The organism is Streptomyces virginiae (assembly GCF_000720455.1).
In the GTDB taxonomy this organism is placed as follows: Bacteria; Actinomycetota; Actinomycetes; order Streptomycetales; family Streptomycetaceae; genus Streptomyces; species Streptomyces virginiae.
On the sequence record NZ_JOAK01000017.1, the window covers coordinates 57,672 to 113,733 of the forward strand.

The 56,062-nt window shown below is 71.8% G+C and carries 53 protein-coding genes and 1 riboswitch (2 of these 54 only partly in view); of the genes, 34 read left to right on the top strand and 19 right to left on the bottom strand.

Annotated features, from left to right (window positions below):
• The 3 genes in view from IG86_RS0124395 to IG86_RS0124405 are tightly spaced (each overlapping or abutting the next) and all read left to right on the top strand, a layout consistent with a single transcriptional unit that may run on beyond the window.
• On the top strand, positions 1-770 hold the final stretch of the coding sequence (locus IG86_RS0124395) for a hypothetical protein (protein ID WP_030828687.1). The gene continues 787 nt to the left of window position 1, outside the view; the window shows 770 of its 1,557 coding nt (coding positions 788-1,557); its start codon lies beyond the left edge, outside the window; its stop codon occupies positions 768-770.
• Positions 767-1,480: a spherulation-specific family 4 protein gene (locus tag IG86_RS0124400; RefSeq protein WP_234351280.1), complete on the top strand. Its 714-nt coding sequence runs from the start codon at positions 767-769 to the stop codon at positions 1,478-1,480. Before IG86_RS0124395 ends, IG86_RS0124400 begins: the two co-directional genes overlap by 4 nt.
• The gene (locus IG86_RS0124405; RefSeq protein WP_030899622.1) at positions 1,477-2,304 is read left to right on the top strand and encodes an endo alpha-1,4 polygalactosaminidase; all 828 of its coding nucleotides are present in this window, start codon (positions 1,477-1,479) and stop codon (positions 2,302-2,304) included. Before IG86_RS0124400 ends, IG86_RS0124405 begins: the two co-directional genes overlap by 4 nt.
• A gap of 79 nt (positions 2,305-2,383) precedes the next feature.
• Here the strand turns inward: IG86_RS0124405 and IG86_RS0124410 are convergent, their stop codons facing one another.
• The 5 genes from IG86_RS0124410 to IG86_RS0124430 form a co-directional block, all read right to left on the bottom strand.
• On the bottom strand, positions 2,384-3,550 hold the full coding sequence (locus IG86_RS0124410; protein ID WP_030899624.1) for a sensor histidine kinase: 1,167 nt from the start codon (positions 3,548-3,550) through the stop codon (positions 2,384-2,386).
• 73 nt (positions 3,551-3,623) lie between these two features.
• Positions 3,624-4,268, bottom strand: a complete 645-nt coding sequence (locus tag IG86_RS43975; RefSeq protein WP_051785386.1) for a hypothetical protein — start codon at positions 4,266-4,268, stop codon at positions 3,624-3,626.
• Positions 4,269-4,321: 53 nt separating this feature from the next.
• On the bottom strand, positions 4,322-6,187 hold the full coding sequence (locus tag IG86_RS0124420; protein ID WP_030828703.1) for a phosphatidylglycerol lysyltransferase domain-containing protein: 1,866 nt from the start codon (positions 6,185-6,187) through the stop codon (positions 4,322-4,324).
• An 83-nt stretch (positions 6,188-6,270) separates the two neighbouring features.
• Positions 6,271-7,326 carry a nicotinate-nucleotide--dimethylbenzimidazole phosphoribosyltransferase gene (gene cobT, locus IG86_RS0124425; RefSeq protein WP_173429234.1) on the bottom strand — a complete coding sequence of 352 codons (1,056 nt, stop codon included), beginning with the start codon at positions 7,324-7,326 and terminating at the stop codon, positions 6,271-6,273.
• Between the two features lie 114 nt (positions 7,327-7,440).
• A complete protein-coding gene (locus tag IG86_RS0124430) occupies positions 7,441-8,646 on the bottom strand; it encodes a bifunctional adenosylcobinamide kinase/adenosylcobinamide-phosphate guanylyltransferase (RefSeq protein ID WP_030899628.1) in 1,206 nt (401 codons plus the stop codon).
• Between the two features lie 104 nt (positions 8,647-8,750).
• Here IG86_RS0124430 and IG86_RS0124435 point away from each other — a divergent pair, with 104 nt between their 5' ends.
• Positions 8,751-8,963 (top strand): hypothetical protein, encoded by a 213-nt coding sequence (locus IG86_RS0124435; RefSeq protein WP_030654877.1) that lies wholly within the window; start codon positions 8,751-8,753, stop codon positions 8,961-8,963.
• Positions 8,964-9,039: 76 nt separating this feature from the next.
• Here IG86_RS0124435 and IG86_RS0124440 read toward each other — a convergent pair whose 3' ends face one another.
• A complete protein-coding gene (locus IG86_RS0124440; protein ID WP_078848262.1) occupies positions 9,040-9,792 on the bottom strand; it encodes a class I SAM-dependent methyltransferase in 753 nt (250 codons plus the stop codon).
• 56 nt (positions 9,793-9,848) lie between these two features.
• A complete protein-coding gene (locus tag IG86_RS0124445) occupies positions 9,849-10,448 on the bottom strand; it encodes a DUF3043 domain-containing protein (RefSeq protein ID WP_030654882.1) in 600 nt (199 codons plus the stop codon).
• Positions 10,449-10,728: 280 nt separating this feature from the next.
• On the opposite strand from IG86_RS0124445, the gene IG86_RS0124450 reads away from it, so the two are divergent.
• A complete protein-coding gene (locus tag IG86_RS0124450; RefSeq protein WP_078906019.1) occupies positions 10,729-11,523 on the top strand; it encodes a PspA/IM30 family protein in 795 nt (264 codons plus the stop codon).
• Positions 11,524-11,536: 13 nt separating this feature from the next.
• Complete coding sequence (pspAA, locus tag IG86_RS0124455; protein WP_030828714.1) at positions 11,537-11,815, top strand: PspA-associated protein PspAA; 279 nt, start codon at positions 11,537-11,539, stop codon at positions 11,813-11,815.
• Positions 11,816-11,958: 143 nt separating this feature from the next.
• On the opposite strand, the gene IG86_RS0124460 is transcribed toward pspAA, so the two are convergent.
• On the bottom strand, positions 11,959-12,777 hold the full coding sequence (locus IG86_RS0124460; RefSeq protein ID WP_045936640.1) for a hypothetical protein: 819 nt from the start codon (positions 12,775-12,777) through the stop codon (positions 11,959-11,961).
• Between the two features lie 70 nt (positions 12,778-12,847).
• On the opposite strand from IG86_RS0124460, the gene cobS reads away from it, so the two are divergent.
• The 3 genes from cobS (at position 12,848) to IG86_RS0124475 (ending at position 17,750) form a co-directional block, all read left to right on the top strand.
• On the top strand, positions 12,848-13,669 hold the full coding sequence (gene cobS, locus IG86_RS0124465; RefSeq protein ID WP_030899633.1) for an adenosylcobinamide-GDP ribazoletransferase: 822 nt from the start codon (positions 12,848-12,850) through the stop codon (positions 13,667-13,669).
• A 50-nt stretch (positions 13,670-13,719) separates the two neighbouring features.
• The gene (locus IG86_RS0124470; protein ID WP_234316070.1) at positions 13,720-14,466 is read left to right on the top strand and encodes a response regulator; all 747 of its coding nucleotides are present in this window, start codon (positions 13,720-13,722) and stop codon (positions 14,464-14,466) included.
• Positions 14,467-14,603: 137 nt separating this feature from the next.
• Complete coding sequence (locus tag IG86_RS0124475; protein ID WP_030828728.1) at positions 14,604-17,750, top strand: efflux RND transporter permease subunit; 3,147 nt, start codon at positions 14,604-14,606, stop codon at positions 17,748-17,750.
• Between the two features lie 51 nt (positions 17,751-17,801).
• On the opposite strand, the gene IG86_RS0124480 is transcribed toward IG86_RS0124475, so the two are convergent.
• Both IG86_RS0124480 and nadA read right to left on the bottom strand, forming a co-directional pair.
• Positions 17,802-18,440 carry a hypothetical protein gene (locus IG86_RS0124480; RefSeq protein WP_157854878.1) on the bottom strand — a complete coding sequence of 213 codons (639 nt, stop codon included), beginning with the start codon at positions 18,438-18,440 and terminating at the stop codon, positions 17,802-17,804.
• Positions 18,441-18,556: 116 nt separating this feature from the next.
• Complete coding sequence (gene nadA, locus IG86_RS0124485) at positions 18,557-19,744, bottom strand: quinolinate synthase NadA (protein ID WP_030899639.1); 1,188 nt, start codon at positions 19,742-19,744, stop codon at positions 18,557-18,559.
• Positions 19,745-20,038: 294 nt separating this feature from the next.
• On the opposite strand from nadA, the gene IG86_RS0124490 reads away from it, so the two are divergent.
• A complete protein-coding gene (locus IG86_RS0124490; RefSeq protein WP_030029080.1) occupies positions 20,039-20,395 on the top strand; it encodes a HesB/IscA family protein in 357 nt (118 codons plus the stop codon).
• A gap of 84 nt (positions 20,396-20,479) precedes the next feature.
• Here IG86_RS0124490 and IG86_RS0124495 read toward each other — a convergent pair whose 3' ends face one another.
• Positions 20,480-21,919, bottom strand: a complete 1,440-nt coding sequence (locus IG86_RS0124495; RefSeq protein WP_030899642.1) for a hypothetical protein — start codon at positions 21,917-21,919, stop codon at positions 20,480-20,482.
• Between the two features lie 91 nt (positions 21,920-22,010).
• Complete coding sequence (locus tag IG86_RS0124500; protein WP_030654907.1) at positions 22,011-22,250, bottom strand: hypothetical protein; 240 nt, start codon at positions 22,248-22,250, stop codon at positions 22,011-22,013.
• Between the two features lie 131 nt (positions 22,251-22,381).
• On the opposite strand from IG86_RS0124500, the gene IG86_RS0124505 reads away from it, so the two are divergent.
• The gene (locus tag IG86_RS0124505) at positions 22,382-23,356 is read left to right on the top strand and encodes a carbohydrate kinase family protein (protein WP_030828732.1); all 975 of its coding nucleotides are present in this window, start codon (positions 22,382-22,384) and stop codon (positions 23,354-23,356) included.
• A gap of 210 nt (positions 23,357-23,566) precedes the next feature.
• Here the strand turns inward: IG86_RS0124505 and IG86_RS0124510 are convergent, their stop codons facing one another.
• On the bottom strand, positions 23,567-24,946 hold the full coding sequence (locus tag IG86_RS0124510) for a cysteine desulfurase/sulfurtransferase TusA family protein (RefSeq protein ID WP_030899644.1): 1,380 nt from the start codon (positions 24,944-24,946) through the stop codon (positions 23,567-23,569).
• 282 nt (positions 24,947-25,228) lie between these two features.
• Between IG86_RS0124510 and ctaC the strand changes: the two genes are divergently transcribed.
• From ctaC to IG86_RS0124530, 4 genes are all read left to right on the top strand, one after another.
• Positions 25,229-26,203, top strand: coding sequence for an aa3-type cytochrome oxidase subunit II (gene ctaC / locus IG86_RS0124515; RefSeq protein ID WP_030899646.1), 975 nt, complete (start codon positions 25,229-25,231; stop codon positions 26,201-26,203).
• On the top strand, positions 26,200-27,930 hold the full coding sequence (gene ctaD / locus IG86_RS0124520) for an aa3-type cytochrome oxidase subunit I (protein ID WP_030654913.1): 1,731 nt from the start codon (positions 26,200-26,202) through the stop codon (positions 27,928-27,930). The genes ctaC and ctaD overlap by 4 nt, the downstream gene beginning before the upstream one ends.
• Positions 27,927-28,325, top strand: coding sequence for a cytochrome c oxidase subunit 4 (locus IG86_RS0124525; protein WP_030654914.1), 399 nt, complete (start codon positions 27,927-27,929; stop codon positions 28,323-28,325). The genes ctaD and IG86_RS0124525 overlap by 4 nt, the downstream gene beginning before the upstream one ends.
• 130 nt (positions 28,326-28,455) lie before the next feature.
• Positions 28,456-29,700: a L,D-transpeptidase gene (locus IG86_RS0124530; RefSeq protein ID WP_030828741.1), complete on the top strand. Its 1,245-nt coding sequence runs from the start codon at positions 28,456-28,458 to the stop codon at positions 29,698-29,700.
• A gap of 54 nt (positions 29,701-29,754) precedes the next feature.
• Here IG86_RS0124530 and IG86_RS0124535 read toward each other — a convergent pair whose 3' ends face one another.
• Entirely contained in the window at positions 29,755-30,159 is a 405-nt protein-coding gene (locus tag IG86_RS0124535; protein WP_030828744.1) for a hypothetical protein, read from the bottom strand.
• Between the two features lie 199 nt (positions 30,160-30,358).
• Here IG86_RS0124535 and ctaE point away from each other — a divergent pair, with 199 nt between their 5' ends.
• The 6 genes from ctaE to IG86_RS0124565 all read left to right on the top strand — a co-directional run bounded on the left by ctaE (position 30,359) and on the right by IG86_RS0124565 (position 37,612).
• Positions 30,359-30,979, top strand: coding sequence for an aa3-type cytochrome oxidase subunit III (gene ctaE, locus IG86_RS0124540; RefSeq protein WP_030036314.1), 621 nt, complete (start codon positions 30,359-30,361; stop codon positions 30,977-30,979).
• Between the two features lie 76 nt (positions 30,980-31,055).
• The gene (gene qcrC / locus IG86_RS0124545; RefSeq protein ID WP_030036316.1) at positions 31,056-31,865 is read left to right on the top strand and encodes a cytochrome bc1 complex diheme cytochrome c subunit; all 810 of its coding nucleotides are present in this window, start codon (positions 31,056-31,058) and stop codon (positions 31,863-31,865) included.
• Complete coding sequence (gene qcrA / locus IG86_RS0124550) at positions 31,862-32,920, top strand: cytochrome bc1 complex Rieske iron-sulfur subunit (RefSeq protein ID WP_030828746.1); 1,059 nt, start codon at positions 31,862-31,864, stop codon at positions 32,918-32,920. Before qcrC ends, qcrA begins: the two co-directional genes overlap by 4 nt.
• Entirely contained in the window at positions 32,917-34,545 is a 1,629-nt protein-coding gene (gene qcrB, locus IG86_RS0124555; protein WP_030828748.1) for a cytochrome bc1 complex cytochrome b subunit, read from the top strand. Before qcrA ends, qcrB begins: the two co-directional genes overlap by 4 nt.
• A 164-nt stretch (positions 34,546-34,709) precedes the next feature.
• The gene (trpD, locus tag IG86_RS0124560; protein WP_030828751.1) at positions 34,710-35,774 is read left to right on the top strand and encodes an anthranilate phosphoribosyltransferase; all 1,065 of its coding nucleotides are present in this window, start codon (positions 34,710-34,712) and stop codon (positions 35,772-35,774) included.
• Between the two features lie 86 nt (positions 35,775-35,860).
• Positions 35,861-35,977, top strand: a riboswitch (SAM riboswitch).
• 222 nt (positions 35,978-36,199) lie between these two features.
• The gene (locus IG86_RS0124565; RefSeq protein ID WP_030828754.1) at positions 36,200-37,612 is read left to right on the top strand and encodes an aminotransferase class V-fold PLP-dependent enzyme; all 1,413 of its coding nucleotides are present in this window, start codon (positions 36,200-36,202) and stop codon (positions 37,610-37,612) included.
• Between the two features lie 697 nt (positions 37,613-38,309).
• Here the strand turns inward: IG86_RS0124565 and IG86_RS0124570 are convergent.
• On the bottom strand, positions 38,310-38,591 hold the full coding sequence (locus IG86_RS0124570) for an Lrp/AsnC family transcriptional regulator (protein WP_030036325.1): 282 nt from the start codon (positions 38,589-38,591) through the stop codon (positions 38,310-38,312).
• Positions 38,588-39,322: a rhomboid family intramembrane serine protease gene (locus tag IG86_RS0124575; protein WP_030899652.1), complete on the bottom strand. Its 735-nt coding sequence runs from the start codon at positions 39,320-39,322 to the stop codon at positions 38,588-38,590. Before IG86_RS0124575 ends, IG86_RS0124570 begins: the two co-directional genes overlap by 4 nt.
• Positions 39,323-39,445: 123 nt before the next feature.
• Between IG86_RS0124575 and IG86_RS0124580 the strand changes: the two genes are divergently transcribed.
• The 7 genes from IG86_RS0124580 to IG86_RS0124610 all read left to right on the top strand — a co-directional run bounded on the left by IG86_RS0124580 (position 39,446) and on the right by IG86_RS0124610 (position 47,869).
• Entirely contained in the window at positions 39,446-39,685 is a 240-nt protein-coding gene (locus IG86_RS0124580; RefSeq protein WP_008738811.1) for a hypothetical protein, read from the top strand.
• 43 nt (positions 39,686-39,728) lie between these two features.
• Positions 39,729-41,093 (top strand): NYN domain-containing protein, encoded by a 1,365-nt coding sequence (locus IG86_RS0124585; protein WP_030833062.1) that lies wholly within the window; start codon positions 39,729-39,731, stop codon positions 41,091-41,093.
• A 252-nt stretch (positions 41,094-41,345) separates the two neighbouring features.
• Positions 41,346-42,374: a C40 family peptidase gene (locus IG86_RS0124590; protein WP_030833064.1), complete on the top strand. Its 1,029-nt coding sequence runs from the start codon at positions 41,346-41,348 to the stop codon at positions 42,372-42,374.
• Positions 42,375-42,618: 244 nt separating this feature from the next.
• The gene (locus tag IG86_RS0124595; RefSeq protein ID WP_030833068.1) at positions 42,619-43,680 is read left to right on the top strand and encodes a C40 family peptidase; all 1,062 of its coding nucleotides are present in this window, start codon (positions 42,619-42,621) and stop codon (positions 43,678-43,680) included.
• A gap of 46 nt (positions 43,681-43,726) precedes the next feature.
• The gene (locus IG86_RS0124600) at positions 43,727-44,857 is read left to right on the top strand and encodes a hypothetical protein (RefSeq protein WP_051785387.1); all 1,131 of its coding nucleotides are present in this window, start codon (positions 43,727-43,729) and stop codon (positions 44,855-44,857) included.
• A gap of 20 nt (positions 44,858-44,877) precedes the next feature.
• Positions 44,878-46,020 carry a glycosyltransferase family 4 protein gene (locus IG86_RS0124605; protein ID WP_030833074.1) on the top strand — a complete coding sequence of 381 codons (1,143 nt, stop codon included), beginning with the start codon at positions 44,878-44,880 and terminating at the stop codon, positions 46,018-46,020.
• 232 nt (positions 46,021-46,252) lie between these two features.
• Positions 46,253-47,869, top strand: coding sequence for a GMC oxidoreductase (locus IG86_RS0124610; RefSeq protein WP_030899658.1), 1,617 nt, complete (start codon positions 46,253-46,255; stop codon positions 47,867-47,869).
• 36 nt (positions 47,870-47,905) lie between these two features.
• Here the strand turns inward: IG86_RS0124610 and IG86_RS0124615 are convergent, their stop codons facing one another.
• Entirely contained in the window at positions 47,906-49,702 is a 1,797-nt protein-coding gene (locus IG86_RS0124615; RefSeq protein ID WP_030833080.1) for an AMP-dependent synthetase/ligase, read from the bottom strand.
• Positions 49,703-49,945: 243 nt separating this feature from the next.
• Between IG86_RS0124615 and IG86_RS0124620 the strand changes: the two genes are divergently transcribed.
• The 6 genes from IG86_RS0124620 to IG86_RS0124645 all read left to right on the top strand — a co-directional run bounded on the left by IG86_RS0124620 (position 49,946) and on the right by IG86_RS0124645 (position 54,978).
• Complete coding sequence (locus IG86_RS0124620; protein ID WP_234316316.1) at positions 49,946-50,761, top strand: metallophosphoesterase family protein; 816 nt, start codon at positions 49,946-49,948, stop codon at positions 50,759-50,761.
• Between the two features lie 126 nt (positions 50,762-50,887).
• A complete protein-coding gene (locus IG86_RS0124625) occupies positions 50,888-51,328 on the top strand; it encodes an SRPBCC family protein (RefSeq protein ID WP_030765795.1) in 441 nt (146 codons plus the stop codon).
• A gap of 104 nt (positions 51,329-51,432) precedes the next feature.
• On the top strand, positions 51,433-52,590 hold the full coding sequence (locus IG86_RS0124630; RefSeq protein ID WP_030899663.1) for an ArsA family ATPase: 1,158 nt from the start codon (positions 51,433-51,435) through the stop codon (positions 52,588-52,590).
• Between the two features lie 75 nt (positions 52,591-52,665).
• On the top strand, positions 52,666-53,130 hold the full coding sequence (locus tag IG86_RS0124635) for a DUF5304 domain-containing protein (RefSeq protein WP_030833095.1): 465 nt from the start codon (positions 52,666-52,668) through the stop codon (positions 53,128-53,130).
• Between the two features lie 61 nt (positions 53,131-53,191).
• Positions 53,192-54,133 carry an ROK family glucokinase gene (locus IG86_RS0124640; RefSeq protein ID WP_030385620.1) on the top strand — a complete coding sequence of 314 codons (942 nt, stop codon included), beginning with the start codon at positions 53,192-53,194 and terminating at the stop codon, positions 54,131-54,133.
• Positions 54,134-54,216: 83 nt separating this feature from the next.
• Complete coding sequence (locus tag IG86_RS0124645; RefSeq protein WP_037849832.1) at positions 54,217-54,978, top strand: endonuclease/exonuclease/phosphatase family protein; 762 nt, start codon at positions 54,217-54,219, stop codon at positions 54,976-54,978.
• A gap of 111 nt (positions 54,979-55,089) precedes the next feature.
• Here IG86_RS0124645 and IG86_RS0124650 read toward each other — a convergent pair whose 3' ends face one another.
• Both IG86_RS0124650 and IG86_RS0124655 read right to left on the bottom strand, forming a co-directional pair.
• The gene (locus IG86_RS0124650; RefSeq protein WP_030654981.1) at positions 55,090-55,659 is read right to left on the bottom strand and encodes a hypothetical protein; all 570 of its coding nucleotides are present in this window, start codon (positions 55,657-55,659) and stop codon (positions 55,090-55,092) included.
• A protein-coding gene (locus IG86_RS0124655) for an alpha/beta hydrolase (RefSeq protein ID WP_030833101.1) crosses the window boundary here: on the bottom strand, positions 55,652-56,062 show its 3' portion. Its footprint extends 369 nt past the window's final position; 411 of the gene's 780 nt are visible here — the last part of the coding sequence; the start codon falls outside the window, past its right edge; the stop codon is at positions 55,652-55,654. The genes IG86_RS0124650 and IG86_RS0124655 overlap by 8 nt, the downstream gene beginning before the upstream one ends.

The following is a 56,062-nucleotide window of genomic DNA, read 5'->3' on the forward strand; positions in this document are numbered from 1 at the left end:
TGACCCTGCTCGTGGTGTCCCTGCTGGCCGCCTGCACCCTGGCCGTACGGGAACTGCCGCTGGCCGACGGGCTGCGGACCGCCGCACACCGGATCCGGAGCTGGGCGACCCGCCGGCCCGCCAGGGTCGGCCCCGTGCGCTGGCAGATGCTGCGCGGAGCCGAGGAGGAGTACACCCCCCGCGGACCCCGGCTCGGGGACTCGGTGCCGTTCGGCGTCTTCGGCCTCGGCACCGGCCTGCTCGTGCTCTACGCCGCCCTGGGCGAGGTACTCGCCGGAGGCCCCGCCGAAGCCGTCGCCGCACCCTCGGCGGTGGCCCTCACCCTCAGCATGGGACCCGCCGAGTGGCTGCTGCACCGCTTCCGCAGCGGCAGCCTCTCCGGGCTCCAGGGGGCCCGTTCGCCCCGGCAGTTCCGGGCCCGGATGCTCACCACCCTGACCCGCTGCCTGAGCATCTACCTGGCGGTGCTGCTGGCCCTCGGAGTGACCGGAACCCTGCTGTGGCCCGGCGCCCCCGGGCTCACCGGGGTCCGCGTCGCCACCCTGCTGCTGCTCGGGGCGGTGATGTGGAGCGGGCTGCTCCTGCAGTCCTTCGGAGCCGTCCGGCCCGCGGCCGTGGTCTGCGCCTCGGCCGCCGTCGCCCAGAGCCTGGCCCTGCTGACCGGGCTGGGCCAGCCCCGGGTCGTCCAGCTGGTCGTGGCGGGCACGGCCGCGGCGGCCCTGGCCACCCTGGTCTGCCTGCTCCTCGGCCGCGCGACCGCCCACCGATGACGCACGAGACGCACGAGACGTACGAAACGGACGAGAAGAAGGACCCCATGCTGCTGGTGCCCCTCTACGAGCATCCCGCCGACCGGCCCGACGCCTGGGAGCGGCTCATCCGCTGCGCGGACCGGCTGCACTCGGTGGTGCTCAACCCCGACAGCGGGCCCGGCGCCGCCCGCGACGAGCGGTTCGCCCTCGTCGCCGAGCGGCTCCGGGAGGCCGGAGTACCCGTACTGGGTTACGCCGACACCGACTACGGGCGGCGCCCGCACGCCGCGGTGGTGCAGGACCTGCTGCGCCACCGCGACTGGTACGCCACCGACGGGGCCTTCCTCGACCAGGCCTCCGCCGACCCCGAACTGCTCCCGCACTACCGGCGGCTCACGGTCGCCGCCCGGGCCGCGGGCGCCCACACCCTCGTCCTCAACCACGGGGCCCACCCGGATCCCGGCTACGTCGAACTCGCCGATCTGCTCGTCACCTTCGAAGGGCCCTGGGACGCCTACCGGGAGGCAGCCGCACCACCGCCCTGGACGGCCGACCACCCAGCCCAGCGGTTCTGCCACCTCGTCTACGCCGTCCCGCCCGGCGAACTCGCCGCCCGGCTCGCCGGGGAACTGGCCGCACAGCGCGGTGCGGGCGTGCACTGCGCCGTCCCCGGCAGCGGACCGCACCCGTGGGGGACCCTCCCGTACGCCCTGGAGGCGGCGGGATGAGGGCACCGCGGACGCTACGCCTCCTGCTGGTCCTGCCCCTCCTGCTGCTCGCCGCCTGCACGGCCGGACCGGACGACGAGGGCGACGACGAACCGCACCGCTGGCCGGAACTCGCCCCCGGACAACGCTGGCAGCCGCCGCCCGGCACCGGCTGGCAGTGGCAGCTCACCGGAAGGCTCGACACCTCGGTCAAGGCGCCCGTCTACGACGTCGACGGCTTCAACACCACCAAGGAGCAGGTGGCGGTCCTGAAGAAGGCCGGGCGCAAGACCATCTGCTACCTCTCCACCGGGGCCTGGGAGGACTTCCGGCCGGACGCAGAAGCCTTCCCGCAGGACCTGCTCGGCAAGGGCAACGGCTGGGAGGGGGAACGCTGGCTGGACGTCCGGCGGGTGGCGGAACTGGAACCGCTGATGGCCAAGCGGTTCGACATGTGCCGGGAAAAGGGCTTCGACGCGGTCGAGCCGGACAACATGGACGGCTACCAGAACACCTCCGGCTTCCCCCTCACCGCCGACGACCAGCTGCGCTACAACCGGCTGATCGCGAAGCTCGCCCACGACCGGGGCATGGCCGTCGGCCTGAAGAACGACCTCGACCAGATCCCTCAGCTCGTCGGGGACTTCGACTTCGCGGTCAACGAGCAGTGCGCGCAGTACGACGAGTGCGACCGCCTCGCCCCCTTCATCGAGGCGGGCAAGGCGGTCTTCCACGCGGAGTACGAACTGTCGACGTCCCGCTTCTGTGCGACGTCGCGTGCCGCGAAGCTCAGCTCGATCCAGAAGCGGTACGACCTCGACGCGTGGCGCAAAACCTGCCCATAGCCGTCTCAGCAACGCCGGCGAGGCTGGAAACGGCGCGGCCGAGGCTGAATGCGCCCGGCCGAGGCTGCGACGGCTGCGCCTAGGCCCACGGCAGGACGGCGTGGACGCGGTAGCCGCCGCCGAAGCGGGGGCCCGTGGAGCAGGAGCCGCCCAGGGCGGTGGCCCGTTCCCGCATGCCGAGGAGGCCGTGGCCTCCCCCCGGCTCGGTGTCGGCGGGCTCGGTGCCCCCGTCGTCCAGCACGGTCACCTCCACCGACGGGCCGACCCGGACCACGCTCACCTCGGCCCGGGCATCGGGCCCCGCGTGCTTGCGCACGTTGGTCAGCGCCTCCTGGATCACCCGGTACGCCGCCAGGTCCACCGCGGCCGGCAGCGGCCCCGTCCCGCAGTCCAGCTGGACGATCACCTCCACCGGCAGCCCGGCGTGGCGGAAGGTGTCCACCAGTTCGTCGAGGACGCCCAGCCCCGGCGCCGGCTCGGTCGGTGCCTCCGGGTCGCCGGACTGCCTCAGCAGGCCGACGGTCGCCCGCAGCTCGTTGAGCGCCGACCGGCTGGCGTCCCGTACGTGCGCCAGCGCCTCCTTGGCCTGGTCCGGCCGCTTGTCCATCACGTGCGCGGCCACCCCGGCCTGCACGTTGACGAGCGCGATGTGGTGGGCCACCACGTCGTGGAGGTCCCGGGCGATCCGCAGCCGTTCCTCCGCGACCCGCCGCCGCGCCTCCTCGTCCCGGGTGCGCTCCGCGCGCTCGGCCCGTTCCCGGATGGCGTCGACGAAGGCCCGCCGGCTGCGCACGGCGTCTCCGGCGGCCGCGGCCATGCCCGTCCAGGCGAAGATCCCGAGGTTCTCCTGCGCGTACCAGGGCAGCGGCCCGGCGAGCATCGCCACCCCGGTCAGGCCCGCCATGGTGAGCAGGCCGATCCGCCAGGTCGTGGGCCGGTCGGTGAGGGCCGCCACCGTGTACAGGGCGATCACCGTGCACATGGCGACGGGCGCCCGGGGCTCCCCGGTGGTCAGCTCCAGCAGCGAGAGCCCGCAGGTCACCCCGAGGACGGCGCGAGGCCGCCGGCGCCTGAACACCAGCGCGGCCGCGCCCAGGAGCATCAGGAGCAGGGAGAAGGGCTCTGGGGTGCGCGTCCCGAAGGTGGGCCCGTGGGGGCCGTGCGGATCGGCGAAGGAGCCGACGACCATGGCGACGAGCGCGCCGAACGCCAGCACGGCGTCGGTGGCCAGCGGATGGGCCCGCATCCACTGCCGGGTGGGGGCGAACCGCCCGAGGTCTGTCGTCACCCCGATACGGTACGGCCTGCCGGGGCGGACATCAGGGCGGAGGGCCATGCCCCAGCGGGACGCGGGACCGCACCGGACCCCACTGCGCCCGGACCACGCACACGGCCATGACGGCGACGAGGGCCGCCAGGTGCTCCTTGCCCGCGAGGTTGTTCTTGATCAGGACCTCGCCGATCATGACGAGGATCACCAGGGCCCCGGTCAGGTACGCCCGGTAGCGCCAGCAGACGTAGAGGGCGAGGCCGACCACCGCCGCCGAGGGCCCGGTGTCGTTGACGATGCGGTCGGACACCGGCAGGCCGAAGGGGTGCTCCGGCCCCAGCGCGAGGCCGATCCGCGCGTACGTGGTCCCGGCGAGGGTGGCGACGTAGCCGATCACCAGCGTGCGCCACCAGCCGATGCAGATCTCCGCGATGCCGAACACCAGCAGCATCTGCGCGAGCGCCCCCCACACCGGCAGGTCGAGGGCCGGGACGAACAACGACAGGGGAGTGCGCAGCAGGGCCAGCCAGAACGGGTCGGCGGCCTTGACCGACCCGAGGTTCTGCACCGGCTGGAACCCCCACGAGGTGTTCTGGACGATCTGGAAGACCGAGGTCAGGCAGACCGCGCCCAGGGTCATCGGGATCGCCCGCCACTTGTCGTGGACGAGCGCGTCCCGGACGGTCCAGAACATGGGCCCCCACTCGCGGCGGGCGAACCGCCGCAGTGAGGTGGTGTTCCGCGCTGTCAACGGCGGGTCTCCAGGTGTCTGCGGTGCAGCCACTTCGGAAGGCCGGGGGCCTCCAGGAAGCCCTCGGCCCGTCCGGCCGCGACACCGATCCGCAGCAGGTCCGAACTCTTCTCGAAGAGCATGAACCGCGGTTCCCAGATCGGCCGGTATTTGGCGTTGGCCCGGTAGAGGGACTCGATCTGCCACCAGCGGGAGAAGAAGCTCAGCAGCGAGCGCCACATCCGCAGCACCGGACCCGCTCCGAGCCTGGACCCGCGCTCGAAGACCGACCGGAACATCGCGAAGTTGAGCGAGACCTGGGTGACCCCGATCTCCTTGGAGCGTTCGAGGAGTTCGATGACCATGAACTCCATCAGGCCGTTCTCGGAGTCCCGGTCGCGGCGCATCAGGTCCAGCGACAGGCCCTTGGGCCCCCACGGCACGAAGGACAGCACGGCACGCAGGTCGCCGTTGCCGTCGGTGCACTCCAGCATCACGCACTGGCCGTCGGCGGGGTCGCCCAGCCGTCCCAGCGCCATGGAGAAGCCGCGTTCGGTCGCGCCGTCGCGCCAGTCGTCGGCGCGGCGCACCAGCTCGGCCATCTCCTCGGCCGGGACGTCGGCGTGGCGGCGGATGCGGACCGTGTACCCGGCCCGCTTGACGCGGTTGTAGGCCTGCCGGACGGTCCGCATGGCACGGCCCTCCAGGGTGAAGTCGGCGGTCTCGACGATCGCCTCGTCGCCGAGTTCGAGGGCGTCCAGGCCGTGCCGGGCGTAGATCTGCCCGGCCTCCTCGCTCGCCCCCATCACGGCCGGCACCCAGCCGTGCTCGCGGGCCTCGGCCAGCCACGGGTCGATGGCGCCGGGCCAGGCCTCCGGGTCGCCGATCGGGTCGCCGGAGGCGAGGGAGACCCCGCCGACGACGCGGTAGGTCACGGCGGCCTTGCCGGTGGGGGACCAGATGACGGACTTCTCGCGGCGCAGCGCGAAGTAGCCGAGCGAGTCGCGGTCGCCCTGCCGGGCCAGCAGCGCCCGCAGCCGCTCCTCGTCCTCCTCGCTGATCGGGTCGACGGCGCGGCGCGAGCGGAACGCGGCGAACAGCACGGCGAGCAGCAGCAGCATCGACATGACGTTGATGAAGACGTCCACCCAGCCGGGCGGGGTGATCGCCGCGGAGGCCCGGTCGTCGGGGGCCAGGGTGATCAGCCGCATCACGCCGTACTTCCAGCGTTCCGGGAAGGAGACGCCGGCGCTGTCCGGGGAGGTGTTGGCGGCGCCCACGAGCAGGGCGGCGACCAGCGAGGTGACGAGCAGGCCGACGGCGGCCACGGCGGCGGCGAACGCCGGGTTGGAGCGGTCGCCCTTGGCGTAGAACTCGCGGCGACCCAGCAGCAGGGCGCCCGTGAAGGCGGCGGTCAGGGCCAGGGAGACCCAGTTCTGCGGGTGCTCGCGGATCTCCTCGTACGCGAAGAGCGCGTAGGCGAGCAGCAGTGCGAGGAGGCCGCTCAGGACGAGGTTCAGGATCCAGGAGGCCCGCTTGCGGCGGCCGAGGGTGACGGCCAGCAGCAGTGTGAACAGGCCGGACGCGAAGCCCGCGGTGAGCATGTACGGGGTGTAGAAGTCCTCGATGTTGTGGCGCCGCAGGTCCTGCCCGAGGGAGACCCACACCGCGCTGAGGAAGTTGATGAAGGTGACGACGCGCAGGTACCAGACCGCGAAAGCGGCTCCGCGCTGTGAGCGGGCGCTCCCCCGACCGGTCTCCCGGCCGCCCCCCGCCGCCTTGCCGGCGGGGTCTGCGCCGGTCTCTTTCCTGCCGGATGACGGACCGGGCGCCGGTACGGCGGTGCGGTCGGTCTCTGCGCTGGTCAAACGGACCTCTCCCATAAAAAGCGATCATATGGGGCGTCGCTGTCCGTGATGGTGCGGTCGGGGCCCACGGCCTGGTCAGGACCGCGGACCCCGGCGACTCATTCCGTCGGCTCCTCCGCCGCCCGTTCAGGGAGCTCCGCCGCGAGCGCGGCGGCCGCCTGGACGAGGGGGAGAGCCAGCAATGCCCCGGTGCCTTCACCTACTGTGACGCCGTGATCGAGCACGGGGTTGAGTGCCATTCGGTCAAGTGCCTTCGCCTGACCCGGCTCGCCGCTCGCCTGACCCGCCAGCCACCAGTCAGGAGCCCGGAACGCGGCCCGCTGCGCGACCAGTCCGCACGCGGCCGAAACAACACCGTCGAGGATGACGGGCGTACGGCGCACCGCACACTGGAGCAGGAATCCGGTGATGGCGGCCACGTCCGCGCCGCCGACCGCCGCCAGCAGCGCGACCTGGTCGCCCAGGACCGGACGGGCCCGGCGCAGCGCGTCGCGGATCGCCGCACACTTGCGCATCCACGCCAGGTCGTCGATGGGCCGTCCGCCGCGGCCCGTGACCACCGACGAGTCCGTTCCGCACAGGGCGGCGACGAGGGTCGCGGCGACGGTCGTGCCGCCGACGCTCAGGTCGCCGAGGACGACCAGGTCGGTCCCGGAGTCGGCCTCCTCGTCGGCGATCCGCATGCCGAGGCGCAGCGCGGCCTGCGCCTCCTCGACCGTCAGCGCGTCCTCGGTGTCGATCCGGCCGCTGCCGCGCCGGACGCGGTGCGCCACCACGTCGTCGGGGAGCAGCCCGGGATCGCAGTCGAGCCCGGCGTCGACGACCCGTATGGTGGCGCCGAACCGGCCGGCCAGGACCGCGACGGGGCTGGAGCCGTCGAGCACGGAGCGCACCAGCTCGTGAGCGGTGGACGCGGCCCGGGCGGAGACCCCCTCGGCTGCGATCCCGTGGTCGGCGGCGAACAGCACCACGCGGGGCCGCTCGATGGCCCTGACCGGGACCTGCCCCTGCGCTGCCGCGAGCCACTCGGCGAGCTCGTCGAGCCGCCCCAGCGCGCCGGGCGGTACGGCGAGGCGCTCACGGCGTTCCTCGGCATCACGCCGGACGCCCCCGTCGGGACGCTCGATCAGATCGGAGAAGTCGTCGAGATTCAGCGTGCTCATCTGCCAGAGAGTACAGCCGGTGAAGCCCTCCCTCAGGCCTCACCGGGTCCGCCCGCACCGGGCCCCTCCCGGGCGCGTCGAGCCGGGCGAAGTCCGCGCCGGCGTCTACTCCTTCAGCACGCTCGCCTGCCCCGCGACGACGAGCAGGACGTGTTCGCACTCGCCCGCCACGCGCGCGTTCAGCCGGCCCAGCTCGTCACGGAAACGCCGGCCCGAGGCGGTCGCCGGGACGACGCCCGAGCCGACCTCGTTGCTCACCAGGACCACCTGGCGGCGGGTCGCGCGCACGGCCGCCACCAGATCGGCGGTCCGCTCACCCAGCTGCCGCCGCCCGTGCTCGGCCCACACCTCGTCGTCCCAGGCCCCGGCCCGGTCCATGGCGTCGGTCAGCCACAGCGCCAGACAGTCGATCAGCAGCGGCGGCCCGTCGGCGGCGAGCAGCGGCACCAGGTCGCACGTCTCCACCGTCCGCCAGGTCGCCGGCCGGCGCTCCCGGTGCAGACCGACCCGCCGCGCCCATTCCGCGTCCCCGTCCCGGGTGCCGCCGGTGGCGACGTAGACCACCTCGGGGAAGGACTCCAGCCGCCGCTCAGCCTCCACCGACTTGCCGGAGCGGGCCCCGCCCAGCACCAGCGTGCGGCGCGGCAGGTCCGGCAGCGCGTGGTACTCCCCGACGAGCACGGTGGTCCCGTCCGGCACCGCCCGCGCCCCCGAGGCCGCCAGCCGGCGCTCCAGTTCCCGGCCCGGCGGCACGTCGTGGTCGAGGTGGACGGCGATCACGTCCGTGGCCGGGCCGACGGCCCCGCCCGCCCGCAGCCGGGCCAGGGCCTCGGGCCGGCCCAGCACGTCGGCGAGCACCACGTCGTACGGGCGCTGCCCGCCCCGCCCGTCGGCCCCGGCCGGCGCCCCGCCGGGCGGCAGGTACAGCAGCCTGCTGCCGTCCGGGCCGGTCACCTCGTACCCGGTGCCCGGCGCGTCCATCGGTACCGCCCGCACCCGGTGCCCGGAGATCACCGACAGCTCCTGCCCGTCCGGCACCCGCCCGGCGGTCGGCAGGCCCGGCGGCAGCTCCACCGCGGGCCCGTCGTGCGGGTGGGTCAGCAGCACCTGCCGCACACCGGTCAGCGAATGCCCGGCCCGGGCGCCCGCCAGCACCGCGCCCGGGGTCAGGTCGAGCAGCAGCGCCCCGTCGACGAGGACCGCCGTGGCCGCGCGCGAGCGCGGACCGACGCAGACGGCGCAGGCCGCACAGGGACAGCCGGGGCGGGGCAGCCCCTCGGGGGTGCCGGTGCCGAGCAGAGTGAGTTCCACAGGATGATCCTCCCGCGTCGCGGAGACTGCTGCGCGCCCGGTTACTCTGCGGGCACACTCAAGGCGAGAAGCGTGTGAGCAGCGGACGAGCAACGGAGGCGGACATGGCGTGGACGTGGCGGTTCGAGACGGCCGACGGCGCGGAGACGAGCCCGTCGGTGGTACCCGAGGAGTTCACCACGCAGGGCGACGCGGAGTCGTGGATCGGCGAGTACTGGAAGGACCTGCTGGAAGGCGGTACCGAACAGGTGAAACTGTCCGACGACAGCGGCACCGAGCTCTACACGATGAGCCTGCGCTCCGCGCTGGAGGCCTGACCCCTCCGGGGTGCGGCACATCCGGGACGGCCCCCTCGGTCATGGACCGAGGGGGCCGTCCGGTGCGGTGCTCCGCTCAGCCCCGGACTCCGCAGAGGTGCAGCAGCGCGGCGACACCCCGGTAGGGGTCGGTGCGGCCCGCACGGTCCTCGGCGGCCAGCAGCCGCTCCAGCTCCTCGTCGGGCGGCAGGGTCTCGCCCGCCTCGGTGCCGTCGGTGAAGACGCGTACGCCGTACCAGGACTGCAGCGGCGCACCGATCCCCGACAGCGTCGCGGTCAGCCCGGCCAGCCGGTCGGCGCGTACGTCCAGGCCCAGCCGGTTCGTGTAGTCGGTGCTGTCGAAGGCGGCCAGCGCGCCCTTCCAGTCGCCGTCCAGCCCGGGCCGCATGGCGAGCGCGTCGCCGTTGCGCACCAGCAGGGACAGCAGTCCGCCGGGAGCCAGCATCCGGGCCAGCCCGGCGAGCATGGCGTCCGGCTCGGGCACGTACATCAGCACCCCGTGGCACAGCACCACGTCGAAGCTGCCGGGAAGGAAGTGGGCGCCGGTCTCGCGCCCGTCCCCCTCCAGCAGCTTGACCCGGTCACGGATCCCCGCGGGCTCCACGGCGAGCGCCTCACGGGCGACGGCCAGCATGCCCGGATCCTGCTCCAGACCCGTCACCATGTGCCCGGCACGGGCGAGGCGCAGCGCCTGGGTTCCCTGGCCCATGCCGACGTCGAGAACGCGCAGCCGCTGCCCCACGGGGAAGCGCTGCGCGATCTGCTCGTCGACCTGCCGGCCCACGAGCTCCTGACGGACCGCGTTGCGCAGTCCGCCCAGGCCCTCCAGCCAGAGCCTTGCCCCCTCGGCGAAGCCTTCCCCCGACGCGCCGGGCGTCCCTCCGCTCAGGGCCGTTCCCCGCGCTTGACCTGCGGCTTCGGCAGGCGCAGCCGGCGCATCTGCAGAGTGCGCATGAGGCCGTACGCGACGGCGCCGCGGCGCGGCTCGTTCGGGAAGCGCTGGTTGAGCGCCTTGCGCAGGCGGAACACCAGACCGATGGAGTCGAGGATGATCAGCGCGATCACACCGAGCCACAGCAGCAGCGCGATGTTCTGGATCGCGGGCTGCCGCACCATGCTGAGCACGAGGATGACGACGGCCAGCGGCAGGAACATCTCGGCGACCGAGAAGCGGGAGTCCACGAAGTCACGGACGTACCTGCGAACGGGACCCTTGTCCCGGGCCGGCAGGTAACGCTCGTCGCCGTTGGCCAGCGCCTCGCGCTGCTTGGCCATCTCCACACGGCGACGCTCACGGGCTCGCTTCGCGTCCTCCTTGCGGTTGCCGGTCGAGGCCACGACGGACTTGCGCTGCGACTGTGCCACGGCGCGCTTCGGCGTAGGGCGGCCCTTGGGGGCCTGCGGGTCACGGGGCTGCGAGAGGTCGGCGCTCACCTTGTCGGTGGCGGCGGCCTTCTCTTCCTTGGAGGAGCGGCTACCAAACACAAAACCCAAGCCTACGTGGTTGCGGGCACGGGCCCCACCCCGGCGGGGAACGATCCGGCAACGGCGGGCGTCCTTCCCTGTGCACGGTCCGTGCGGCGGCCACCCCTCCGCACGGTCGGGGACCCACCTACTCCTCACGCCTGATACGGGCGGGGCGTAGTCGTCCTGGAGGAGGAGCGCATCCGTCCTCGAACAGTGCGGTAATGGAGACAGGGCCCGTACTGTGGGTCCTGTCGGTGACCTGGAGCACAGTCCGTCTAGAAGGGGGCGCGCGAAGCCCATGAGCGGTGTCATGAAGCGTATGGGGATGATCTTCCGCGCGAAGGCGAACAAGGCCCTTGACCGGGCCGAGGACCCGCGCGAAACCCTCGACTACTCGTACCAGAAGCAGCTCGAACTGCTGCAGAAGGTACGCCGCGGGGTCGCCGACGTGGCGACCTCCCGCAAGCGCCTCGAACTGCAGCTGAACCAGCTGCAGGGCCAGTCCGCCAAGCTGGAGGACCAGGGCCGCAAGGCCCTCGCCCTGGGCCGCGAGGACCTGGCACGCGAGGCCCTGTCCCGGCGCGCCTCGCTCCAGCAGCAGGTGAGCGACCTGGAGGTGCAGCACCAGACCCTCCAGGGCGAGGAGGAGAAGCTGACGCTGGCCGCACAGCGGCTCCAGGCGAAGGTGGACGCCTTCCGCACGAAGAAGGAGACCATCAAGGCCACCTACACCGCGGCCCAGGCCCAGACCCGGATCGCGGAGTCCTTCTCCGGCATCTCCGAGGAGATGAGCGACGTCGGCCTGGCCATCCAGCGGGCCGAGGACAAGACCGCCCAGCTGCAGGCCCGCGCCGGCGCGATCGACGAGCTGCTGGCCTCCGGCGCGCTCGACGACCAGAGCGGCCTCGGCTCCAAGGACGACATCCAGGCCGAGCTGGACCGCCTGTCGGGCGGCACGGACGTCGAGCTGGAGCTCCAGCGGATGAAGGCGGAGCTGGCCGGCGGTCCGTCCGCGCAGCAGCAGGCCATCGAGGGCGGCGCCCAGGGCGACGCACAGCAGCCGCAGACCCAGCACCGCTTCGACAAGCAGTAGGACGGGGCCCGTCATGATCGTTCGCATCATGGGGGAAGGCCAGCTGGAGGTGGCCGACGGCCACTTCCCCGAGCTGAACAAGCTCGACGACGAGCTCCTCGCGGAGATGGAGTCGGGCGACGAGGCGGGCTTCCGGCGCACGCTGGGCGCACTCCTCGACGCCGTGCGTCGGCTGGGTACGCCGCTCCCGGACGACGCGCTGGAGCCGTCCGAGCTGATCCTGCCGGCGCCCGACGCGGGCCTCGACGAGGTCAGGGAGATGCTCAGCGACGACGGCCTGATCCCGGGCTGAGGACGAACCGGACGCACCGACACGACGGCGGGCCCTTCCCCGGGCAGGGGGAGGGCCCGCCGTCGCGTGTGCCCGGGCCGTGCCCCACGCCTCAGTTCCGTGCTTCGGTACCGCGACTCGGTACCGCGACTCGGTCCCGCGGCTCAGTCCCGCTGCTCGGGCGGCTGCTCCAGCGGCACCGGCGGCTTCTCCAGGGACACCGGCGGCTTTTCCGGGGACACCGGCCGCGGGTCCGGGGCCCCGCCGATGAACTCCTCGAACCTGCGCCGCCGCCGCGTCCATCGCCGGTCGTGGTGAAACGCCCGCAGCCCGGCCTTGGCCCGGGCGCGCGGCCGGTTCACGTAGAACCGCTTCGCGTACGGGGAGCCGGGCCGGGCCAGCCGGATCGCGCCGACCAGCGCCACGAAGGGGATGACGACACCGAAGAGCGCGGTGCGTGCCTTGCCCTTCCACAGGGCGATCAGGGCCAGACAGAAGTTGCCGGCCGCGTTCATCACGACCAGTCCGCGGCTCTGGCGCTCTTCGGGGGTCAGGTCGTTCACCCCGAAGGGCACGAACCCGCCCAGGACCAGGGCCACCACCGCGGCCGTCACGACCACGATCTCCACGCTCTTGCGGCCCTGCTCGCTCCAGTAGACGTCGTCGAGGTGCAGGATCAGCGCGAACTCGTCCAGGACCAGCCCCGCGCCCAGCCCGAAGATCACGGCCGAGAGGGCCGCGCCGAAGCTGTTGCGGGCGCTGCCGATCGCACCGAAGCCGCCGATGATCACGAGGATCACGCCCGGCACCACGTGGTGGATGTGCAGACCGCCCGGCGTGACGTTCTTGAAGGGGCCGCGGCCCGCCCGGATCATACGGGTGATCACACGGGTGACCAGGAACGACGTCACGAAGGACACCAGGGCGAGCAGCATGGGCAGCTTTCCTGGCTCGATGATGTTCCGATACCACCAGTGACCCATCCCACTGACTCCCTATTTGGAACGTAATGGGTAATTTACCGCCCGCTCCGAGCGGGTAGCGTTCGCGCCGATGACAGATTCGTTCGACGAACCGCCCCTCACGCCGCCCGCGGAACGCGCCTCGTTCCCCGACGGCGTGCGCTTCGCCTTCGGCACCCTCACCGTGCTGCCGGCCCGCATCACCCGCTGGGACCGCCCCGCGGCCCGCACCGGAATGGCCTGCGCCCCGCTCGCCGGACTGGCGGTCGGCGTACTCGCGGCCGTCCCCGGCGTACTGCTCCTGCTGCTCGGCGCGGCGCCCCTGCTCGCGGCGGCCGTCACCGTCGCCGTACCGGCCGCCCTGACCCGCGGCCTCCACCTCGACGGACTGGCCGACACCGCCGACGGGCTGGGCAGCGCCAAACCGGCCGACGAGGCGCTGCGCATCATGAAGAAGTCCGACATCGGACCCTTCGGCGTGATCGCCCTGGTGATCGTCATGCTCGTCCAGACGGCCGCCCTCTGCGAGGTCTACGCCGACAGCTGGATCCGCGGCGCCCTCGCCGCCGTCACCGCCGCCGTCACGGCCCGCCTCGCCATGACCCTGGCCTCCCGCGAAGGCGTCCCGCCCGCCCGCCCCGAGGGACTCGGCGCCGCGGTCGCCGGGGTCGTCCCGCGCGCCGCGGCCGTCGCCGTCGCCGTCCTCGTCACCGCCGCGGCCGCGGCCGCCGCCCTCCCGGCGGGCCCGCCCGCCGCGGCCCGGTCCGCGGCGGCGGTCCTCGTGGCCCTGCTCGCCGCGGAACTGCTGCTCCGCCGCTGCGTACGCCGCTTCGACGGGGTCACCGGCGACGTGTTCGGCGCCCTCGCCGAGGTGGCCGCGACCACCGCCCTCATCGTCCTCGCCCTGGGCTGAGACCTGTCCTGCACGACGGGACCTCCCGGGCCCACGCGTACCCTCACCCCGTGGACCACACTCCGACGGACCTGCCCTCCGCGACGCCCGCCGAGCCGGGCGCGCCCATCAAGGTGCTGCTCGCCGACGACCAGGCCCTGCTGCGCAGCGCCTTCCGGGTGCTCGTCGACTCCGAGCCCGACATGGAGGTCGTGGGGGAGGCCTCCGACGGGGCGCAGGCCTTCGCCGTCGCCCGGCAGGAGCGGCCCGACGTCGTGCTGATGGACATCCGGATGCCCGGCACCGACGGGCTCGCCGCCACCCGGATGATCAGCGCCGACCCGGAACTCGCCGCCGTGCGCGTGGTGATGCTGACCACCTTCGAGGTCGACGAGTACGTGGTCTCGGCCCTGCGGGCGGGCGCCTCCGGCTTCCTCGGCAAGGGCGCCGAGCCCGAGGAGCTGCTCAACGCCATCCGCGTCGCCGCGGCCGGTGAGGCGCTGCTCTCCCCGGCCGCCACCAAGGGGCTCATCGCCACCTTCCTGGCCCAGGGCGGCGGCGCCGACCCGGCCGCCGCCGGCGCCTCGGCCGGGAGCCACGCGGAGCGGCTCGCCGCGCTGACGGTCCGGGAGCGCGAGGTCCTCGTACACGTCGCCGCCGGGCTGTCCAACGACGGCATCGCCGTCCGGCTGGAGGTCAGCCCCCTCACCGTCAAGACGCACGTGAACCGGGCCATGGCCAAGCTCGGCGCCCGCGACAGGGCGCAATTGGTGGTCATCGCCTACGAATCGGGACTCGTCCGGCCCCGCGTGGAGTAGGAGCGGAGTAGTGCGGCGTACTACAGACGCGGTATGCCGCACATAAGGACGGCACCTGCGAGCGACGAAACGTCCCCGCCCGATGGGACAGGGTGGGAGTGCCCTCGCGTTCGTCACTGCAGAGAGATCCCATACCCATGTCGTGGCTGTCCCGCTTCAGCCTTGCCCAAAGGGCGTTGGTCGGCCTCGTGTCGATCGTCGCGCTCCTCTTCGGCGCCATAGCCATCCCGCAGCTCAAGCAGCAGCTGCTGCCCTCCATCGAACTCCCGATGGTGTCCGTGCTCGCGCCGTACCAGGGCGCCTCGCCCGACGTGGTGGAGAAGCAGGTCGTCGAACCCATCGAGTCCATGCTCAAGGGCGTCGACGGCATCACCGGCATCACCTCCACCGCCAGCGAGGGCAACGCCCTCATCATGGCCACCTTCGACTACGGCGACAGCGGCACCAAGCAGCTCGTCGCCGACGTCCAGCAGGCCGTCAACCGGGCCCGCGTCCGGCTGCCCGCCGACGTGGACCCGCAGGTGGTGGCCGGCTCCACCGACGACATCCCGACGGTCATCCTGGCCGTAACCTCCGACAAGGACCAGCAGGCGCTCGCCGACCAGCTGGAGAAGTCCGTCGTGCCCGTCCTGTCGGACATCGAGGGCGTCGGTCAGGTCAGCGTCGACGGCGTCCAGGACCTCCAGGTCACCGTCACCCCCGACGACGCCAAGCTCGCCGCCGCCGGCCTCGACGGCGCGGCCCTCGCGCAGGGCCTCCAGGCGGGCGGCGCCGCCGTCCCCGCCGGCTCCTTCGACGAGGCGGGCAAGAACCGCACCGTCCGCGTGGGCAACGGCTTCACCTCCCTCGCCCAGGTCGAGGACCTGCGGCTGAGCCCCGGCCCGGGCAAGCCCGCGGTCCGCCTCGGCGACGTCGCCGTCGTCAAGCAGGAGCCGGCCAAGGCCGTCTCCATCACCCGCACCAACGGCAAGCCCAGCCTCGCCCTCGTCCTCACCATGGACAAGGACGGCAGCGCCGTCGCCATCTCCGACGCCGTCAAGGACAAGCTGCCCGGGCTGCGCTCCACGCTCGGCGCCGGCGCCGACCTGACCGTCGTCAGCGACCAGGGCCCGGCGGTGGCCAAGTCCATCTCCAGCCTCACCACCGAGGGCATGCTCGGCCTGCTCTTCGCGGTGATCGTGATCCTGGTCTTCCTGGCCTCGCTGCGCTCGACGCTGGTCACCGCGGTGTCCATCCCGCTGTCCGTGGTCCTCGCGCTCATCGTGCTGTGGACCCGCGACCTGTCGCTCAACATGCTGACCCTGGGCGCGCTGACCATCGCCATCGGCCGGGTCGTCGACGACTCGATCGTGGTCCTTGAGAACATCAAGCGCCACCTCGGCTACGGCGAGGAGCGCGAGGCCGCGATCATCACCGCGGTCAAGGAGGTCGCCGGCGCGGTCACCTCCTCCACGCTCACCACCGTGGCCGTGTTCCTGCCCATCGGCCTCACCGGCGGCATGATCGGCGAGCTCTTCGGGTCCTTCTCGCTCACCGTCACCGCGGCCCTGCTGGCCTCGCTGCTCGTCTCCCTGACGGTCGTTCCGGTCCTGTCGTTCTGGTTCCTCAGCGCGCCCAAGGGCATCGTCGCCGGGGACGCCGAGAGCGTCGCGAAGGTCCGGCGCGAGGCCGAGGAGAAGGAGTCGCGCGGCCGCCTCCAGCGGTTCTACGTCCGCGTCCTGGGCTTCGCCACCCGGCGCCGCCTGACCAGCGTGGCCATCGCCGTGGTCGTCCTCCTGGGCACCTTCGGCATGACCCCCATGCTGAAGACCAACTTCTTCGACCAGGGCGAGCAGGACCTCCTGACGGTCAAGCAGGAACTCGCCCCGGGCACCTCGCTGGCCGCCGCCGACGAGGCGAGCCGCAAGATCGAGAAGGTGCTGGGCTCGGTCGACGGCGTCAAGAGCTACCAGGTCACCGTCGGTTCCTCCGGCTTCCTCGCGGCCTTCGGCGGCGGCACCGGCTCCAACCAGGCCTCCTACCAGGTCACGCTCAAGGACGCCGGCGACGGCGAGGCCGTGAAGAAGCGGATCGAGGACCGGCTGGCCGCCCTCGACGGCATCGGCGAGACCCGCATCGCGGCGGGCGACGCCTTCGGCAGCCAGAACCTCAGCGTGGTCGTCAAGGCCGGCGACGGCGAGGTCCTCGCCAAGGCCGCCGAGCAGGTCCGCGCCGAGGTCGCCAAGCTCGACAACGTCACCGATGTGCAGAGCGACCTGTCCCAGTCCGTGCCCCGGATCTCGGTGACCGCCACCCCCAAGACGGCGGAGGCGGGCCTGAACCAGGCCGCGCTCGGCGCGATCGTCGCCCAGGCCGTACGGGGCAACCCGGCGGGCAAGGCCGTACTGGACGACACCGAGCGGGACATCGTCATCAAGTCCGCGCAGCCGGCCACCACCCTGGCCGAACTGCAGGCGCTCCCGGTCGGCCCGGTCAAGCTCGGCGACATCGCCGAGGTCAAGGAGGTCCCCGGCCCGGTCGCGATGACCCGGATCGACGGCGCCCGCGCCGCGACCGTCACCGCGCGCCCGCAGGGCGACAACACGGGCGCGGTCAGCGCCGAGCTCCAGACGAAGCTCAAGGCCCTGGACCTGCCCGAGGGCGCCACCGCCTCCATCGGCGGCGTCTCCGAGGACCAGGACGAGGCGTTCGGCTCGCTGGGCCTGGCCATGCTCGCGGCCATCGCGATCGTGTTCATGCTGCTGGTGGCGACCTTCCGCTCGCTGGTCCAGCCGCTGATCCTGCTGGTCTCCATCCCGTTCGCGGCGACCGGCGCACTCGGCCTGCTCCTCGTCACCGGCACCCCGATGGGCGTCCCGGCGATGATCGGCATGCTGATGCTCATCGGCATCGTCGTGACCAACGCGATCGTCCTCATCGACCTGGTCAACCAGTACCGCGCCCAGGGCCTCGGCGTCGTCGAGGCGGTCGTCGAGGGAGGCCGGCACCGTCTGCGGCCGATCCTCATGACGGCCCTGGCCACGATCTTCGCGCTGCTGCCGATGGCGCTGGGCGTCACCGGCGAGGGCGGCTTCATCTCGCAGCCGCTCGCGGTCGTGGTGATCGGCGGCCTGGTCAGCTCGACCCTGCTGACGCTGCTCCTGGTGCCGACCCTCTACACGATGGTGGAGCTCCGCAAGGAACGCCGCCGCGCCAAGCGCTCCGCGAAGCGCGAGGCCCGCCTGACGGTGGTCCCGGCCGCTCCGTCCGCGACCGAGGAGAACGACGAGCCCGCCAAGGTCTGACCGGACCTGCCGCAGAGGCCCCGGACGCCGCCGCGAGCGGTGTCCGGGGCCTCACCCGTACCAGTGGTAGCAGCCGCCTTCACGGTGTCCCGGAACGTCCGTGCGCAATTCGTACCAGCCGTCGTTCTTCAACAGGGTCGTGATGTGCTCCTGCAGGAGCACAAGGCAGAAGGGACGCTTGATGGGTGCGCTCGTGCTCGCCCGTTCGACGGTCAGGGTCCCGTCGAAACGGCCGGGCCGGATGTCCCAGCTGCCGGAGGTGAACTGCATGACAGGCTGCTTGACGTCGGATTTCGTCACGACGAACGGTGTCGGGTCCGAGGCGAACTCCCACCAGATGCTCGTCTTGTCCAAGGCCTTTGCATCGCGGTTCACCCACCACTTCACGTTCTGTTGCCAGAAGAACTCCGGCTCGGGGCCCCCGGCCTCCGGCCGCAGGCGCAGCCGGACGTGGGTGACCATCTCCACGTCCTCCGTGTCGAACCGCGTGGACACACTCGGCTGGATGAAGACGGAGGTCTGGTCACCGGACCGGATCATCTTGAGGGACAGCGGAAGGGTGACCACGGTCTGCGGATCTTCCTGCGTCTCCGCGAAGTTGTAGGCCGAGAACGCCAGGGCGGCCATCGAGGCGATGCTCGCGACCCAGGTGTGTCCCGTGCGGAAGCGCTGCCCTGCCGGATCGCCCATGGTTCCCAGGATGCGCCGGACAGTCACCGCCCGCCCCTGTGCCTGGGCCGCCTGGAGGATCGGCAAAGGGGGCGCCGACAAGTGTCGGGCGCCCCCTTCTCGATGTACGACAACCGCTACGGGAGGGCGAGCATGCGCTCCAGGGCGAGCTTCGCGAAGCTCTCCGTCTCCTTGTCGACCTGGATCTGGTTGACGAGGGTGCCCTCGGCCAGGGACTCCAGCGTCCACACCAGGTGCGGGAGGTCGATGCGGTTCATCGTCGAGCAGAAGCAGACCGTCTTGTCGAGGAAGACGACTTCCTTGTCCTCGGCGGCGTATCGGTTCGCCAGGCGGCGGACCAGGTTCAGCTCGGTGCCGATGGCCCACTTGGAGCCGGCCGGGGCCGCCTCCAGCGCCTTGATGATGTACTCCGTCGAGCCGACGTAGTCCGCGGCCGCCACGACCTCGTGCTTGCACTCGGGGTGGACCAGGACGTTCACGCCGGGGATGCGGGCGCGGACGTCGTTGACCGAGTCGACCGAGAACCGGCCGTGGACCGAGCAGTGGCCGCGCCACAGGATCATCTTGGCGTCGCGCAGCTGCTCGGCGGTCAGGCCGCCGTTCGGCTTGTGCGGGTTGTAGAGCACGCAGTCGTCCAGGGACATGCCCATGTCGCGGACGGCCGTGTTGCGGCCCAGGTGCTGGTCCGGGAGGAAGAGCACCTTCTCGCCCTGCTCGAACGCCCACTCCAGGGCCTTCTTCGCGTTGGACGAGGTACAGATCGTGCCGCCGTGCTTGCCCGTGAAGGCCTTGATGTCGGCGGAGGAGTTCATGTACGAGACGGGGACCGTCGAGCCGGCGACGCCCGCCTCGGTCAGCACGTCCCAGCACTCCGCGACCTGCTCGGCGGTGGCCATGTCGGCCATCGAGCAGCCGGCGGCCAGGTCCGGCAGGACCACCTTCTGGTCGTCCGAGGTCAGGATGTCCGCGGACTCGGCCATGAAGTGGACGCCGCAGAAGACGATGTACTCGGCCTCCGGCTTGGCGGCCGCGTCCTTGGCCAGCTTGAAGGAGTCACCGGTGACGTCGGCGAACTCGATGACCTCGTCACGCTGGTAGTGGTGGCCGAGGATGAAGACCTTGTCCCCGAGCTTCTCCTTGGCCGCGCGTGCGCGCTCCACGAGGTCCGGGTCGGACGGCGAGGGCAGGTCGCCGGGGCACTCCACCCCGCGCTCGCTCTTGGGGTCGGCCTCACGGCCGAGCAGCAGCAGGGCAAGGGGCGTCGGCTGGACGTCCAACGGCTGGGCGGTGGTCACGACACGCACCCTTTCTGTTCTGCGACGAGGGATTTCAGGATCATCGCTTCGACACTTCTCGTCTACTTGACGCTATCTATCATAACCGCTTCACGTCAGTTTGACGATGCCGATAGTGTCAATGTGACGCATCAGCCCTCGATTCGCCGGGCCCGCCCCCGCGCGCGGTGTGCGAGCATGAATATCTGAAACAAGCGTCGGGTCCCGGAATGAATCCGCGGTCCCGCTCGTTGCCACCGACGGCAAGAGTCCGACGTTTCCCCGCCCCCGGCGGGGAGCCGCCCACTTCGGGAGTGAATGCAGATGTCCGTACAGGACGACAAGACCACTGTGAGCGACGGCATCCTCCTGTCCGACGCCGCCGCCGAGAAGGTCAGGACCCTGCTGGAGCAGGAAGGCCGCGATGACCTGGCGCTCCGCGTCGCAGTCCAGCCCGGCGGCTGCTCCGGCCTGCGCTACCAGCTCTTCTTCGACGAGCGCTCCCTCGACGGCGACGTCGTGAAGGACTTCGACGGTGTGAAGGTCGTCACGGACCGCATGAGCGCCCCGTACCTGGGTGGCGCCTCCATCGACTTCGTCGACACCATCGAGAAGCAGGGCTTCACGATCGACAACCCGAACGCCACGGGCTCCTGCGCCTGCGGCGACTCGTTCAGCTAAGCCTGAACCGCACGCACGACGAGGGCCCGTCCCCGGTCGCATCCGACCGGGGACGGGCCCTCGCCCGTGCCCAGGAGGCCGCCGCTACTGCTTGGGGAGCGGCTTGCCCGTCGTGGCGTCCAGCACCTTCCGGTCGCCGAGCGGCTCCTTCAAGGTCACCGACAGGGACTTCTCCTCCGCCAGCATGATGCAGGCCTGACCCGGCTTGTTCGGCGTGTCCGTGATCTTCACCATGACCGACTCCGCCTGCTCCCGCGCCTCCACGGCGTAGGTGCTGCACGCGCTGCCCCAGAAGTTCACCGTCAGCTTCCGGTCCTCCTCCTTGTACGAGAACCCGGGCACCGTACGGCCGTCCTTCGGGCCCGGCGTGCCCTGCTGCGCGGACGCCGGCTCACTCACCGTGTGGCCGGGCGCGCCGCCCTGGCCCGCCACCTCGAACAGCCAGGCCGGGACCAGGCCCCGCGAGCCCTCGACCGTCCCCGGAGCCAGCCCGAGCACCGCGCCCTTGACCGTCTCCGTCCGCGGCGGCTTCATGGGCCGCGGCTCCGGATTGCACGGCACCGTGTCCGTGGCACCCCCCGCGGGGTCCGCCCCCAGCGGCACCGCGCTCGCGCAGCCGCTGGGCTCCGGGTTGCCGCCCCCGCCGCCCGACCTCGCGTTCAGCCGGGCCAGCGCCTCCACGGCCCCGACCACCGGCTGGTCGGCCGCCCGTACCGGCGCCTTCAGCTCGCCGTTGCCGCCGACCACCGAGCCGTCCGCGCCCACGCTCACCTTGGTGGACCAGCCCTGCGTGGGCAGCCCGCCGACCACCGGGTCCGCGCTCACGACCCGCACCGCGCCCTGGGTGAGCCGGGCGTCCAGCTTGGCCCCGTCCTGCCCGAGGGCCTTCAGCACCGGGGCCGCGGCGGCCCCGGCCGCCTCCTCGGAGACCGGCTTGCCGCTCCCGCCCGTACCGCCCGCGTCCCGCGGGAGGGTGGCCGGGCCGCAGGTGTCCTTGCCGCGCACGCAGTCGTCCCCGGCGCCGTTGCCCGCGCCGTCGCCGCCCGCCTGGAAGCGGTTGAAGTTCCAGGTGCCCGGAGCCGTACGCGCCACTGTGAGCCGCGGCCCGGAACCGTCGGCGGCCTCCCCGGCCAGCCAGACGTCCCCCTCCAGCCGCGGCGCGCCCGAGATGCCCAGGGCCGCCGCGAGCCGGGCCACGTCGGCCTCCGCGACCTCACCGGACACCCTGTAGGCGGGCGCCGACGCCGGTGCCTCGGGCAGCTTCACGTCGGCCCGGTAGACCACGCCCGCGCCGGACGGATCCGGCTCCCCGGGTGCGATGCCCGGGCCCGAGGGGTCTCCCGCGTCACGGGGCGCGGAGGCGCTGTCACCCGTACGGCGGGCCGTACCGCCGTCGCCCTGGGCCGCGGACGCCCAGTAGGCGGTACCGCCGCCCACGAGCAGGACGGCGGCCGCGATCGAGCCGACGACCCAGGCGGGCCGCCGTCGTGTGCCGCTTGTCGTACCGGGTTCTTCGCTGGTCACCGCATCGCTCCTTCACTGGTCCCGCAGTGTCTGATGCGGGTGTGACGGAACAGGCGCCCAACCGGTTCCCCGCGGGTCCCCCGAAGGGTCCCTACTGGTCCCCGTACGCGGCGGTGGAGGCGATCAGCCGGGCCGAGGCGGCCGGCACCCGGACCCCGTGGATCTGCGAGGGCGCCACCCGGACCGGCCGGGGACCCTCCTCGACGCCCCAGTGCGGGGCCATCCGGGCGCAGTCCCCGAGCAGCCGGGCGAAGCCGGCCCGTCCCGGGGCTTCCGCTGCGCGCCTCTCAGCGGTGTACTCGCAGTAGCCGTAACCGTCGGTATAGGTCATGGAGGCACCGTAGGCATCGGAGCTCTCGCGAAGAAAGACCTACTAAGGGGTAGTTTCTGGGGTTCGGCCAGGGGTCACTTACCGGGTAGTTTTGACTGTCCCTCGCCGTCCTCAGCAGGAGCGTCCACGCCGTGCGCATCGCAGTCACCGGCTCCATCGCCACCGACCACCTCATGACCTTCCCCGGCCGTTTCGCCGACCAGCTGGTCGCCGACCAGCTGCACACGGTCTCCCTCTCCTTCCTCGTCGACAACCTCGACGTCCGGCGGGGCGGTGTCGGCCCGAACATCTGCTTCGGCATGGGGCAGCTCGGCAGCCGCCCGATCCTGGTCGGCGCCGCCGGCTCCGACTTCGACGAGTACCGCGCCTGGCTGGAGCGCCACGGCGTCGACACCGACTCCGTCCGCATCTCCGAGGTGCTGCACACCGCGCGCTTCGTGTGCACCACGGACTCCGACCACAACCAGATCGGCTCCTTCTACACGGGCGCGATGAGCGAGGCCCGCCTGATCGAGCTGAAGTCCGTGGCCGACCGCGTGGGCGGGCTCGACCTCGTCCTCATCGGCGCGGACGACCCCGAGGCGATGCTGCGCCACACGGAGGAGTGCCGGACGCGGGGGATCCCCTTCGCCGCCGACTTCTCGCAGCAGATCGCCCGCATGGACGGCGACAACATCCGCACCCTGATGGAGGGCGCGACCTACCTCTTCTCGAACGAGTACGAGAAGGGCCTCATCGAGTCGAAGTCCGGCTGGACGGACGAGGAGATCCTCTCCAAGGTCGGCACCCGCGTGACCACGCTCGGCTCCAACGGCGTCAAGATCGAGCGGGCCGGCGAGGCCGCGATCGTCGTCGGCTGCCCCGAGGAGAACGCGAAGGTCGACCCGACCGGCGTCGGCGACGCCTTCCGCGCCGGGTTCCTGACGGGCCTGGGCTGGGGCGTCGGCCTGGAGCGCGCGGCGCAGGTGGGCTGCATGCTCGCCACCCTCGTGATCGAGACGCTGGGCACCCAGGAGTACACCCTGGCCCGTGCCCACTTCATGGAGCGCTTCACCAAGGCCTACGGCGACGAGGCCGCGGCGGAGGTCCGCGCCCACCTGGCGTGACGCCGGCCCGAGCCGGGCCCTCGGGGCGGGGAGGTTCTGTCCCCGCCCCGCCCTTTCTCCGTTTCCCGGGCTCCGCCCGGACCAGCAGCTCCGGCCCGGCCGGGGCACTTCCAGCCCCGCCGGCGTTTGAGGCGCGGGGTCCGGGCCTCAAACGCCGGAGGGGCTGGGCTCGGCCCGAGGGGCTGGGCTCGGCCGGCGCAGCCGGAGGGGTTACGACCGGCGGCGGACCGTGTAGGCCGTGCCGGTGGGGCGGGGGGACTCGCCCAGGTAGTCGTGGCCCCGCATCGCGCACCACGCCGGGATGTCCAGCCGGGCCACCTCGTCGTCCGACAGGACGGTCACCGTGCCGCCCACCGGGACCCGGGTGATGGCCCGGGCCAGCTCGATCACCGGCTGGGGGCACCGCAGGCCGAGCGCGTCGAGCTCCAGGGAGTCCGCCTCCGGGAGCGACACGGGCGCCTCCGTCACACCGAGCCGCTCCCGTACGCCCGCCACCGCACCCGGCAGCACCTCCAGGAACGCGTTGACCTCCTCCGCCGGGGTGCCCGGCGGCAGGGAGACCCGTACGTTTCCCTCCGACAGCACGCCCATCGCCCGCAGCACGTGACTGGGGGTCAGCGTGGAGCTCGTGCAGGAGGAGCCCGAGGAGACCGAGAAGCCCGCCCGGTCCAGCTCGTGCAGCAGCGCCTCCCCGTCGACGTACAGACAGGAGAAGGTGACCAGGTGCGGCAGCCGCCGGTCCGCGTCGCCGACCACCTCCACGTCAGGGACCAGCCGCACCACCCGCCGCCGGATCCGGTCCACCAGGACCCGCAGCCGGGCCGCCTCCGCGTCCGCCTCCGCCCGTACGGCCCGCAGTGAGGCCGCCGCCGCCACGATCGCGGGAAGGTTCGTGAAGCCGGGGGAGCGGCCCGACTCCCTTTCGTCCGCGGGGCCTTGGGGCGAGAAGCGCACCCCCTTGCGGACCGCCAGCAGGCCCACACCGGGCGGGCCGCCCCATTTGTGCGCACTCGCCGCCAGGACGGACCAGGCCGCCTCCACCGGACCCCAGGCCAGCGACTGCGCCGCGTCCACCAGCAGCGGCACCCCGGCCGCCCCGCAGACCTCGGCGACCTCGGCCACCGGCTGGACCGTGCCCACCTCGTGGTTGGCCGACTGCAGGCAGGCCAGTGCGGTCGCCGGGACCAGCGCGTCCGCGTACCCGGCGGCGGACACCGCGCCCGACCGGTCCACCGGGACCTCGCAGACGCTTCCGCCGCGCGCCTCGTGCGCCGCCGCCGAATGCAGTACAGAACTGTGTTCGACCGCTGATACGACCAGATGGTTGCCGACGCGCCGGCGGCCGGCGAGGACACCGGCGATGCCCGTGTGAACAGCGTGCGTCCCCGAAGGAGTGAACACCAGCTCGTCGGCGCGGCATCCCACCGCCTCCGCGGCGGCCTCCCGCGCCGCGTCCAGCAGCAGCCGCGCGCGCCTGCCCTCCCGGTACAGCCGGGCCGGATCGGCCCAGCCCTCGTCCAGGGAGGCCTGCAACGCCTGCCGGGCCACGGGGTGCAGGGGAGCGGCGGACGCGCTGTCGAAGTACGGCATCCGGCCACGCTAGCTCCAGCCCCCGGCGTTCGAGGTCAGGGGGCGTCAGATGCGCCCCGGAGCCCGCCATTCAGGGCCATTCGCGCCGTCCCCCGTACGGCGGATCCATCCCTTCGGGGACAGTAGCGGCGCGTTGGGCACCCTCCCCGCGCGACCCCAAATAGCGTCCAGTAGGGTTTGGTCCGCATAAACATCCAAACCCCTGCCTGCGTCAGGGCCGGCGACCGACCCGAACACGGCCGCGGCCGGCCGCGCGGGCCGAGACTCTCGGGAAGGCGCTACGTGAGTCCCTACGGCTCCGACCGCTCGCCGCGGCGCCCGATGCGGCGGAAGCTGCTGCAGGCGCTGACTGCGGGCGTGGTCCTGGCGACCGCCACTGGTTGCTCGTATACATGGAAAGACTTCCCCCGCCTCGGAATGCCGACTCCGGTAACCGAGGAGGCGCCGCGCATCCTCTCCCTGTGGCAGGGATCCTGGGCGGCCGCGCTCGTCACGGGCATCCTGGTGTGGGGCCTGATCATCTGGAGCGTCATCTTCCACCGGCGCAGCCGGACGAAGATCGAGGTCCCCGCGCAGACCCGGTACAACATGCCCATCGAGGCGCTGTACACCGTGGTCCCGCTCATCATCGTCTCGGTGCTCTTCTACTTCACCGCGCGTGACGAGTCGAAGCTCCTCGCCCTCACCCCGAAGCCGCCGCACACGATCAACGTGATCGGCTTCCAGTGGAGCTGGGGCTTCAACTACATCGAGAACGTCGACGGCGACGCGGCGACCCCGAAGGCCGGCTCGGTTCCCAAGGAGCTCGCCTCCATCCCGGACCGCTTCACCAAGGACTTCCCGGCGGGCGCCGAGGGCGTCTACGAGAAGGGCGTCCCGGGCGACCGGAACCCGCAGACGGGCAACCCGGGTCCGACCCTGGTCCTCCCCAAGGGCGAGAAGGTCCGCTTCATCCTGTCGTCGAACGACGTCATCCACTCCTTCTGGGTGGTCCCCTTCCTGTTCAAGCAGGACGTCATCCCGGGCCACACCAACGTCTTCGAGGTCGTCCCGAGCCAAGAGGGCACCTTCATGGGCAAGTGCGCCGAGCTCTGCGGCGTCGACCACTCCCGGATGCTCTTCAACGTCAAGGTCGTCTCGCCCGAGGCGTACAAGACGTACCTGAAGGAGCTGGCGGAGAAGGGTCAGACCGGCTTCCTCCCCGCCGGCATCCAGCAGACCGACCCGGCCCGGAATGCGGAAGTGAACAAACTGTGAGCATCCTCAACGAATCCCAGGGTGCCGCCGCAGCTGACTCGTACGAGAACGAGCTGCCGGTGCGGCGCAAGCAGCCGGGCAACGTGGTCGTGAAGTGGCTCACCACCACCGACCACAAGACCATCGGCACGATGTACCTGGTCACCTCGTTCGTGTTCTTCCTCATCGGCGGTCTGCTCGCGCTCTTCATGCGCGCCGAGCTGGCTCGTCCGGGCACGCAGATCATGTCGAACGAGCAGTTCAACCAGGCGTTCACCATGCATGGCACGATCATGCTGCTGATGTTCGCCACCCCGCTGTTCGCGGGCTTCGCCAACTGGATCATGCCGCTGCAGATCGGCGCGCCCGACGTGGCGTTCCCGCGGCTGAACATGTTCGCGTACTGGCTGTACCTCTTCGGCTCGACCATCGCGGTGGCCGGCTTCGTGACGCCGAACGGCGCCGCCGACTTCGGCTGGTTCGCCTACTCCCCGCTGTCGGACGCGGTCCGCTCGCCGGGCATCGGCGCCGACATGTGGATCATGGGTCTGGCCTTCTCCGGCTTCGGTACGATCCTCGGCTCGGTCAACTTCATCACCACGATCATCTGCATGCGCGCTCCGGGCATGACGATGTTCCGCATGCCGATCTTCACCTGGAACGTGCTGCTGACCGGTGTCCTGGTCCTGCTCGCCTTCCCGGTGCTGGCCGCCGCGCTCTTCGCGCTGGAGGCCGACCGCAAGTTCGGCTCGCACGTGTTCGACGCCGCCAACGGTGGCGCATTGCTGTGGCAACACCTCTTCTGGTTCTTCGGACACCCAGAGGTGTACATCATCGCGCTACCGTTCTTCGGCATCGTCTCCGAGATCATTCCGGTCTTCTCGCGCAAGCCGATGTTCGGTTACATCGGCCTGATCGCCGCGACGATCGCGATCGCCGGCCTCTCGGTGACCGTGTGGGCCCACCACATGTACGTCACCGGCGGTGTGCTGCTGCCGTTCTTCTCCTTCATGACCTTCCTGATCGCGGTACCGACCGGTGTGAAGTTCTTCAACTGGATCGGCACCATGTGGAAGGGCTCGCTGTCCTTCGAGACCCCGATGCTCTGGACGATCGGCTTCCTGGTCACCTTCACCTTCGGTGGTCTGACCGGCGTCATCCTGGCCTCGCCCCCGATGGACTTCCACGTCTCCGACTCGTACTTCGTCGTCGCGCACTTCCACTACGTCGTCTTCGGCACCGTGGTCTTCGCGATGTTCGCCGGCTTCCACTTCTGGTGGCCGAAGTTCACGGGCAAGATGCTGGACGAGCGCCTCGGCAAGATCACCTTCTGGACGCTGTTCATCGGCTTCCACGGCACCTTCCTGGTGCAGCACTGGCTGGGCGCCGAGGGCATGCCGCGTCGTTACGCGGACTACCTCGCGGCCGACGGCTTCACCACGCTGAACACGATCTCCACGATCAGCTCCTTCGTGCTGGGCCTGTCGATGCTGCCGTTCATGTACAACGTGTGGAAGACGGCCAAGTACGGCAAGAAGATCGAGGTCGACGACCCGTGGGGCTACGGCCGTTCGCTCGAATGGGCGACGTCCTGCCCGCCGCCGCGGCACAACTTCCTCACGCTGCCGCGCATCCGTAGCGAGTCGCCCGCCTTCGACCTCCACCACCCGGAGATCGCGGCGCTCGACCACCTCGAGGACCACGGCGCCAAGGCGGCCGTCACCGGTGGCAAGGAGGCCGGCAAGTGAAGATCCAGGGCAAGATGTTCCTCTGGCTCTCCTTCTTCATCCTGATCATGGCCGTCGTGTACGGCGTGTGGTCGAAGGAGCCCGTCGGCACCACCGCGCTCTTCCTGGCCTTCGGCCTGAGCGTCATGATCGGCTACTACCTGGCCTTCACGGCCAAGCGAGTCGACGAGATGGCCCAGGACAACCTGGAGGCCGACGTCGCCGACGAGGCCGGCGAGCTGGGGTTCTTCTCCCCGCACAGCTGGCAGCCGCTCTCGCTGGGCATCGGTGGCGCGCTCGCCTTCATGGGCGTCATCTTCGGCTGGTGGCTCATGTACTTCTCGGCCCCGATCATCATGATCGGTCTGTGGGGCTGGGTGTACGAGTACTACCGCGGTGAGAACGCGAACCAGTAGTCACAAGCGGTACCCGCGCGGCCCGGCCGCGCACCACGTGGGGCCCGGACACCTCTTCGGAGGAGTCCGGGCCCCTCGTTTGCAGTCACCCCGCGCGCCGTAATTGTCATATCTTCATAGCGTTGGCCCCATGAAGCACTCACCGCGTCTTTGGACGGTACTCAGCTGCTCCCTGCTGGTCGCGTCCCTCGGGGCCGGCGCCACCGCATGCGGGTCCGGCGACAACCCGCTGTCAGCCCGCCCGGTCGACGCGGGCGATCAGGTCGCCTTCAACCAGACCGCAGGCAGGCGCCCCGTCGACCCCAACCGGCCACTGGAGATCACTGCCAAGAACAAGGGCAGCCGGATCACCGACGTCACGGCCGTGGACACCCACGGCCGCCGCCTGGCGGGCGAACTCAGCGCCAAGGGGGACCGCTGGCACAGCACCGCCCCCATGGCCGCAGGCGTCCGCTACACCGTCACCGTGCGCACGGAGGACCAGCGGGGCACCCCCGGCCAGCGCACGATGGCCTTCGACACCACCCCGTCCAAGGGGGTCCTGAAGGTCGAATTCGGCCCGGAGGAGGGCAAGTACGGCGTCGGCCAGCCCCTCACCGCCGAACTCAACGAGCCCGTCAAGGACAAGGCGGCACGCGCAGTCGTCGAACGCGGCCTGGTCGTCGACGCCCCGGCCGGGGTCGAAGGCGCCTGGCACTGGGTCGACGACAAGAACCTGCACTACCGCCCGAAGGACTACTGGCCCGCCAACACCACCGTCTCCGTACGGAGCAACCTGGAGGGCATCAAGATCACCGACGAGCTCCACGGAGCCGCCGCCAAGCCGCTGAAGCTCGAGATCGGCGACCGCGTCGAGGTCACCACCGACGCCTCCTCGCACTGGCTCACCTTCAAGCGCAACGGAGAAGTGATCAATTCCATCCCGGTCACCACCGGCAAGCCCGGGTTCTCCACCCGCAACGGCATCAAGGTGGTGCTGGGCAAGCAGTACTACGTACAGATGCGCGGGGACACCGTCGGCATCGGCGGCAGCGAGTACTACAACCTGCCCGTCTACTACGCCACACGCGTCACCTGGAGTGGTGAATACGTCCACGCCGCCCCGTGGTCCGTCGGCTCCCACGGCTACGCGAACGTCAGCCACGGCTGCACCGGCATGAGCACCGGCAACGCCGCCTGGTTCTACGAGAACATCACCGAGGGCGACATCGTCCAGGTCATCAACAGCATCGGCGAAGACATGGACATCTTCGGCAACGGCTTCGGGGACTGGAACATGGACTGGAAGGACTGGCGCGAGGGCAGCGCCCTCCTCAAGGGCACCCAGGACGGCCGCAGCCACGTCGACCAGGCCCGCCTCAGGCCGACGGTCTGAGCCCGCGCGGGCAGGGCCCCCGGACCCGGTCCGGGGGCCGGCCGCAGGCGGGGGTCAGGCCGCCGAGGAGGACAGCCGGGAACGCAGCAGGCGCGCCAGGGCGTCCGCGAACTCCACCGGGTCCACCGGAAGGGTCACGGCGGCGTCGGCACGGCTCCAGGTGGCCAGCCAGGCGTCCTGGGGACGCCCCATCAGCAGCAGCACCGGGGGACACCGGAAGATCTCGTCCTTGATCTGCCGGCACACACCCATGCCGCCGGCCGGAACCGCCTCGCCGTCCAGCACGCACACGTCGATGCCGCCGGCGTCCAGCTCCGACAGGACCGCCGGCAGGGTCGCGCACTCCAGGAACTCCACCGGCGGCAGATCCGCGGCGGGACGGCGGCCCGCCGCCAGTCTCACCTGCTCCCGGGTGCCCGCGTCGTCGCTGTAGACCAGAACCCGCGCAGTCGCCCGCATTTCGATCCTCCACGTGTCCCATGAATCACGTTGATGTTGCGCGGGATGCTACTCCTCCCACCGCCCCGTCAACATCGGTTCGGACATGTGCACGGGGCCGTTCGGAGAGGTGATCTGATGGGCCGTTCGGGCCTTGCACACGCCCCTGACACTCCGAACGGCACCCCCCGGGGTGAGGGCGGGATAAGCGACCGACATAATGTCGGTCGTGGCGACAGCAACGACAGTAGATACCGGGCACGCGCACCCGACGGTCAACCGGCCGAACCTCGTCAGCGTCGGAACCATCATCTGGTTGAGTTCCGAGCTGATGTTCTTCGCGGCCCTCTTCGCGATGTACTTCACCCTGCGATCCGTGACAGGTCCCGAGTACTGGACAGAGCAGGCCTCGGCCTTGAATCTGCCCTTCTCGGCGACGAACACGACGATCCTGGTGCTTTCCTCCCTCACCTGCCAGCTCGGCGTATTCGCCGCGGAGCGCGGTGACGTGAAGAAGCTCCGGACGTGGTTCATCATCACGTTCGTCATGGGTGCGATCTTCATTGGCGGCCAGGTGTTCGAGTACACCGAGCTGGTCAAGCACGAGGGCATGAGCCTCTCGTCCGGTCCGTACGGCTCGGTCTTCTACCTGACCACCGGCTTCCACGGTCTGCACGTGACGGGCGGTCTCATCGCCTTCCTGCTGGTCCTCGGCCGGACGTACGCGGCCAAGAGGTTCACCCACGAACAGGCCACGTCGGCCATCGTCGTGTCCTACTACTGGCACTTCGTCGATGTCGTCTGGATCGGCCTCTTCGCCACGATCTACCTGATCAAGTAGCGAACACGTCACCGGGTCCGACCCGGCACTCCATCCAGACACACCGACGCAGAAGATCCTGACACCGGGGTAATCCGTGAAAAAGCTCTCCGCACGACGACGCCATCCGCTGGCGGCGGTCGTCGTTCTACTCCTCGCGCTGGCGGCCACTGGGGGGCTGTACGCCGCCTTTGCTCCCGCGGGCAAGGCGCAGGCCGATGAAACCGCCCAGTCCCTCGCCATCGAGGAGGGCAAGAAGCTCTACGCCGTGGGTTGCGCAAGCTGCCACGGAACCGGCGGTCAGGGTTCCTCTGACGGCCCGAGCCTGGTCGGCGTCGGCTCCGCGGCCGTCGACTTCCAGGTGAGCACGGGCCGCATGCCCGCCCAGCAGCCCGGCGCCCAGGTGCCGAAGAAGCCGGTCATCTACACCCAGGCGCAGATCGACCAGCTGGCCGCGTACATCGCCTCCCTCGGTGCCGGCCCGATCACGCCGACCGAGAAGCAGTACGACCCGGCTGACGCCGACATCGCCAACGGTGGTGAGCTGTTCCGCAACAACTGCGCGCAGTGCCACAACTTCACCGGTGAAGGCGGCGCGCTGACCAACGGCAAGTACGCCCCCAACCTTGAGGACGTCTCGCCGAAGCACATCTACGAGGCCATGCAGACCGGCCCGCAGAACATGCCCTCCTTCCCCGACAGCACCATGCCGGAGAAGCAGAAGAAGGACATCATCGCGTACCTCCAGAACGTGAACGGTGAGAAGTCGACCAACCCCGGTGGTCTCAAGCTCGGTGGCCTCGGCCCCGTCTCCGAGGGTCTGTTCGGCTGGATCTTCGCTCTGGGTGCGCTGATCGCTGTCGCCGTCTGGGTCGCGGCCCACACCGCTAAGGCCAAGAAGTCATGAGTAGCCAAGAGATTCCCGAAGAGAAGCACCTGCCGAGCGAGCAGGGCGACGCCCACCACGGTGGCGTAGCAGTGGCGGACGACCCGTTCGCCGACCCGGGCCTGCCGGTCCACAAGCCGCGCATCCAGGACATCGACGAGCGTGCGGCGAAGCGTTCCGAGCGCACCGTCGCCATGCTGTTCACGCTGTCGATGCTGGCCACGATCGGCTTCATCGCCTCGTACGTGATCTTCCCGGTCGACAAGATCGTCTTCATCTTCCCGCTCGGGAAGGTCAGCGCGCTCAACTTCGCCCTGGGTATGACGCTGGGCACGGCCCTCTTCTGCATCGGCGCGGGCGCGGTCCACTGGGCCCGCACCCTGATGTCCGACGTCGAGGTCGCCGACGACCGCCACGAGATCGCCGCTCCGCCGGAGGTCAAGGCGAAGGTCCTCCAGGACTTCGCCGACGGTGCGAACGAGTCCGGCATCGGCCGCCGGCCGCTGATCCGCAACACGATGCTGGGCGCGCTGGCCATGCTGCCGCTCTCCGCCGTCGTGATCATGCGCGACCTGGGCCCGCTGCCCGAGGAAAAGCTGCGCCACACCATGTGGGCCAAGGGCAAGCTGCTCATCAACCAGAACACGATGGAGCCGCTGCGTCCCGAGGACGTGCTCGTCGGTTCGCTGACGTTCGCCATGCCCGAGGGCCTGGACGAGCACCAGCACGACTTCCAGACGCAGATCGCCAAGGCCGCCCTGATGATCGTCCGCATCCAGCCGGACGACATCAAGGACAAGCAGGAACTCGAGTGGTCCCACGACGGGATCGTGGCCTACTCGAAGATCTGCACCCACGTCGGCTGCCCGATCAGCCTGTACGAGCAGCAGACGCACCACGTGCTCTGCCCGTGCCACCAGTCCACCTTCGACCTCTCCGACGGCGCCCGCGTCATCTTCGGCCCGGCCGGGCACGCCCTTCCGCAGCTGCGGATCGGCGTGAATGACGAAGGCTTCCTCGAAGCGCTCGGCGACTTCGAAGAGCCCGTCGGTCCTGCATTCTGGGAGCGCGGATGAGCACCGCCACTGACACCAAGGCGCGCAAAGCGCCGGCCGGAGAGCGCGTAGCGGACTGGGCGGACGGCCGCCTGGGCATCTACAGCCTCGCCAAGGCCAACATGCGCAAGATCTTCCCGGACCACTGGTCCTTCATGCTCGGTGAGATCTGCCTCTACAGCTTCATCATCATCATCCTCACGGGTGTGTACCTGACGCTGTTCTTCCACCCGAGCATGAACGAGGTGGAGTACCACGGCTCGTACGTGCCGATGCAGGGCGTGCTGATGTCCGAGGCCTTCGCCTCGACGCTCGACATCAGCTTCGACGTCCGCGGTGGTCTGCTGATCCGCCAGATCCACCACTGGGCGGCGCTGATCTTCGTCGCGGCGATGATCGTGCACATGATGCGCGTCTTCTTCACCGGCGCGTTCCGCAAGCCGCGCGAGGTCAACTGGATCTTCGGCTTCCTGCTGCTGGTCCTCGGCATGTTCACCGGCTTCACCGGTTACTCGCTGCCGGACGACCTGCTCTCGGGTACCGGTGTCCGCTTCATGCAGGGCGCCATCCTGTCCGTCCCGGTCGTCGGCACGTACCTGTCGATGTTCCTGTTCGGCGGGGAGTTCCCGGGCGGCGACTTCGTCGCGCGCTTCTACTCGGTGCACATCCTGCTGCTGCCCGGCATCATGATGGGCCTCCTCGTGGCCCACCTGATCCTGGTCTTCTACCACAAGCACACCCAGTACGCGGGCCCCGGCAAGACGAACAACAACGTCGTCGGCATGCCGCTGCTGCCGGTCTACATGGCCAAGGCCGGAGGCTTCTTCTTCCTGGTCTTCGGTGTCATCGCGGTCGTCGCCGCCGTCGCCTCGATCAACCCGATCTGGGCCCTCGGCCCGTACCGCCCGGACCACGTGTCCACCGGTGCGCAGCCCGACTGGTACATGGGTATGCCGGAAGGCCTGATCCGTGCCATGCCCGGCTGGGAGATCAACCTGTGGGGCCACACGCTCGTCCTGGGCGTGTTCATCCCGCTGCTGCTCTTCCCGCTGGTGCTCGGTTCGATCGCCGTCTGGCCGTTCATCGAGTCCTGGGTCACCGGCGACAAGCGCGAGCACCACATCCTGGACCGCCCGCGCAACGTCCCGACCCGTACGGCCTTCGGTGTCGCCTGGATCGCGGAGTACATCGTGCTCCTCATCGGCGGCGGCAACGACATGTTCGCCCAGTACTTCCACCTGTCGATCAACTCGATCACGTGGTTCGTCCGGATCGGCTTCTTCGTCGTCCCGGTCCTCGCCTTCATCGTCACCAAGCGGATCTGCCTCGGCCTCCAGCGCCGGGACCACGACAAGGTGCTGCACGGTCGCGAGACCGGCATCATCAAGCGTCTGCCGCACGGTGAGTTCGTCGAGGTCCACGAGCCGCTCCCGCAGGGCACGCTGCACACCCTCACCGCGCACGAGCAGTACAAGCCGATCGAGATCGGCCCGACGGTCGACGAGAACGGTGTCGAGCGCAAGGTGAAGGCCACCGAGAAGCTGCGCGCGAAGCTCAGCAAGGGCTTCTACGCCGAGGGCAACCAGATTCCGAAGCCCACGGTGGAGGAGTACAAGGAGATCCAGTCCGGCCACGGCCACCACTGATCTCCCGCACCACCGCATGAGGGACTGATTTCGGTCAGTCCTGGTGTCGCCACGGCGAGAGCCCCGTCCAGTGTCTGGACGGGGCTCTTTGCCGTAACCGGGGCTGGATAGGCTGATCTCCGACCCATTCGACGTGGAACCCCCATCAACAGCAGGAGCGGACCATGAACGTTGCGACCCCGGCAGGCGGCGACAGCGTGGCGGCCCGTGGTTGGCCGGGCGTCCTCGACGCCCTGCTGACCGGCCAGGACCTCAGCGCCGACGACACCGCCTGGGCCATGGACCGGATCATGCGCGGGGAGGCCACCGACGCCCAGATCGCCGGCTTCGTGGTCGCCCTGCGCGCCAAGGGGGAGACGGTCGCGGAGATCAACGGCCTGGTGCGGGCCATGTACGGGCACGCCAACCTCATCGAGGTGCCCGGCCGCACCGTCGACATCGTCGGCACCGGCGGCGACGGGGCCAAGACGGTCAACATCTCCACGATGTCGGCGGTCGTGGTGGCCGGCACCGGCGCCAAGGTCGTCAAGCACGGCAACCGGGCCGCGTCCTCCGCGAGCGGCTCCTCCGACGTCCTGGAGAAGCTCGGCGTCAACCTCGACCTGAGCACCGCCCGGGTCGTCGAGGTCGCCGAGGAGGCCGGCATCACCTTCTGCTTCGCGGTCAAGTTCCACCCCTCCCTGCGGCACGTCGCGGGAGCCCGCCGCGAACTGGGCATCCGGACCACCTTCAACATCCTCGGCCCGCTGACCAACCCGGCCCGCGTCCGCGCCCAGGCCACGGGCGTGGCCGACCCCCGGATGGCCCCCATCGTGGCGGGCGTGCTCGCCGAGCGCGGCTCCTCCGCGCTCGTCTTCCGGGGCGACGACGGCCTCGACGAACTGACCACCACGGCGACCTCGCGCGTCTGGTGGGTCCGCGACGGGAAGGTCACCGAGCAGTCCTTCGACCCGCGCGACGTCGGCATCTCCCTCGTCGACGTCTCCGCACTGGCCGGCGGGGACCCCTCGTACAACGCCGACGTGGCCCGCCGCCTGCTGGCCGGCGAGACCGGCCCCGTGCGCGAGGCCGTGCTCCTGAACTCGGCTGCGGCCCTCGTCGCCCTCGACCCGGGCACGGGCACCCTGGAGGAGCAGATCGCGGCCGGCATCACCCGTGCGGCCGAGTCCATCGACTCCGGTGCCGCCCGGGCCGCCCTGGAGCGCTGGGTGACGGCCAGCAACGCCTGACCCGGCACACGTTTCGCGCCAGACCCCGGTCCGCCATTCGGACCGGGGTCTTGTGCGCGGCGGATCTTGTGGCAGGATGCTGACCAGGTCACGAGTGACAGCGTTTAGGCCCCGGCTTGCTGTCCGGCAACCCTCCTTCCGTGGCGGGGTGCCCCGGGTGATGACCAGGTCGTAGGCAGCAAGGCCTACGGCAAGCGCGGATCCCTCGACACCAGGGGTCCTGGTCTCTCGAGGAGCGTTTTCCGTGAGCAAGCGAATGCGATAGGGCGACTGACGCCCCAACTTCACCCCCTCGGACCAGGGTCACTTCCGCGTACCCCGACAGTCCGGTCCGAGGACCCTCCCGTACCCCGGACGGCCGCACCGCCGTACCCGCGTACGGGCACACCGAAGCCATTCCGCCCTGCCTGCCGGGAGATACCGCCATGTCCGCATCCCTGAACGCCGTCGCCACTGTCGCCACCGCCACCACCGCCGCCCAGGACCCCGCCTGTGCCGAGCCGCTCGCCGTCCTCGGCCGCGACGTCACCGTCCCGCTCGTCACCGGCGGCGAGGTCACCTACGCGGCCCTCGACTACGCGGCCAGCGCCCCCGCCCTCCAGCGCGTCTGGGACGACGTGGCCGCCTACGCCCCGTACTACGGCAGCGTCCACCGCGGCGCCGGCTACCTCTCGCAGCTCTCCACCGACCTGTTCGAGCAGAGCCGGGTCACGGTCGCCGAGTTCCTCGACTGCCGCCCCGCCGACCAGGTCGTCTTCACCCGCTCCACCACCGACTCCCTGAACCTGCTCGCCGCGGTGCTCCCCGCCGGCTGCCAGGTCTTCGTCTTCGAGACCGAGCACCACGCCTCGCTCCTGCCGTGGACGAACGCGCAGGTCACCTACCTCGACGCGCCGCGCACCCCGGACGAGGCCGTCGCCATCCTGGAGCGGGCGCTCGCCGACCGCGACCCCTACGGTCCGGCGCTCGTGTGCGTCACCGGCGCGTCCAACGTCACCGGCGAGCTGTGGCCGGTGAAGGAACTCGCCGCCGCCGCGCACGCCCACGGCGCGCGGATCGTGCTGGACGCCGCCCAGCTGGCCCCGCACCACCCCGTCTCCGTGCGGGACCTCGACGTCGACTGGGTCGCCTTCTCCGGGCACAAGCTGTACGCGCCCTTCGGCTCGGGCGTCCTGGCCGGCCGCGCCGACTGGCTCCAGGAAGCCGATCCGTACCTGGCGGGCGGCGGGGCCTCCCGTAAGGTCTCCCGCCGCGAGGACGGCGGCGTCGACGTCGAATGGCACACCACGGCCGCCCGCCACGAGGCCGGCTCCCCGAACGTCATCGGCGTCTACTCCATCGCCTCCGCCTGCCGGGCCCTGACCGAGGCGGGCTTCGAGACCCTGGTGGCGCGCGAGCAGCGGCTCGTGGCCCGGGTCCGCGAGGGCCTCGCCGACGTCCCGGCCGTACGGGTCCTGTCCCTCTTCGGGGACGACGCCCCGCGGGTCGGCGTCATCTCCTTCGTCGTGGACGGCTGGAACAGCTCCCACTTCGCCGCCGCGCTCTCTGCCGAGTACGGGATCGGCGTACGGGACGGCCTGTTCTGCGCCCACCCGCTGGTGCGGACCCTGCTGGGCAGCGAGCCGCAGGCCCAGGGCGAGTGCGGGGCCCCCGAGGCCGCCCCGGGCGAGCGCTCCCTCAACGCCATCCGCGTCAGCTTCGGCGCCGGCACCCCGGACGAGCACGTGGACCGCTTCCTCGGCGCGGTCCGGGAGCTGGTCGCGGACGGCGCGAAGTGGCAGTACCGCACGGAGGAAGGCCGCTGCGTCCCGCTCCGCGGGGCGTCCGCCCGGGCGTAACCCCTGCCCTGCGGGCTTGCTCGGCGGTGTACGGCTCGTGCCGGTCGGGGTGCTTGCCGGTGTGGGGTGGTGCCCGTCCCCTGCGGGGTGCTCGGCGGTGTGCGGCCCGGGCCCGTAGGGGTGCTTGCCGGTGCCCTGCGGGCTTGCCCGGCGGTGTACGGCCCGGGCCCGTCGGGGTGCTTGTCGGTGTGCCGGTGTGGGGTGGTGCCCCGCAGGAGGGTCTCCTCGGCTCGGCGCGTTCGGGCATGTCGCGGCTGTGCCCGGTGGTCGCGCCTCGTCCTGCGGGGACCCTCCTACGTGTCCCCACCCCACCGCCCGCTTCGGCAGCAATCCGGGATCCCGTTGGGTTCCACCCCCCTGCCGACTCCGGCAGTGCCGGGGATCCCGTTGGGGTCTCCGGCCCATGCGGCTTCGCGGGTGGAGGGGAGGGGGGGCGGGGTGGGGTGTCCCCGCAGGACGAGCGCGCGACCACCGGGTACGACCGAGACCGCTCGAACGCGCCGAGCCGAGGAGACACCCCACCCCGGCCCCCCGCACCGACCGCACCGACCCCGGCCACGCCGAAGCGAGCCGTACACCGCCGAGCCGCTCGCAGAGCAGGCCGCACCATTCCAGCCCCGCCGGCGTTTGAGGCGCGGGTCCGGGCACAGCCCGGCTAACGGCGCGAGCAGCGCACCAGACCGCGCCGGAGCCGGCGCTAGGCGTCGAGGCCGATGGCGAACGCCGCCTCCAGGTCGTGCTGCGAGTACGTCCGGAACGCCACGTGCGTGTCCGTCGCCTCGACGCCCGGGATCTTGCTGATGCGCCCGGGGATGATGTCGGCCAGGTTCTCGTGGCGGTTCACGCGGACCAGCGCGATCAGGTCGTAGGTCCCCGTCACGGAGTAGACCTCGCTGACGCTGTCCAGCGCGGCGATGGACTCGGCGATCTCGGGGATGCGGTCCACGCTGGTCTTGATGAGCACGATCGCGGTGATCACGGCTGGCTGTCTCCCTCGGTGGCCGTCGCTGGTCGACTCACTCTAGTCGTACCCCGATAGCGGGCCCACGCGTAGAGGAAGCCGACCGAGAACCCCACCAGATGGGCCAGATAGGCGACTCCCGGACCGCTCTCCGCGCGGTGCGCGGCCACCCATTGCAGGGCGAACCAGAACAGCAGCACGAGCCACGCCGGGAACCGCAGCGGCAGGAAGAACAGGAAGGGGAACAGGCTCGTCACCCGTGCCCGCGGCAGCAGATAGAGGAACGCCCCCAGGACGGCCGAGATCGCACCGGACGCACCCACCAGCGTCTGCGCGGACTCCGCGTTGGCCGCCGCGTAGGCCGCCAGCGCCAGGTAGCCCGTACAGAGGTAGAAGACGAGGAACGCCGGACGGCCCATCCGCTCCTCGGCCATCGCGCCGAAGACGAAGAGGAACAGCATGTTCCCGAGCAGGTGCAGCCAGCTGCCGTGGACGAACAGCGCGGTGAGCGGCGTCAGCCAGGCGCGCGGGGTGTCCGTGAAGAGTTCGTCCGGGACCACGCCCCAGCGCCGGAAGTACGCGGTGCCCGCGCTCAGCAGTTCGTCGCCGGTCCCGTAGACCGGATTGAGCCCCGAGGCGGGGCTCAGTACGAACACCACACCGCAGCCCGCGATCAGCGCGTGGGTGACCACCGGTCCCCGGGCAGCCTCGCGCACAGCCTGCCACCTTACGATCATGTGACAGAGCATGACGCAACGTGCCCCACCTGAAGCGGTGGCAGGCCGTAGGGTTACGAGCTGCGGTCCACAGGCCGACGCGGACGGCCGAACGACCGCTTTAATTGAATGAGCTACGAAGGAGTGAGCAGGCCGATGACGGTTCCCCTGCCGACCGACACCACCCGGTGGCGCTGCACCCTGTGCGGCAACCTCACGCGCTTCGACGTCACCCGTTCGTCGAAGGTCGTCGAGTACGTCCACCTGGACCTCGCCGGGGAGCCCAAGGTCGAGGAGCGAGAGGTGGTCAATGAGACCATCGAGTCGGTCCGATGTCGCTGGTGCAACGCGGTGGACCAGATCGAGCTCGTGGACAGGCCGGGCGCGGACTCCTGACGGAGCCCCGTCGGCAGGTAGACCATCACGGTAGGGGTGACGGATTGTGGAGCCAGCAAGCGGCGCTGGGCCGGCCGACGCGGCCGGCGACGCCGCGGAGGCGCTCGACCGCCCGCTGCCGGAAGGCGTGCGGCGCCGGGTCGTCGCGCTCGTCTCGGACGCCTTCGGCGCGCTGACGGTCGCGGACCTGCCGGCGCAGCTGCGCCAGTACGCCCGCTTCACCCCGACCCGGCGGGCCAAGTTCGCCGGAAACGCCATGGCCGCCGCGGTCGAGACCGATCCGGTGTTCCGCAGCCGGGTCGCCGAGAAGCTGCGCGAGGCGCAGGCGGACCTGGCCGCCGCGCTGGAGTCCGGCGCGCCGCCGGCCGCCGCGGATCCGCTGGACGTGGCCGCCGCCGCCTTCGTCCTGAGGCCCACCGGATGGGTCAAGCTCGTGGCCGCGGCGGGCGAGGAGGCGCAGCGCGCAGACGCCGAGCGGGTGGGCGAGGAGACCCGGCGCGAGCTGGACCGCCTGCGCGAGGAGCTGGAGCACGTACGGGAACTGCAGCGCACGGGCGGTGAGCAGGTACGGGTCGAGCTGGAGGCGGCGCGGAAGGAAGCGGAATCGCTTCAGCGCCGGCTGCGCAGCGCCCTGAGCGACGTCAAGCGCGGCGAGGCGGCCCTGCGCAAGGTGACCGCCGAGATCGACGGCATCCGCGGCGAGGCCGCGGCCCGCGTGGCGGCGGCCGAGAGCGAGACGCGGCGGCTCAAGTCCCGGCTCGCGGAGGTGGAGACGGCGCTGGAGACCTCCCGCCGGGCGACCCGAGAGGGGCGCAGCATCGAGGACATGCGGCTGCGGCTGCTGCTGGACACGGTGCTGGACGCGGCGCAGGGGCTGCGCCGTGAGCTGGCGCTGCCGCCGGTGAACACCCGCCCGGCCGACACGGTGGAGGCGGTGGAGCCGGGCCGGATGACGCCGAAGGACATCGCGGCGCGCGCCCTGTCGGAGACCGATCCGGCGTTGCTGGACCAGCTGTTGGCGCTGCCCCAGGCCCATCTGGTCGTCGACGGCTACAACGTGACCAAGACCGGCTATCCGACGATGCCGCTGGAGAAGCAGCGGCTGCGGCTGCTGGGCGGGCTGTCGATGCTGGCCGCGCAGACGGGTGCGGAGATGACGTGCGTCTTCGACGGCGCGGAGCTGGCGGCCCCCGTGCTGCTCGCGCCGCCGCGGGGCGTGCGGGTGCTGTTCTCCAAGGCCGGGGTGACGGCCGACGAGCTGATCCGCCAGCTGGTGCGGGCGGAGCCGCCCGGCCGGCCGGTCGTGGTGGTCTCCACGGACCGTGAGGTCGCCGACGGCGTGGCCAAGGCCGGAGCGCGGCCCGTAACGTCCGCTTTGTTGCTGAAGCGGCTTTCGCGCGTTTCCTAACTCCCAGCCCGAATGCCGGAATTGGTGGGTCATGTGGAGGACGCACCGTCAAGTGCCCGGCACGGAGCGTGCGGTGAAGGTAAAGAACCTGGTCGGGGGCCGAGTTTTTTCCCGGCAGGATTTGAACTGATCACAGCTGGGTCACTAGGGTCTGCTCAAACCTTCGTGCGGTAGATCACTCATTCGGGGTGGCGGCGAAGGTGCTGCCGAGTTGCGTTCTTCGGCGGCTCTAGGAAGAAGGAGCTCGCCTTCGTGGCGTCCCACCGTCGACCCAAGCAGCCGACTCGCGCTCGTGTGACCGTCCTCACCTCGGTCGCGGCCGCGGCCGTCGCCCTCACCGCGCAGAGCGCCTCCGCCGCTCCGGCGAAGCCGAGCAAGGACGAGGTCAAGACCCAGGTCGACGCCCTCTACGAAGAGGCGGAACAGGCCACCGAGAAGTTCAACGGGGCCAAGGAGCGCCAGGAGACCCTCGAGAAGGAGATCGGGCAGATCCAGGACCAGGTCGCGCGCGGTCAGAGCGAGCTCAACGACCTTCGCAGCGCGCTCGGTTCGATGGCGAGCGCCCAGTACCGCAACGGCGGCATAGACCCCTCCCTCGCCCTCCTCCTCTCCGAGGACCCCGACAGCTACCTCGACAAGGCCTCCACCCTGGAGCACCTGAGCGGCAAGCAGGTCGAAGCGGTCCAGAAGATCCAGGCGAAGCAGCGCACCCTCGCGCAGCAGCGCCAGGAGGCCGCCGGCAAGCTCGCCGACCTCGACGCCACCCGCAAGGAGCTCGGCGAGAAGAAGAAGGTCTCCACCGAGAAGCTCGCCGCCGCCCAGGCCCTCCTCAACACCCTTACGGCGCAGGAGCGCGCGGCCCTCAAGGACGACGAGACGCGCGCCAGCCGCGCCGACGGCCAGCGCGTCGACCTCGGCGACGTGAAGGCGTCCGGCCGCGCGGGAGCCGCCCTCGCGGCCGCCAAGACCAAGCTGGGCTTCACCTACCAGTCCGGCGGCACCGGCCCCAGCGTCTTCGACTGCTCCGGGCTGACCCAGTGGGCGTACAAGCAGGCCGGCGTCAACATCAGCCGCGTCACCTACACCCAGGCCAACGACGGCACCCGCATCAGCCGCAGCCAGCTGCAGCCGGGCGACCTGGTCTTCTTCTACGGCGACCTGCACCACGTCGGCCTCTACGCCGGCAACAACATGACGCTGCACGCCTCGAACCCGCGCGGCGGCATCAAGTACGAGTCGATGGACAACATGCCCTTCCAGTTCGGCGTCCGCATCGGCTGACCCGCTCCACCGCGAGCGCGGGACGCGCCGTACGCCGCCCATCCGGGCGAATTCCACGGCCCCGCTCTGACCACACGCCCCGCCGGTGACCTGCGTCTCCGGTGGGGCGTCGGTGTGTGCGCCCTCCGGCGGTCGTTGGTCGGTGCGTGGTGGCACGGCTACTGTCTGCCAGCGCGGAACCCGGCACACGGCCGCCCACGGAGGGCGGACCCGGGCCCCGCTCAGCGGAAGGGAGCGGGTGCACGTGGCGTCACATCGTCGGCCGGGGCTCGGCGGCCTCGACCGGAACGCGAAGGTCACCGTCCTCACCGCCGCCGCGGCAACCGCCGCGGTCGCCATGGCGGGCGCACCCGCGAGCGCGGCCCCCGGCCTCCCGCACGAGCCCGGCGGCGGGAGATCCGGCGTCAGCGCCCAGGTCGACCGGCTCTTCGAGGAGGCCGAGCAGGCCACCGAGCACTTCAACGAGGCCGGGGAGAAGGCCGCCAGGCTCCGCACCGAGGTCGACCGGGCCCAGGACGCGGTGGCCCGCGGCCAGGAGCGGATCAACACCATGCGCGGCGTCCTCGGCACCTTCGCCGGGGCCCAGTACCGCAGCGGCGGCATCGACCCCGCCGTCGGACTGATGCTGGCCGAGGACCCCGACGCCTACCTCGCCCAGGCCGCCGCCCTGGACCGGCTGACCGAGCGTCAGGCCCGCCAGCTCCACGAACTGCGCGAGGAGCAGCGCCGGCTCGGCCAGGTGCGGTCGGAGGCCTCCCGCAAGCTCGCCGAACTCGACGCCCTGCGCTCCGACGTCGCCCGCCACAAGCGCTCCGTCACCGCGAAGCTCGCCGCCGCCAGGCGGCTCCTCAACTCCATGCCGTCCGAGGAGCGGGCCGACTTCGAGCGCTCCTCGCGCTCCGGAGGACGCCACGAGGCACTGCCCGACCTGGGCCCCCTGGGCGCCGGCGGCCCCTCCTCGGGCCGCGCCGCGGCCGCCGTGATGGCGGCCAGGGCCGCCGTCGGCCGCCCGTACGTGTGGGGCTCCACGGGCCCGTCCGGCTTCGACTGCTCCGGGCTGATGGTCTGGTCCTACCGGCAGGCGGGCGTCTCGCTGCCGCGCACCTCGCAGGCCCAGCGGCACGCCGGGCGGCAGGTCCCGCTGTCGCAGGCCCGCCCGGGCGACCTGGTGACGTACCGCTCCGACGCCAGCCACGTCGGCATGTACGTCGGCAACGGCCAGGTCGTCCACGCCCCCTACCCCGGGGCCCGGGTGCGCTACGACCCGGTCGGGATGATGCCGGTCTCGGCGGTCACCCGCCCCTGACCCCCGCGGCCCGCGCCGCCCCCGGCACCCTGCGTACGATCGGCGGATGCCCCGCCTTCGCCGTCCGTCGCGCATCCGGCCGTTCGTGCCGGTCCTGCTGTGCGCGCTGCTCGCCGGATGCGGTCCGCGGCCGGCCGGTACCGCCGACACCGCCGAGCGGGACGTCCGCCGGGCCGTCGCCGACTGGTCGCGGGTGACGGCCGAGGGGCTCGCCGGGATCCCGTTCGCCGACCGGGCGTACGAGGTCGCCTCGGTCCGGCGCGACGGCGAGCGGGCCCTCGTACGGGCCCGGCTGCGCTACCGGCTGGCCGGCTACGACACCGCCCCCGAGGAGTCGGCCCGCGAGATGGAGCTGGTCCGGGCGGGCGGGACCTGGCGGGTGAGCGCCGACCGGCCCGCGCCGGGCGCCCTGCCGCAGCTGTGGGACCAGGGAGCGGTCTCGGTCGCCTCCGGTACGCATTCCCTGGTCCTCGGCGGGGCCGGGCAGAGCGCGGGCACGCTGCGGGAGATCGCCGCCGAGGCCGACCGGGCGGTGCCCGCCGCGAGCGCCGCCTGGCCCGGGCCCTGGGCGGGGCGGGTGGTCGTACTGGTCCCCGGCTCCCTCGACGCGATGGGGCGGCTGCTGGGCCGGCCCGCCGACACCTACCGGGGCCTCGGCGCCGTCACCACCGGCCGGGTGGGCGCGGGCCCGGCCCCCGCGGACCGGGTCGTGGTCAATCCGGAGGGGTACGCGGGCCTGGGCGCGGAGGGCCGGCGGATCATCCTGACCCACGAGGTCACGCACGTGGCCACGCGCGCGGCGACGACCGCCACCACCCCGCTGTGGCTGTCCGAGGGCTTCGCGGACTGGGCGGCGTACCGGGGGGCGTCCGCGGCACCCGGGCGGGCCGCCCCCGCGCTCGCCAGGGCGGTGCGGCGCGGCGAGCTGCCGGGGGAGCTGCCCAGGACGGAGGACTTCGCCTTCGGCGGCGACCCCGAGGCGGCGGCGCGGGCGTACGAGGGCGCGTGGCTGGCCTGCCGGCTGATCGCGGCGAAGTGGGGCGAGAAGGCGCTGGCGGACCTGTACGGGCGGGCGGGCCGCGAGCCGCTGGAGACAGCGCTGCGCGAGACCCTCGGCGTGGACCGGGCCGGGCTCACGGAGGCCTGGCGGGAGTCCCTTCGCGAGGAGCTGAGCTGAGCGGGTACTGTCGGCAGGCGATGCACAAGACCCTGATCGTGACCAACGACTTCCCGCCGCGACCGGGCGGTATCCAGGCCTTCCTGCACAACATGGCGCTGCGGCTGGATCCCGACCGGGTCGTCGTCTACGCCTCCACGTGGAAGCACAGCGCGGAGGGCCGCGAGGCCACCGCGGCCTTCGACGCGGAGCAGCCGTTCCAGGTGGTCCGCGACCGGACGACGATGCTGCTGCCGACCCCGCGCGTGACGCGGCGGGCCGTCGGCCTGCTGCGCGAACACGGCTGCGAGTCCGTGTGGTTCGGTGCCGCCGCCCCGCTCGGGCTGATGGGCCCGGCGCTGCGGCGGGCGGGCGCCCGGCGGATCGTGGCGACCACCCACGGGCACGAGGCGGGCTGGGCCCAGCTGCCGGCCGCGCGGCAGCTGCTCCGGCGGATCGGCGAGGGCACGGACACGCTGACGTACCTGGGGGAGTACACGCGCTCCCGGATCGCCTCGGCGGTCACGGACCGGGCGGCGGCGCGGATGGTGCAACTCCCGCCGGGCGTCGACGAGAAGACCTTCCACCCCTCGTCGGGCGGCGACGGGATCCGGGCGCGGCTCGGCCTCTCGGACCGGCCCGTGGTGGTGTGCGTGTCGCGGCTGGTCCCGCGCAAGGGCCAGGACACGCTGATCGAGGCCATGCCGCGGATCCTGGCCGCGGTGCCGGACGCCGTACTGCTGATCGTCGGCGGCGGCCCGTACGAGGAGGACCTGCGCAAGCTGGCGGCGTCCACGGGCGTGGCCGACTCGGTGGTGTTCACGGGAGCGGTCCCCTGGTCCGAACTCCCCGCGCACTACGGCGCGGGCGACGTCTTCGCCATGCCCTGCCGGACCCGGCGGGGCGGCCTCGACGTGGAGGGGCTCGGCATCGTCTACCTGGAGGCCTCCGCGACGGGCCTGCCGGTGGTCGCGGGCGACTCCGGCGGGGCGCCGGACGCGGTGCTGGACGGTGAGACGGGCTGGGTCGTGCGGGGCGGCGTGCCCGAGGAGGCGGCGGACCGGATCGTGGCCCTGCTGCAGGATGCCGACCTGCGTGCCCGCATGGGTGAGCGCGGCCGCGCCTGGGTCGAGGAGAAGTGGCGCTGGGACCTCCTGGCGGACCGCCTGCGCGAGCTGCTGTAGCCGGTGCCGGTGCCGGTGCCGGTGCCGGTGCCGGTGCCGGTGCTGGTGCGGCGCCGCTGCCGGGGGCCCTGCCCCCGGACCCCCGCGCCTCAAACGCCGGCGGGGCTGAATTCGGCGGAGCCCCGACGGCGGAGCCGCCGGCAACCAGCTGCGCCGCCATGTCTGACTGTTCCTCAGATGTCTGTCAACACCGCGTCTGGGCGGACGGCTGGAATCCGCTCATGATGCGGCCATGACACCCAACCTGACGCGCCGTCAAATGCTGGGGCTCGGCGCCCTCTCGACCGCCGCCGCGCTCGGCTTCACACGGATCGGAGCGGCCTCCGCCGCCGCCGTCGAGCCCGCCGCCGCCCACTACGCCCCTGCCATCGTCGTCGGCTCCGGCTACGGCTCCGCCGTGGCCGCCCTGCGGCTCGGGCAGGCGGGCGTGCGCACCGTCGTCCTCGAAATGGGCCGGCTGTGGAACACCCCCGGGCCCGACGGCAAGGTCTTCCCCTCCACGTCCGCCCCCGACCACCGCTCCATGTGGTTCCGCACCCGCACCGAGGCCCCGCTCGCGCAGTTCCTCTGGCTCGACGTGGTCAACCGCGACATCAGCCCGTACCCGGGCGTGCTGGACCGCGTGAACTACGGCGACATGTCGGTCTACGTGGGACGCGGCGTCGGCGGCGGCTCCCTCGTCAACGGCGGCATGGCGCCCACCCCCAGGCGCTCGTACTTCACCGAGGTCTTCCCGGGCGTCGACGCCGACGAGATGTACGGCACCTACTACCCCCGAGCCCGCGCCATGCTCGGCGTGGGCGACATCGACCCGGGCTGGTTCGAGTCCACCGAGTGGTACCGCTTCGCCCGGATCTCCCGCAAGCACGCCCACAACACCGGCCTGAGGACCGTCTTCGTGCCCAACGTCTACGACTTCGAGCACATGAAGCGCGAGGCGGCCGGCACCGCGCCCCGCTCGGCACTGGCCGGGGAGGTCATCTACGGCAACAACCACGGGAAGAAGAGCGTCGACAAGACCTACCTCGCCGCCGCCCTCGGCACCGGCAACGTCACCATCGAGACCATGCAGCGCGTGGTCGGCGTACGGCCCGACCCGGCCGGCGGGTACGTGCTGACGGTACGGACCAGCGACGTGACCGGAAAGGTCACCCAGGTCCGCGAACTCGGCTGCCGGCAGCTCTTCCTCGGCGCCGGGAGCCTGGGCACCACCGAGATCCTGCTGCGCGCCCGCGAGACGGGCGCGCTGCCCGCGCTCAGCGGCGAGGTCGGACGCGGCTGGGGCCCCAACGGCAACGTCATGACCGCGCGCGCCAACCACCTGTGGGACACGGTCGGCGGCAACCAGTCCACCATGCCCGCCCTGGGCATCGACGACTGGGACAACGCCGCGAACCCGGTCTTCGCCGAGATCGCCCCGCTCCCCATGGGCCTCGAACACTGGATCTCGATGTACCTGGCCATCACCAAGAACCCGGAGCGCGGGCACTTCACCTACGACGCGGCGAGCGACTCCGCGCGGCTCAACTGGCGGCGGGACCAGAACGCGCCCGCGGTCAACGCGGCGAAGAACCTCTTCGACCGCATCAACCGGCGCAACTTCACCATCTACCGCTACGACCTCTTCGGCGGGAACAGGGCCTTCGCCGACGACTTCACCTACCACCCGCTCGGCGGCTGCGTCCTCGGGAACGCGACCGACGCGTACGGGCGGGCCAAGGGCTACCAGGGGCTCTACGTGGTGGACGGCTCCCTGGTCCCGGGGTCGCTCGGCGTGAACCCGTTCGTCACCATCACCGCCCTCGCCGAGCGGAACATGGCACGCATCCTCGCCGAGGACCCCCGCTGACAGCGGCCCGCGGCCGCGGGCCCCGCCAGGGCGGGATCAGCCGCGGTAGAGCGCCTCGATCTCGTCCGCGTAGTCCTTCGCCACCACGTTGCGCTTGAGCTTCAGCGACGGCGTGATGTGGCCCGACTCCTCCGTGAACTGGGAGGGCAGAATGCGGAATTTCCGCACCGATTCCGCCTTGGAAACCGCCGCATTGCCGTCGTCGATCGCCTTCTGGACGGCGGCGACGAGGTCGGCGTCCTCGCGCAGCTCCGCCGCCGTCACCCCGGCCGGCTTGCCGTTCTCCGCGGCCCAGCGGCCGAGGAACTCCTCGTCGATGGTGACCAGCGCGGCCACGAACGGCCTCGCGTCTCCGACCACCATGCACTCCGCGACCAGCGCGTGCGCCCGGATCCGGTCCTCGATCACCGCGGGGGCCACGTTCTTGCCGCCCGCCGTGACGATGAGCTCCTTCTTGCGGCCGGTGATCGTGAGGTAGCCGTCCTCGTCGAGGGTGCCGACGTCGCCGGTGTGGAACCAGCCGTCGGTCAGCGCCTCGGCGGTCGCCGCCTCGTTCTTCCAGTAGCCCGTGAAGATCTGCTCGCCGTGCAGCAGCACCTCGCCGTCGTCCGCGATGCGCACCACGGAGCCCGGCATGGGCTGGCCGACCGTACCGATCTTCTGCTTGTCCCACGGGTTGAAGGTGGTCGCCGCACAGGATTCGGTCAGGCCGTAGCCCTCCAGGACCGTGAAGCCGATGCCGCGGAAGAAGTGACCGAGCCGCTCACCCAGCGGCGCGCCGCCGGAGATCGCGTACTCGCCGCGGCCGCCGAGGACGGCGTGCAGCTTGCTGTAGACCAGCTTCGAGAAGACCTTGTGCTTGAGCTTGAGACCGAAGGACGGGCCGCGCGGGGTGTCCAGCGCACGGCTGTAGGCGATGGCCGTGTCCGCGGCCGCGTCGAAGATCTTGCCCTTGCCCTCGGCCTGCGCCTTGGCGCGCGCCGAGTTGTAGACCTTCTCGAACACCCGGGGGACGCCGAGGATCAGCGTGGGGCGGAAGGACTGCAGCTCGTCGGTGAGGTTCTTGATGTCCGGTACGCAGCCCAGGCGGATCGGCGCCAGTACGGCCGCCACCTCCACCAGGCGCCCGAAGACGTGCGCGGCCGGCAGGAACAGCAGCACCGAGCACTCGCCGGTCTTGAACAGCGGGCTCAGGCGCTCCACCGCGTTGCCGCACTCCGCGAAGAAGTTGCGGTGGCTCAGCACACAGCCCTTGGGGCGGCCGGTGGTGCCCGAGGTGTAGACGATGGTGGCCGGGTCGTCGGCGTTCGCGAGGCTGCTGCGCTCGTCGACCTCGGCGTCGGTGACGGCCGCGCCCGCGGCCTTCAGCGTCTCCAGCGCACCCTGCTCGATCTCCCAGACCTCGCGCAGCTCCGGCAGGCGGTCGCGCAGCGAGGCCACCGCCTTGGAGTGCCCGGCGCTCTCCACGACGACGGCGACGGCGCCGGAGTCGCCGAGGATCCACTGGATCTGCTCGGGGGAGCTGGTCTCGTACACGGGGACGGTGACGCCGCCCGCGCTCCAGATCGCGAAGTCGATCAGCACCCACTCGTAGCGGGTGCGGGAGATCAGGGCGACCCGGTCGCCGGGTCGCACGCCGGCCGCGATCAGGCCCTTGGCCGTGGCACGGACCTCGGCCAGGAACTCGGTCGCCGTCACGTCCTGCCACCGGCCGTCGGCCTTGCGGCTCATGACGGCGGTGTCTGGGTGCTGGGCGGCGTTGCGGCGGATGAGATCCGTCAGGTTCCCGTCCGACGGGACCTCGTACAGGGCCGGAAGGCTGAACTCGCGCAAGACTGCTGCTCCTCTGGGCGCCATCGCCACCATGTGGACCGACCGGACGTTACCCACCGGTAGTGGGTTCCCGATAGAGGGAACCGGCCAGATGTTCCGTGCGTCACATTCTGCACTCACACGGTCCGGCCCCGACGGGCCGACAGTAGTCGACCCCCTCGGCGACTCGGAAGTAACCGCAGGTAGGCCCGGCTTTCACAGCGCCACTACCAGGTCCTCACCAGCCCCCCTAGGGTTGTCCGCATGGCTGGCAGCATGCGGGGCGGGAAGAGCGGCACGAGCGGATCGAGCCGCACACGGGTCCACGTCGTGAGCGACGTGCACGGCAACACGGAAGCCCTGGCGCGCGCCGGCGACGGCGCCGACGCCCTGATCTGCCTCGGCGACCTCGTCCTCTTCCTCGACTACGCCGACCACTCGCGCGGGATCTTCCCCGACCTGTTCGGCGTCGAGAACGCCGACCTCATCGTCGAGCTGCGCACCCAGCGCCGCTTCGACGAAGCCCACGCCCTCGGCCGGCGGCTGTGGGCCGGACTCGACCGCGAGCGGATGATCGAGGACGCGGTACGCCGCCAGTACGCGGAGATGTTCGCCGCCTTCCCCCGCCCCACCTACGCCACCTACGGCAACGTCGACATCCCGACGCTGTGGCCCGAGTACGCCGACCGCCACGGCCTCACCGTCCTCGACGGACAGCGGGTCGAGATCGCGGGCCGCGTCTTCGGCTTCGTCGGGGGCGGCCTGCCCTCACCCATGCGCACCCCCTACGAAGTGGACGTGGAGGAGTACGCCGCCAAGGTCGAGGCCCTCGGCGAGGTGGACGTGCTCTGCTCGCACATCCCGCCGGAAGTGCCCGAGCTCTGCTACGACACCGTCGCCCGCCGCTTCGAACGCGGCAGTGAGGCCCTGCTCGCCGCCATCCGCCGCACCCGGCCCCGCTACGCCCTCTTCGGACACGTCCACCAGCCCCTCGCCCGGCGGATGCGCATCGGCGCCACCGAGTGCGTGAACGTCGGCCACTTCGCCTCCACCGGCCGCCCCTGGGTCATGGAGTGGTGAGAACCAGCCGCTTCCGCACCGGGCCCGGGGAGCCTCTGGAGTGGCGGCGTCCGCACGCGCGGTAGCCTTCACGCGGCGGCCGGAGGCCGTACACATCCTCGAACAATCTCCGGAGGAGCGACCGCGATGGCGGAACACACCAGCTCAAGCATCACGATCGACGCCGCGCCCGGCGACGTGATGGCCGTGATCGCCGACTTCGCCCGCTACCCCGAGTGGACCGGCGAGGTGAAGGAGGCAGAGGTCCTCGCCACCGACGCCGACGGCCGGGCCGAGAAGGTCCGGCTGCTGCTCGACGCGGGCGCGATCAAGGACGACCACACCCTCGCCTACACCTGGAAGGGCACCGACGAGGTCAGCTGGACCCTGGACAAGTCCCAGATGCTGCGCCAGCTCGACGGCTCCTACCGGCTCGCCCCGGTGGACGGCGGCAAGCGCACCGAGGTCACCTACCAGCTGACCGTCGACGTCAAGATCCCCATGCTCGGCATGATCAAGCGCAAGGCCGAGAAGGTCATCATCGACCGCGCGCTGGCGGGCCTGAAGAAGCGCGTCGAGTCCGTCTGACCCAGCACCCGGGGATGCCGCGCCCGACCCGGCGCGGCACCCCCGCGGGGTCCCACCACCGACCCCGCACGGCGGCGCACCCCACCGATCCGGAGCACCCGCACATGCACACCCTGCTCGTCACCGGCCCCGGCGGGGCCGGCCGGACCACCGTGGCCGCCGCCACCGCCCTCGCCGCGGCCCGCCGGGGCCGGCGGGTACTGCTGCTCACCGGCGACCCGGGCGACCCGCTCGCCGACCTGCTCGGCGACCCCCTCCCGCCCGGCCTGAGCATCGCCCGGGTCGACTCCGGCCAGGAGTTCCGCGCCGAACTCGTCGCCCTCCAGGAACGCGGATCCGCCCTCCTCTCCATGGTCGGCGCCCGCCCCCTCGCCGCCGAGGAACTCACCGAACTGCCCGGATCCGAACAGTTCGCCCTGCTCCGCGCCCTGCGACGAGCCGCCACCACACCCGCCACCGACCTCGTCGTCGTCGACCTGCCCCCGCTCCACCAGGCCGTCGCCACCCTCGCCCTCCCCGCCCAGCTGCGCCGCTACCTCGCCCGCCTGCTCCCCGCCGAGAAGCAGGCCGCCCGCGCCCTGCGCCCCGTACTGGCCCAGCTGGCCGGCGTACCCATGCCCGCCCAGTGGCTCTACGAGGCCGCCGCACGCTGGGACGAGGAGCTCGCCGCCGTCCAGGCCGTCATCGAGGCCGACACCACCGGGGTACGCCTCGTCGCCGAGCCCGGACCCGCCGCCGCGGACGCGCTCCGCCTCGGCCGCCTCGGCCTCGCCCTCCAGCAGCTGACCGTCTCCGACGTCGTCGCCAACCGGATGGTCCCCCACGGATCCGCCGACCCCTGGCTCGCCGGGCTCGCCGCCCAGCAGGAGAAGTACGCCGCCGAGTGGACCGGCGAGAGCCCCGTGCTGGCCCTCGCCCACCTCGGCCCCGACCCCCAGGGCCAGGACGACCTCGACCGGCTCGCCGCCTCCGGCGCACTCGTCCCGGACGTGCCCGCACCCCGCCGCGCCTGGACCGTCGAGGACCGGCTCACCGACGACGGCGTCCTCGTCTGGGTGGTTCCGCTGCCCGGCGCGCACAAACGCGACCTCGACCTCGTCCGCCGCGGCGACGAGCTGCTGCTCACCGCCGGCCCGTACCGCAGGATCGTTCCCCTGCCCTCGGCGCTGCGCCGTTGCACCGTCTCCGGCGCCGCCCTCACCGAGGGCGAGCTCCGCATCCGCTTCACCCCGGACCCCGGCCTGTGGCCCCGTACGCGCTGAACGCGATACCCCCGTTCGGGTACCGTCGAAGGTAGACAGCACGCACGCCCAGCAGCCGCCGCAGGAGAGTCCGCCATGAGCGAGGCCACCGACCGCCCCACCGACGACGACGCCTGGGCCAAGGCCTGTGCCGAGGACCTCGCCGCCGAGAAGGAGCGCCTGCGCGGCCAGGGCCAGGCCGGCCCCGGAGCCACCGGGACCGCGGCCGAGGAACTGTTCAAGCTCTTCGAGGCAGTCGCCGACAAGGTCTCCGGCCTGAACAACCCGCTGTTCGGCGCCGCCGCACAGGGCGCCGTCCGCCAGATCGTCGACCAGGCGAAAACCGCCGCGAAGCCCGTCATCGAACGCAACCCCGAGGTCTTCGACCACCTCGCGGCAGCCGGCTCCGAGCTGCTCGCCGCCTACCGCTCCGCCGTCGAGGGCCACGAGGGCCGCTGGACCCGGGGCGAGACCCGGGCACCCCGCCAGGCGTCCGACGACCGCGACCCGCGCGGGGACGGCCCCGACGACGGTCCCGCCGAGCGGATCGATCTCGACTGAACCCCCGGCGCCCTCGGGTACCGTTGGCCGTGGCGGGGTTTGACCGGAAACCGAGGGACTAATGGGACTCACCATCGGCGTCGACATCGGCGGCACGAAGATCGCGGCCGGCGTGGTCGACGAAGAGGGCACGATCCTTGAGACGTACAAGGTGCCCACCCCGCCGACCGCGGACGGAGTGACGGAGGCCATCTGCGCCGCCGTCTCCGAGGTCAGCAGCAACCACACCATCGAGGCCGTCGGCATCGGTGCCGCCGGATACGTGGACGACAAGCGCGCGACCGTACTCTTCGCGCCGAACATCAACTGGCGCCACGAGCCGCTCAAGGACAAGGTCGAGCAGCGCATCGGCCTGCCCGTCGTCGTCGAGAACGACGCGAACTGCGCGGCCTGGGGCGAATACCGCTTCGGCGCCGGCCAGGGCCACGACGACGTCATCTGCATCACGCTCGGCACCGGCCTGGGCGGCGGCATCATCATCGGCAACAAGCTGCGCCGCGGACGCTTCGGCGTCGCGGCCGAGTTCGGCCACATCCGGGTCGTCCCGGACGGCCTGCTGTGCGGCTGCGGCAGCCAGGGCTGCTGGGAGCAGTACGCCTCCGGACGCGCCCTCGTCCGCTACGCCAAGCAGCGCGCCAACGCCACCCCCGAGAACGCGACGATCCTGCTCGCGCTCGGCGACGGCACCCCCGAGGGCATCGAGGGCAAGCACATCAGCGAGGCCGCCCGCCAGGGCGACCTGGTGGCCGTCGACGCCTTCCGCGAGCTGGCCCGCTGGGCCGGCGCCGGCCTCGCCGACCTGGCCTCCCTCTTCGACCCGTCGGCGTTCATCGTCGGCGGCGGCGTCTCCGACGAGGGCGACCTCGTCCTCGACCCGATCCGCAAGTCCTTCAAGCGCTGGCTGGTCGGCGGCGCCTGGCGCCCGCACGCACAGGTGCTCGCCGCGCAGCTCGGAGGCAAGGCCGGACTCGTCGGCGCGGCCGACCTGGCCCGCCAGGGCTGACCCCGGCCGGCCCTTCCACCCGGACCGCCCGCCGCGCCCCTTGGGGGAGCGGCGGGCGGCTGCGTATCTTGCGGTGCATGGACATGGACCAGTTGCCGCCTCCACTGCCGAAGTCCCGTACGGAGCACGACGGTTCTGCCGTGATCCGGGTCCTCGGCTACAACATCCGCTCGCTGCGCGACGACGAGGAGGCGCTGGTCCGGGTCATCCGGGCCTGCGAGCCGGACCTGGTCTTCGTACAGGAGGCGCCGCGGTTCTTCCGGTGGCGCAAACACGCGGCGCGGCTGGCCAGGAAATGCGACCTGGTGGTCCTGGGCGGGGGCGCGACGGCCACCGGACCGCTGCTGCTGTGCTCGCTGCGGGTCTTCGTGGAGCGGACCGAGGACGTACTCCTGCCGCACACGCCCGGGCTGCACCGCCGGGGTCTGGCCACCGCGGTCGTCCGGATCGGCGGCGTACGCGTGGGCGTGGTCTCGGCGCACCTGTCGCTGGACCGGGCGCAGCGGCTGGCCCAGGCGGACCTCCTCCTCGACCGGGTCGCCGCGCTGGACACCCCGTACGGGATCGCCGCGGGCGACGTGAACGAGGGACCCGGCGGCCCCGCCTTCGCACGGCTGGCCTCGGCCCTGCAGGACTGCTGGGCCGTCGCCCCCTGGGGCGGGGAGCGGACCTTCCCGGCGGTGGCGCCGGACCGGCGGATCGACGCCGTCTTCGCCACGGCGGGGGTGGAAGTGCTGGCCTGCGGGGTCCCCGCGGGGCTGGCGGGGGTCCGCGCCGGCGACCTGCGGTCCGCCACGGATCATCTGCCGGTGCTGGCGGCCCTGCGGCTGCCGGCTGCGCCGTAGCCCGGGCGGGGCTGAAGGACCGGGGCTCCGCCCCGGACCCCGCGCCTCGAACGCCGGCGGGGCCGGAACGAACGTCGGCGGGGCCGAAGGGCGGCCCCGCCGGTGTTTCGGTCAGACCACCGCGCCGCGGCCCGGGTCGTCGTCCTCGTCGTCGCCGTGCTGCATGCGGGCGATCAGCGTCGCGAAGCCGCCCAGGAAGCCGCCGATGCCCAGCGTCGTCAGCCACCAGGTCATGTCCCACTGCAGCAGCACCGCCAGCAGCAGGAGCACCGGGCCGCCGACCACCGCGAGCCATGCGAACTTCGCCGTCGTGTCCGCCGGCGGGAGCTCCGGCTCGGGCTGGACGAAATGGCCCTCTTCCGCCGCAGCCGGGTCGTCGTCGTCAGGCTCCGCCAGCGAGTGGTCGCGGGGGCCCGCCATGCCCACGCCCGGGGCGAAGACCACCGAGCTGCCCAGCGCGGGCGCCGGCGCAGCCGGCGGCTCGGGCTCGGCGTCCGGGCCCGGCTCCGGGGGCAGCGGCTTGACGTCCTCCTCCGGCAGCAGGAGGTTCTCGATCGGCCTGAACGGCCGGGACCCCGGCGGGTCCGGCGGCTCCTGCCCGTACCCGGCCACGATCGCGGCCCACGCCGCTTCCTCGTCCAGCGGCGGGATACCGCCCGACTGCTCCTCGTGCTCAGCCACCGGCCTCCGCCCCCTCCCTGCCCACGCTCTCCGCCAGTCGGCCGACGAACGCAAAACTGTCCGCGAAGATCCGCTCCGCATCATGGTCCAACGTCGCGACGTGGTAGCTCTGTTCCAGCAGGGTCTCCGTGACGTCCGTCGAGGAGACCCGGGCCAGCACGCGCGCCGAGTCGACCGGCGGCACGACGTGGTCCTGCGGGCTGTGCAGGAGCAGCAGCGGCTGCGTCACCTGCGGCAGCTCGGCGTCCACCAGCTGCAGGAACTTGCGCAGCGAGTGCGCGGCCCGCGTCGGGACCCGGTCGTAGCCGACCTCCACCGAGCCCGGCTTCGCGATGTCGCTGGCGATGCCGGGCGTCGACCGGATGAAGTGCTGCGCCACGGGAAGGGCGAAGGCCAGCGGGTC

What these genes read in the sequence shown, in the direction of transcription:
- IG86_RS0124500 (WP_030654907.1), bottom strand. Translation starts at nt 22,250, where the DNA reads ATGACCTATACCGACGGTTACGGCTACTGCGAGTACACCGCTGAGAGG.
- IG86_RS0124640 (WP_030385620.1), top strand. Translation starts at nt 53,192, where the DNA reads ATGGGACTCACCATCGGCGTCGACATCGGCGGCACGAAGATCGCGGCC.
- IG86_RS0124635 (WP_030833095.1), top strand. Translation starts at nt 52,666, where the DNA reads ATGAGCGAGGCCACCGACCGCCCCACCGACGACGACGCCTGGGCCAAG.
- IG86_RS0124510 (WP_030899644.1), bottom strand. Translation starts at nt 24,946, where the DNA reads ATGCCGTACTTCGACAGCGCGTCCGCCGCTCCCCTGCACCCCGTGGCC.
- IG86_RS0124645 (WP_037849832.1), top strand. Translation starts at nt 54,217, where the DNA reads ATGGACCAGTTGCCGCCTCCACTGCCGAAGTCCCGTACGGAGCACGAC.
- IG86_RS0124410 (WP_030899624.1), bottom strand. Translation starts at nt 3,550, where the DNA reads ATGCGGGCCCATCCGCTGGCCACCGACGCCGTGCTGGCGTTCGGCGCG.
- IG86_RS0124530 (WP_030828741.1), top strand. Translation starts at nt 28,456, where the DNA reads ATGAAGCACTCACCGCGTCTTTGGACGGTACTCAGCTGCTCCCTGCTG.
- IG86_RS43975 (WP_051785386.1), bottom strand. Translation starts at nt 4,268, where the DNA reads ATGTTCTGGACCGTCCGGGACGCGCTCGTCCACGACAAGTGGCGGGCG.
- IG86_RS0124625 (WP_030765795.1), top strand. Translation starts at nt 50,888, where the DNA reads ATGGCGGAACACACCAGCTCAAGCATCACGATCGACGCCGCGCCCGGC.
- IG86_RS0124600 (WP_051785387.1), top strand. Translation starts at nt 43,727, where the DNA reads ATGCCCCGCCTTCGCCGTCCGTCGCGCATCCGGCCGTTCGTGCCGGTC.
- IG86_RS0124565 (WP_030828754.1), top strand. Translation starts at nt 36,200, where the DNA reads ATGTCCGCATCCCTGAACGCCGTCGCCACTGTCGCCACCGCCACCACC.
- IG86_RS0124480 (WP_157854878.1), bottom strand. Translation starts at nt 18,440, where the DNA reads ATGGGCGATCCGGCAGGGCAGCGCTTCCGCACGGGACACACCTGGGTC.
- cobS (WP_030899633.1), top strand. Translation starts at nt 12,848, where the DNA reads ATGACAGATTCGTTCGACGAACCGCCCCTCACGCCGCCCGCGGAACGC.
- IG86_RS0124405 (WP_030899622.1), top strand. Translation starts at nt 1,477, where the DNA reads ATGAGGGCACCGCGGACGCTACGCCTCCTGCTGGTCCTGCCCCTCCTG.
- IG86_RS0124605 (WP_030833074.1), top strand. Translation starts at nt 44,878, where the DNA reads ATGCACAAGACCCTGATCGTGACCAACGACTTCCCGCCGCGACCGGGC.
- IG86_RS0124630 (WP_030899663.1), top strand. Translation starts at nt 51,433, where the DNA reads ATGCACACCCTGCTCGTCACCGGCCCCGGCGGGGCCGGCCGGACCACC.
- IG86_RS0124490 (WP_030029080.1), top strand. Translation starts at nt 20,039, where the DNA reads ATGTCCGTACAGGACGACAAGACCACTGTGAGCGACGGCATCCTCCTG.
- pspAA (WP_030828714.1), top strand. Translation starts at nt 11,537, where the DNA reads ATGATCGTTCGCATCATGGGGGAAGGCCAGCTGGAGGTGGCCGACGGC.
- trpD (WP_030828751.1), top strand. Translation starts at nt 34,710, where the DNA reads ATGAACGTTGCGACCCCGGCAGGCGGCGACAGCGTGGCGGCCCGTGGT.
- IG86_RS0124400 (WP_234351280.1), top strand. Translation starts at nt 767, where the DNA reads ATGACGCACGAGACGCACGAGACGTACGAAACGGACGAGAAGAAGGAC.
- IG86_RS0124620 (WP_234316316.1), top strand. Translation starts at nt 49,946, where the DNA reads ATGGCTGGCAGCATGCGGGGCGGGAAGAGCGGCACGAGCGGATCGAGC.
- IG86_RS0124610 (WP_030899658.1), top strand. Translation starts at nt 46,253, where the DNA reads ATGACACCCAACCTGACGCGCCGTCAAATGCTGGGGCTCGGCGCCCTC.
- IG86_RS0124580 (WP_008738811.1), top strand. Translation starts at nt 39,446, where the DNA reads ATGACGGTTCCCCTGCCGACCGACACCACCCGGTGGCGCTGCACCCTG.
- qcrB (WP_030828748.1), top strand. Translation starts at nt 32,917, where the DNA reads ATGAGCACCGCCACTGACACCAAGGCGCGCAAAGCGCCGGCCGGAGAG.
- IG86_RS0124575 (WP_030899652.1), bottom strand. Translation starts at nt 39,322, where the DNA reads ATGCTCTGTCACATGATCGTAAGGTGGCAGGCTGTGCGCGAGGCTGCC.
- IG86_RS0124460 (WP_045936640.1), bottom strand. Translation starts at nt 12,777, where the DNA reads ATGGGTCACTGGTGGTATCGGAACATCATCGAGCCAGGAAAGCTGCCC.
- IG86_RS0124435 (WP_030654877.1), top strand. Translation starts at nt 8,751, where the DNA reads ATGGCGTGGACGTGGCGGTTCGAGACGGCCGACGGCGCGGAGACGAGC.
- IG86_RS0124535 (WP_030828744.1), bottom strand. Translation starts at nt 30,159, where the DNA reads ATGCGGGCGACTGCGCGGGTTCTGGTCTACAGCGACGACGCGGGCACC.
- IG86_RS0124475 (WP_030828728.1), top strand. Translation starts at nt 14,604, where the DNA reads ATGTCGTGGCTGTCCCGCTTCAGCCTTGCCCAAAGGGCGTTGGTCGGC.
- IG86_RS0124450 (WP_078906019.1), top strand. Translation starts at nt 10,729, where the DNA reads ATGAGCGGTGTCATGAAGCGTATGGGGATGATCTTCCGCGCGAAGGCG.
- IG86_RS0124420 (WP_030828703.1), bottom strand. Translation starts at nt 6,187, where the DNA reads ATGGGAGAGGTCCGTTTGACCAGCGCAGAGACCGACCGCACCGCCGTA.
- qcrA (WP_030828746.1), top strand. Translation starts at nt 31,862, where the DNA reads ATGAGTAGCCAAGAGATTCCCGAAGAGAAGCACCTGCCGAGCGAGCAG.
- ctaE (WP_030036314.1), top strand. Translation starts at nt 30,359, where the DNA reads ATGTCGGTCGTGGCGACAGCAACGACAGTAGATACCGGGCACGCGCAC.